The sequence below is a fragment of the Paenibacillus sp. GCM10027627 genome (genome assembly GCF_042675505.1).
GTDB lineage: Bacteria > Bacillota > Bacilli > Paenibacillales > Paenibacillaceae > Pristimantibacillus.
This window is the reverse complement of sequence record NZ_JBHTHB010000012.1, coordinates 1-57,671: the sequence shown is the minus strand read 5'-3', so window position 1 is coordinate 57,671 and position 57,671 is coordinate 1. Positions and strand designations below refer to the sequence as shown.

60 protein-coding genes (1 of these 60 running past the window's edge) are annotated in these 57,671 nt (G+C 49.7%); 3 read left to right on the top strand and 57 right to left on the bottom strand.

The window, feature by feature from the left end; translation table 11 throughout:
• From ACFQZE_RS24185 to ACFQZE_RS24120, 14 genes are all read right to left on the bottom strand, one after another.
• Positions 1 to 767, bottom strand: the 5' portion of a protein-coding gene (locus tag ACFQZE_RS24185; RefSeq protein WP_379361995.1) for a type III pantothenate kinase. Its footprint begins 7 nt before the window's first position; the window shows 767 of its 774 coding nt (coding positions 1–767); its start codon is at positions 765 to 767; its stop codon lies off the left edge, out of view.
• Complete coding sequence (nadC, locus tag ACFQZE_RS24180) at positions 768 to 1,646, bottom strand: carboxylating nicotinate-nucleotide diphosphorylase (protein ID WP_379361993.1); 879 nt, start codon at positions 1,644 to 1,646, stop codon at positions 768 to 770.
• Entirely contained in the window at positions 1,639 to 3,261 is a 1,623-nt protein-coding gene (gene nadB, locus ACFQZE_RS24175; protein WP_379361990.1) for an L-aspartate oxidase, read from the bottom strand. Before nadB ends, nadC begins: the two co-directional genes overlap by 8 nt.
• 60 nt (positions 3,262 to 3,321) lie before the next feature.
• Entirely contained in the window at positions 3,322 to 4,260 is a 939-nt protein-coding gene (gene nadA / locus ACFQZE_RS24170; RefSeq protein WP_379361988.1) for a quinolinate synthase NadA, read from the bottom strand.
• 217 nt (positions 4,261 to 4,477) lie between these two features.
• Entirely contained in the window at positions 4,478 to 4,801 is a 324-nt protein-coding gene (locus ACFQZE_RS24165) for an ArsR/SmtB family transcription factor (protein WP_379361986.1), read from the bottom strand.
• 163 nt (positions 4,802 to 4,964) lie between these two features.
• On the bottom strand, positions 4,965 to 5,918 hold the full coding sequence (locus ACFQZE_RS24160; RefSeq protein WP_379361984.1) for an ABC transporter permease: 954 nt from the start codon (positions 5,916 to 5,918) through the stop codon (positions 4,965 to 4,967).
• A complete protein-coding gene (locus ACFQZE_RS24155; protein WP_379361982.1) occupies positions 5,919 to 7,004 on the bottom strand; it encodes an ABC transporter permease in 1,086 nt (361 codons plus the stop codon).
• Between the two features lie 6 nt (positions 7,005 to 7,010).
• The gene (locus ACFQZE_RS24150; RefSeq protein ID WP_379361980.1) at positions 7,011 to 8,549 is read right to left on the bottom strand and encodes an ABC transporter ATP-binding protein; all 1,539 of its coding nucleotides are present in this window, start codon (positions 8,547 to 8,549) and stop codon (positions 7,011 to 7,013) included.
• A gap of 136 nt (positions 8,550 to 8,685) precedes the next feature.
• Positions 8,686 to 9,729 carry a BMP family lipoprotein gene (locus ACFQZE_RS24145; RefSeq protein WP_379361978.1) on the bottom strand — a complete coding sequence of 348 codons (1,044 nt, stop codon included), beginning with the start codon at positions 9,727 to 9,729 and terminating at the stop codon, positions 8,686 to 8,688.
• 250 nt (positions 9,730 to 9,979) lie between these two features.
• On the bottom strand, positions 9,980 to 11,998 hold the full coding sequence (gene ftsH, locus ACFQZE_RS24140; RefSeq protein ID WP_379361976.1) for an ATP-dependent zinc metalloprotease FtsH: 2,019 nt from the start codon (positions 11,996 to 11,998) through the stop codon (positions 9,980 to 9,982).
• 99 nt (positions 11,999 to 12,097) lie between these two features.
• Positions 12,098 to 12,637 carry a hypoxanthine phosphoribosyltransferase gene (hpt, locus tag ACFQZE_RS24135; RefSeq protein WP_379361974.1) on the bottom strand — a complete coding sequence of 180 codons (540 nt, stop codon included), beginning with the start codon at positions 12,635 to 12,637 and terminating at the stop codon, positions 12,098 to 12,100.
• Between the two features lie 51 nt (positions 12,638 to 12,688).
• On the bottom strand, positions 12,689 to 14,113 hold the full coding sequence (tilS, locus tag ACFQZE_RS24130) for a tRNA lysidine(34) synthetase TilS (protein ID WP_379361972.1): 1,425 nt from the start codon (positions 14,111 to 14,113) through the stop codon (positions 12,689 to 12,691).
• Between the two features lie 22 nt (positions 14,114 to 14,135).
• Positions 14,136 to 15,059 (bottom strand): serine/threonine protein kinase, encoded by a 924-nt coding sequence (locus ACFQZE_RS24125; RefSeq protein WP_379361970.1) that lies wholly within the window; start codon positions 15,057 to 15,059, stop codon positions 14,136 to 14,138.
• Positions 15,043 to 15,777, bottom strand: coding sequence for a vWA domain-containing protein (locus ACFQZE_RS24120; RefSeq protein WP_379361968.1), 735 nt, complete (start codon positions 15,775 to 15,777; stop codon positions 15,043 to 15,045). Before ACFQZE_RS24120 ends, ACFQZE_RS24125 begins: the two co-directional genes overlap by 17 nt.
• Before the next feature lie 339 nt (positions 15,778 to 16,116).
• Here ACFQZE_RS24120 and ACFQZE_RS24115 point away from each other — a divergent pair, with 339 nt between their 5' ends.
• The gene (locus ACFQZE_RS24115) at positions 16,117 to 16,698 is read left to right on the top strand and encodes a DJ-1/PfpI family protein (RefSeq protein ID WP_379361966.1); all 582 of its coding nucleotides are present in this window, start codon (positions 16,117 to 16,119) and stop codon (positions 16,696 to 16,698) included.
• 291 nt (positions 16,699 to 16,989) lie between these two features.
• Here the strand turns inward: ACFQZE_RS24115 and ACFQZE_RS24110 are convergent, their stop codons facing one another.
• From ACFQZE_RS24110 to ACFQZE_RS23955, 32 genes are all read right to left on the bottom strand, one after another.
• Positions 16,990 to 17,664, bottom strand: coding sequence for a hypothetical protein (locus tag ACFQZE_RS24110; protein ID WP_379361964.1), 675 nt, complete (start codon positions 17,662 to 17,664; stop codon positions 16,990 to 16,992).
• Between the two features lie 998 nt (positions 17,665 to 18,662).
• Positions 18,663 to 18,872: a hypothetical protein gene (locus tag ACFQZE_RS24105; RefSeq protein ID WP_379361962.1), complete on the bottom strand. Its 210-nt coding sequence runs from the start codon at positions 18,870 to 18,872 to the stop codon at positions 18,663 to 18,665.
• 51 nt (positions 18,873 to 18,923) lie between these two features.
• Complete coding sequence (gene spoIIE, locus ACFQZE_RS24100) at positions 18,924 to 21,455, bottom strand: stage II sporulation protein E (protein WP_379361960.1); 2,532 nt, start codon at positions 21,453 to 21,455, stop codon at positions 18,924 to 18,926.
• Between the two features lie 487 nt (positions 21,456 to 21,942).
• Positions 21,943 to 22,440 (bottom strand): S1 domain-containing RNA-binding protein, encoded by a 498-nt coding sequence (locus ACFQZE_RS24095; protein WP_379361958.1) that lies wholly within the window; start codon positions 22,438 to 22,440, stop codon positions 21,943 to 21,945.
• A 234-nt stretch (positions 22,441 to 22,674) separates the two neighbouring features.
• Positions 22,675 to 22,983 carry an FtsB family cell division protein gene (locus ACFQZE_RS24090; protein WP_379361956.1) on the bottom strand — a complete coding sequence of 103 codons (309 nt, stop codon included), beginning with the start codon at positions 22,981 to 22,983 and terminating at the stop codon, positions 22,675 to 22,677.
• 5 nt (positions 22,984 to 22,988) lie between these two features.
• Complete coding sequence (gene yabQ, locus ACFQZE_RS24085; protein ID WP_379361954.1) at positions 22,989 to 23,600, bottom strand: spore cortex biosynthesis protein YabQ; 612 nt, start codon at positions 23,598 to 23,600, stop codon at positions 22,989 to 22,991.
• Positions 23,597 to 23,881, bottom strand: a complete 285-nt coding sequence (gene yabP / locus ACFQZE_RS24080) for a sporulation protein YabP (protein ID WP_379361952.1) — start codon at positions 23,879 to 23,881, stop codon at positions 23,597 to 23,599. Before yabP ends, yabQ begins: the two co-directional genes overlap by 4 nt.
• Before the next feature lie 202 nt (positions 23,882 to 24,083).
• The gene (locus ACFQZE_RS24075; RefSeq protein WP_379361950.1) at positions 24,084 to 24,371 is read right to left on the bottom strand and encodes an RNA-binding S4 domain-containing protein; all 288 of its coding nucleotides are present in this window, start codon (positions 24,369 to 24,371) and stop codon (positions 24,084 to 24,086) included.
• 3 nt (positions 24,372 to 24,374) lie between these two features.
• Positions 24,375 to 24,647 carry an HU family DNA-binding protein gene (locus ACFQZE_RS24070; RefSeq protein WP_379361948.1) on the bottom strand — a complete coding sequence of 91 codons (273 nt, stop codon included), beginning with the start codon at positions 24,645 to 24,647 and terminating at the stop codon, positions 24,375 to 24,377.
• Positions 24,648 to 24,830: 183 nt separating this feature from the next.
• The gene (gene yabN / locus ACFQZE_RS24065; protein ID WP_379361946.1) at positions 24,831 to 26,339 is read right to left on the bottom strand and encodes a bifunctional methyltransferase/pyrophosphohydrolase YabN; all 1,509 of its coding nucleotides are present in this window, start codon (positions 26,337 to 26,339) and stop codon (positions 24,831 to 24,833) included.
• A gap of 47 nt (positions 26,340 to 26,386) precedes the next feature.
• Positions 26,387 to 28,084, bottom strand: a complete 1,698-nt coding sequence (locus ACFQZE_RS24060; protein ID WP_379361944.1) for an oligosaccharide flippase family protein — start codon at positions 28,082 to 28,084, stop codon at positions 26,387 to 26,389.
• A gap of 205 nt (positions 28,085 to 28,289) precedes the next feature.
• Positions 28,290 to 28,832, bottom strand: coding sequence for a stage V sporulation protein T (gene spoVT / locus ACFQZE_RS24055; RefSeq protein WP_379361942.1), 543 nt, complete (start codon positions 28,830 to 28,832; stop codon positions 28,290 to 28,292).
• A gap of 386 nt (positions 28,833 to 29,218) precedes the next feature.
• Positions 29,219 to 29,395, bottom strand: coding sequence for a type II toxin-antitoxin system antitoxin (locus ACFQZE_RS24050; RefSeq protein WP_379361940.1), 177 nt, complete (start codon positions 29,393 to 29,395; stop codon positions 29,219 to 29,221).
• A 12-nt stretch (positions 29,396 to 29,407) separates the two neighbouring features.
• On the bottom strand, positions 29,408 to 30,280 hold the full coding sequence (locus tag ACFQZE_RS24045; protein ID WP_379361938.1) for an SPFH domain-containing protein: 873 nt from the start codon (positions 30,278 to 30,280) through the stop codon (positions 29,408 to 29,410).
• A gap of 176 nt (positions 30,281 to 30,456) precedes the next feature.
• The gene (locus tag ACFQZE_RS24040; protein WP_379361936.1) at positions 30,457 to 31,539 is read right to left on the bottom strand and encodes a peptidylprolyl isomerase; all 1,083 of its coding nucleotides are present in this window, start codon (positions 31,537 to 31,539) and stop codon (positions 30,457 to 30,459) included.
• Positions 31,540 to 31,611: 72 nt separating this feature from the next.
• Complete coding sequence (gene mfd / locus ACFQZE_RS24035) at positions 31,612 to 35,139, bottom strand: transcription-repair coupling factor (protein WP_379361934.1); 3,528 nt, start codon at positions 35,137 to 35,139, stop codon at positions 31,612 to 31,614.
• A gap of 168 nt (positions 35,140 to 35,307) precedes the next feature.
• Positions 35,308 to 35,538, bottom strand: a complete 231-nt coding sequence (gene fin / locus ACFQZE_RS24030) for an anti-sigma-F factor Fin (protein ID WP_379361932.1) — start codon at positions 35,536 to 35,538, stop codon at positions 35,308 to 35,310.
• Between the two features lie 107 nt (positions 35,539 to 35,645).
• Positions 35,646 to 36,206 (bottom strand): aminoacyl-tRNA hydrolase, encoded by a 561-nt coding sequence (pth, locus tag ACFQZE_RS24025; protein ID WP_379361930.1) that lies wholly within the window; start codon positions 36,204 to 36,206, stop codon positions 35,646 to 35,648.
• Between the two features lie 176 nt (positions 36,207 to 36,382).
• On the bottom strand, positions 36,383 to 37,036 hold the full coding sequence (locus ACFQZE_RS24020) for a 50S ribosomal protein L25 (RefSeq protein ID WP_379361928.1): 654 nt from the start codon (positions 37,034 to 37,036) through the stop codon (positions 36,383 to 36,385).
• 76 nt (positions 37,037 to 37,112) lie between these two features.
• Positions 37,113 to 38,510, bottom strand: a complete 1,398-nt coding sequence (glmU, locus tag ACFQZE_RS24015; RefSeq protein WP_379361926.1) for a bifunctional UDP-N-acetylglucosamine diphosphorylase/glucosamine-1-phosphate N-acetyltransferase GlmU — start codon at positions 38,508 to 38,510, stop codon at positions 37,113 to 37,115.
• Positions 38,511 to 38,649: 139 nt separating this feature from the next.
• Positions 38,650 to 38,931, bottom strand: a complete 282-nt coding sequence (gene spoVG / locus ACFQZE_RS24010; protein ID WP_028609566.1) for a septation regulator SpoVG — start codon at positions 38,929 to 38,931, stop codon at positions 38,650 to 38,652.
• 130 nt (positions 38,932 to 39,061) lie between these two features.
• Positions 39,062 to 39,460 carry a RidA family protein gene (locus ACFQZE_RS24005; protein ID WP_379361923.1) on the bottom strand — a complete coding sequence of 133 codons (399 nt, stop codon included), beginning with the start codon at positions 39,458 to 39,460 and terminating at the stop codon, positions 39,062 to 39,064.
• Positions 39,461 to 39,476: 16 nt separating this feature from the next.
• On the bottom strand, positions 39,477 to 40,307 hold the full coding sequence (gene purR / locus ACFQZE_RS24000) for a pur operon repressor (protein WP_379361921.1): 831 nt from the start codon (positions 40,305 to 40,307) through the stop codon (positions 39,477 to 39,479).
• Between the two features lie 82 nt (positions 40,308 to 40,389).
• A complete protein-coding gene (ispE, locus tag ACFQZE_RS23995) occupies positions 40,390 to 41,244 on the bottom strand; it encodes a 4-(cytidine 5'-diphospho)-2-C-methyl-D-erythritol kinase (protein WP_379361919.1) in 855 nt (284 codons plus the stop codon).
• Positions 41,245 to 41,363: 119 nt separating this feature from the next.
• Entirely contained in the window at positions 41,364 to 41,549 is a 186-nt protein-coding gene (locus tag ACFQZE_RS23990) for a small, acid-soluble spore protein, alpha/beta type (protein ID WP_379361917.1), read from the bottom strand.
• Positions 41,550 to 41,696: 147 nt separating this feature from the next.
• On the bottom strand, positions 41,697 to 41,969 hold the full coding sequence (veg, locus tag ACFQZE_RS23985; protein ID WP_379361915.1) for a biofilm formation stimulator Veg: 273 nt from the start codon (positions 41,967 to 41,969) through the stop codon (positions 41,697 to 41,699).
• Positions 41,970 to 42,177: 208 nt separating this feature from the next.
• The gene (gene yabG / locus ACFQZE_RS23980; RefSeq protein WP_379361913.1) at positions 42,178 to 43,041 is read right to left on the bottom strand and encodes a sporulation peptidase YabG; all 864 of its coding nucleotides are present in this window, start codon (positions 43,039 to 43,041) and stop codon (positions 42,178 to 42,180) included.
• Between the two features lie 60 nt (positions 43,042 to 43,101).
• Positions 43,102 to 44,004 (bottom strand): 16S rRNA (adenine(1518)-N(6)/adenine(1519)-N(6))-dimethyltransferase RsmA, encoded by a 903-nt coding sequence (rsmA, locus tag ACFQZE_RS23975; protein WP_379361911.1) that lies wholly within the window; start codon positions 44,002 to 44,004, stop codon positions 43,102 to 43,104.
• Positions 44,001 to 44,558, bottom strand: a complete 558-nt coding sequence (gene rnmV, locus ACFQZE_RS23970) for a ribonuclease M5 (RefSeq protein WP_379362027.1) — start codon at positions 44,556 to 44,558, stop codon at positions 44,001 to 44,003. The genes rsmA and rnmV overlap by 4 nt, the downstream gene beginning before the upstream one ends.
• Positions 44,559 to 44,657: 99 nt before the next feature.
• A complete protein-coding gene (locus ACFQZE_RS23965) occupies positions 44,658 to 45,806 on the bottom strand; it encodes a resuscitation-promoting factor (RefSeq protein WP_379361909.1) in 1,149 nt (382 codons plus the stop codon).
• 452 nt (positions 45,807 to 46,258) lie between these two features.
• Positions 46,259 to 47,038 (bottom strand): TatD family hydrolase, encoded by a 780-nt coding sequence (locus tag ACFQZE_RS23960; RefSeq protein ID WP_379361907.1) that lies wholly within the window; start codon positions 47,036 to 47,038, stop codon positions 46,259 to 46,261.
• 6 nt (positions 47,039 to 47,044) lie between these two features.
• A complete protein-coding gene (locus ACFQZE_RS23955) occupies positions 47,045 to 48,352 on the bottom strand; it encodes an HD domain-containing protein (RefSeq protein WP_379361905.1) in 1,308 nt (435 codons plus the stop codon).
• Positions 48,353 to 48,621: 269 nt separating this feature from the next.
• Between ACFQZE_RS23955 and ACFQZE_RS23950 the strand changes: the two genes are divergently transcribed.
• The gene (locus ACFQZE_RS23950; protein WP_028609554.1) at positions 48,622 to 48,876 is read left to right on the top strand and encodes an AbrB/MazE/SpoVT family DNA-binding domain-containing protein; all 255 of its coding nucleotides are present in this window, start codon (positions 48,622 to 48,624) and stop codon (positions 48,874 to 48,876) included.
• 128 nt (positions 48,877 to 49,004) lie between these two features.
• Here ACFQZE_RS23950 and rsmI read toward each other — a convergent pair whose 3' ends face one another.
• The 10 genes from rsmI to ACFQZE_RS23900 all read right to left on the bottom strand — a co-directional run bounded on the left by rsmI (position 49,005) and on the right by ACFQZE_RS23900 (position 56,520).
• Positions 49,005 to 49,907 carry a 16S rRNA (cytidine(1402)-2'-O)-methyltransferase gene (gene rsmI / locus ACFQZE_RS23945; RefSeq protein ID WP_379361903.1) on the bottom strand — a complete coding sequence of 301 codons (903 nt, stop codon included), beginning with the start codon at positions 49,905 to 49,907 and terminating at the stop codon, positions 49,005 to 49,007.
• Entirely contained in the window at positions 49,904 to 50,641 is a 738-nt protein-coding gene (locus tag ACFQZE_RS23940) for a tRNA1(Val) (adenine(37)-N6)-methyltransferase (RefSeq protein ID WP_379361901.1), read from the bottom strand. Before ACFQZE_RS23940 ends, rsmI begins: the two co-directional genes overlap by 4 nt.
• Before the next feature lie 90 nt (positions 50,642 to 50,731).
• Complete coding sequence (locus tag ACFQZE_RS23935) at positions 50,732 to 51,133, bottom strand: initiation-control protein YabA (RefSeq protein ID WP_379361899.1); 402 nt, start codon at positions 51,131 to 51,133, stop codon at positions 50,732 to 50,734.
• A gap of 61 nt (positions 51,134 to 51,194) precedes the next feature.
• Positions 51,195 to 51,998, bottom strand: a complete 804-nt coding sequence (locus ACFQZE_RS23930) for a PSP1 domain-containing protein (RefSeq protein WP_379361897.1) — start codon at positions 51,996 to 51,998, stop codon at positions 51,195 to 51,197.
• Positions 51,999 to 52,001: 3 nt separating this feature from the next.
• Positions 52,002 to 52,985: a DNA polymerase III subunit delta' gene (gene holB, locus ACFQZE_RS23925; RefSeq protein WP_379361895.1), complete on the bottom strand. Its 984-nt coding sequence runs from the start codon at positions 52,983 to 52,985 to the stop codon at positions 52,002 to 52,004.
• Positions 52,986 to 53,016: 31 nt separating this feature from the next.
• Positions 53,017 to 53,460: a YaaR family protein gene (locus ACFQZE_RS23920; RefSeq protein ID WP_379361893.1), complete on the bottom strand. Its 444-nt coding sequence runs from the start codon at positions 53,458 to 53,460 to the stop codon at positions 53,017 to 53,019.
• Between the two features lie 15 nt (positions 53,461 to 53,475).
• A complete protein-coding gene (locus ACFQZE_RS23915; RefSeq protein ID WP_379361891.1) occupies positions 53,476 to 53,805 on the bottom strand; it encodes a cyclic-di-AMP receptor in 330 nt (109 codons plus the stop codon).
• Positions 53,806 to 53,883: 78 nt separating this feature from the next.
• On the bottom strand, positions 53,884 to 54,519 hold the full coding sequence (gene tmk / locus ACFQZE_RS23910) for a dTMP kinase (RefSeq protein ID WP_379361889.1): 636 nt from the start codon (positions 54,517 to 54,519) through the stop codon (positions 53,884 to 53,886).
• Between the two features lie 115 nt (positions 54,520 to 54,634).
• The gene (locus tag ACFQZE_RS23905; protein ID WP_379362025.1) at positions 54,635 to 56,197 is read right to left on the bottom strand and encodes an aminotransferase class I/II-fold pyridoxal phosphate-dependent enzyme; all 1,563 of its coding nucleotides are present in this window, start codon (positions 56,195 to 56,197) and stop codon (positions 54,635 to 54,637) included.
• Positions 56,198 to 56,328: 131 nt separating this feature from the next.
• Complete coding sequence (locus ACFQZE_RS23900) at positions 56,329 to 56,520, bottom strand: sigma factor G inhibitor Gin (protein WP_379361887.1); 192 nt, start codon at positions 56,518 to 56,520, stop codon at positions 56,329 to 56,331.
• Positions 56,521 to 56,741: 221 nt separating this feature from the next.
• Between ACFQZE_RS23900 and ACFQZE_RS23895 the strand changes: the two genes are divergently transcribed.
• Complete coding sequence (locus ACFQZE_RS23895) at positions 56,742 to 57,272, top strand: transposase (protein ID WP_379361885.1); 531 nt, start codon at positions 56,742 to 56,744, stop codon at positions 57,270 to 57,272.
• 94 nt (positions 57,273 to 57,366) lie between these two features.
• On the opposite strand, the gene ACFQZE_RS23890 is transcribed toward ACFQZE_RS23895, so the two are convergent.
• A complete protein-coding gene (locus tag ACFQZE_RS23890) occupies positions 57,367 to 57,513 on the bottom strand; it encodes a hypothetical protein (RefSeq protein ID WP_379361883.1) in 147 nt (48 codons plus the stop codon).
• Positions 57,514 to 57,671 lie beyond the last annotated feature (158 nt).

Here is a 57,671-nt window from a genome sequence, read left to right as displayed (position 1 = left end):
CCCTCCTGATTCCGTTCGTAAATAATGCGCAGTCCTTCCAGCGTAAGCAGCGGATCCACCTCTTGGATCGTCTCCGACTCTGCCGAAATCAGCTCGGCAAGCCCGCCTGTCGCCACCACTTTGGGAGTGACGCCAAATTCAGCGCGAATCCGGCTGACAATTCCGTCCACTTGCCCCGCATATCCGAAAATAATGCCCGCTTGCATGGACGTAACAGGGTTTCGTCCAATGACGCTTTTGGGCTTGGCCAGCTCAATTCGAGGAAGCTTCGCTGCGCGCTGGTAAAGGGCCTCGGTCGAAATGCCAATGCCGGGCACGATCGCTCCGCCTAGATAATCGCCGTTTGCATCGATATAATCGAAGGTTGTCGCCGTTCCAAAGTCAACTACGATCAGCGGCGTACCGTATTTTTCGATGCCCGCTACGGAATTGACGATCCGGTCCGCTCCGACCTCGCGGGGATTTTCGTAGCGGATGTTAAGGCCCGTCTTCACACCTGGCCCAACAATTAAAGGAGTTTTTCGCACATATTTTAAGCAAAGCTGCTCCAGTGTACGCATAAGCGGAGGAACGACCGAAGAAATAATGACCCCTTCAATTTGATCCATCCGCACTCCGGCGTAACCAAACAAGTTGTGTATGTTGATTCCGTATTCATCCACCGTCGCAGAGCGGTTGGTGCTCAGCCTCCAATGATGCAGAAGCTCTTTGCCCCTATAGATGCCAAGCACAATATTGGTATTGCCAACGTCGATGACAAAAATCACCTACAGCCCCTCCTTTTTTTCATTCAGGTCAAGGCTAATATCGAGTGCTTGGAACGAATAAGTAAGTCCGCCTACGGAAATGACGTCTACACCGCATGAAGCAATGCCGTGAATGGTTTCGAGCGTCACACCCCCGGAAGCCTCTACGATCACGTGGGGAGACCTTCCTTTAATAAGCTTGACCGCCTCTTTCATCCGGTCGTTCGGCATATTGTCCAGCATAATAATGTCCGCTCCGGAGCCAAGCGCCTCTTCTACTTGCGCCAGCGATTCCGTTTCCACCTCGATTTTCATCGTGTGGGGAATTTGTCTACGCGCCGATTGTACCGCTTGTGTAATGCCGCCGGCACCTTTAATATGATTGTCTTTAATCATGACGGCATCGTACAGTCCAAACCGATGATTAGAGCCGCCGCCTATACGCACCGCATATTTCTCCAACATCCGGTGGCCCGGAGTCGTCTTGCGCGTGTCGACCAAACGCACGGGCAGTCCTTGAATGGCATCTATATAAGCTTTCGTTTTGGTGGCTATACCCGACAAACGCTGCATCAAATTAAGCGCCAGGCGCTCGCCCGTAAGCAGGCTGTGGGTTTTTCCTTCCACCTCTATAATTACGGTTCCTTTGGCAACGGCATCGCCATCTTGTACAAAAGAACGGAATTGCAAAGTCGGATCGACTACTTCAAAAACAAGTCGAGCCACAGGAATGCCCGCAATAATACCGTTATCCTTGACATGAATGACAGCCTTCGAACGGGAATCCCTGCTTATCGTCGTTTCCGTCGTAATATCTCCGCTTCCGATATCCTCCGCCAGCCAGCCTCGAATCTTGTCTCGCAAAACGGCGTCATAACCGCCTGTCGTCCATTCATACATTTTCGATCCGCTCCTCGGTCAATCCTTGTGTTCGATGCAGCACAGTATGTTTCCTCCATGCCAAATCATCGCGGGCAGGAAAATCTTCCCGGTAATGCGCCCCGCGGCTCTCTTCCCGGCTAAGCGCCGCTTCCGTCGTCAGCAAAGCGCAGGTCAGCAGGTTGGCGAACTCAAACTCCTCGCGCTGAGTAAGCACCGTCTGAAAAATTGGAAGCTGCCGCTTAAGCTCCTCCTGCCCTTTTTTCAAACCCGATTCGTCCCGTCTCAGGCCAACGTAACGCACCATCACTTTTTGCAGCTTAAGACGCCGCTCTACTACCGCCTGAACAGGCATGGCGCTGCGCTCGGCTTCGCCTGCAAACTCATAACCGCTTCTTGCCTTAAGCGGCGGCAAATCCTGAATTCTCTTCACAATGCGGCGGCCGAATACAATCGCCTCCGAAAGCGAGTTGCTCGCGAGCCGATTGGCTCCGTGAACACCCGTCGACGACACCTCTCCGCACGCAAACAGCCTTTTGATGTTCGTCTCGCCGTTCAAATCCGTCTTTACTCCGCCCATCATATAGTGCATGGCTGGAGCAACCGGAATCCAATCGGAAGTCAGGTCGAGGCCGTATTTTAAACAATATTCGTATATGGTAGGAAAACGATGCTTCACCATCTCCGGCGATTCATGCGTAATATCGATATAAACAAAAGTGGATTTGGTCTCTTCCATCTCGCTGACGATCGCACGGGCGACAATGTCCCTTGGAGCAAGCTCCAACTGCTCATGATATCGCTCCATGAACCTCTCGCCTTTGATATTGCGCAAAACGGCGCCTTCGCCGCGAACCGCCTCCGAAATTAAAAATCTCGGAGCGCCGGGATAACAAAGCGAGGTCGGATGAAATTGAATAAACTCCACATCCCGTATGTATGCGCCGGCACGATAAGCCATGGCGATGCCGTCGCCGGTCGCTACCTCGGGGTTGGTCGTATATCTATACAACTGTCCCGCTCCTCCGGAGCACAAAATGGTTGCTTTGCCCCGTACAAACAATCTTTCGCCTGTCGGCTTTTGTACGATTGCTCCGCAGCATTCACCATCCTGCGTCACGAGATCGATGACGAAATGATCGTCCCACACTTCGATTTTGGGATTAGACACCGCATTTTCGGAAAGCGCTCTTACGATTTCGTAGCCCGTAGCATCGCCATTGGCATGAAGAATGCGGCGCTGGCTGTGAGCCCCTTCTTTGGTCAGGGCATATTCCCCGTTTTCCTGATCGAACTGGGTGCCCATCTTCACGAGGGAGCGTACGCCCTTAGGCCCTTCATGGACCAGCACGTCAACCGCTTCACTGGAACAAAGCCCTGCCCCCGCGATCAAAGTGTCTTGAAGATGGTAAGCCGGAGAATCTTCATCGGATATGACCGCAGCTATGCCGCCCTGCGCGTAGCGAGTGTTGCTGTCGAGCAGCGACTTTTTCGTAATCATCAGCACGCTGTTATGCTCTTCGCTTGAGCGTATAGCGGTAAAAAGACCGGCAATGCCGGCCCCTATAACGATAACGTCTTTATCTACGACGGGCAGCTTGTCCAGCTCCACATCGACTAAATATCTAGGAATCATAGCGGCTCCTCCAGCTTCAAACTTATGTCGGTTTAGCGCCAAGCATAGGAGTAGCGCATGCTACTTCACCAGCAGCATGCGCTCCAATGACAAACGGGCCTTGTCCGCAACGGCAGGCGGAACGTAAATTTGAGGCTGCATCGTCTCCAAAGCTTTAACGAGCTTCTTCAAATTGTTCACCTTCATGTTAGGACATACCAAATATTTCGAAGCGAAATGGAACGTCTTGTTCGGGCTGTCGAGTCTAAGCTGATAACCAGTGCCGTCCTCTGTGCCGACAATAAATTCCTGACAATCGGATTCCTTGCAATATTTAAGAATAGCCGTCGTACTGCCGACAAAATCGCCAAGCTCTACGACTTCCGGACGACATTCCGGGTGAACGACAAATTGCGCATTTGGATATTTGGCTTTCATTTCCTCGACATCCTTAACCGTCAGCATATCGTGGGTGTTGCAATAGCCTTCCCAAATGATCATCTTTTTGTCGGTTTTCTGCTGCACGTAATGGCCAAGGTTTTTGTCCGGCACCCAAATGACTTCGTCGCCTTCGACGGAATTGACTACTTGGACCGCATTCGCCGATGTACAGCAAATATCCGTTTCGGCTTTGATTTCGGCCGAGGAGTTAATATAGGTAACAACTTTAGCGTTAGGATGCTGAGCTTTCAGCTTGCGTAAGCCGTCCACGTTGACCATATCCGCCATCGGGCATCCCGCACGCTCGTCGGGAATAATGACCGTTTTGTTCGGAGCCAAAATTTTAGCGCTTTCGCCCATAAAATGAACGCCGCAAAACACAATCACTTCCGCATCCGTCTGCGCCGCCTTCTGAGCGAGCAGAAAGGAGTCGCCGCGGAAATCCGCCACTTCCTGAATTTCGTCGCGCTGATAATAATGGGCAAGTATAATGGCGTTGCGCTCTTTCTTCAATTGCATCAGCCGTTCACGCAGCTCGCGATTCTGCTCCGCTTTGCGTTCCAGTGCCAGTGCTTCCACGATAGATCCTCTCCTCTTATGAGGGATGGGGCGGTTTGTACGCTTGAGCGCTTATCCGGTCCCATTCCGTTATCCAGCAACAACAACTTTGTGAAATGATGCACAAACTTAGAAAGTCGATTGCCTATAGTTTAAACCAAAAGGGATAAATTCATTTGATTAAGATTTAATTTACACTTGGCAGATGGCTCTGTCAATGGATGTTTCCTCTATTTGCTTACTCTGGCTCGCTAAGCTTAGCCTCGAACGCATCGAATCTGACGCTCCAATATCGCTCATACAGATTTAGCCACTGGGTAGCCGTCTCCATAGTTGAAGCATTCAGTCGGCAATAATGCGTTCTGCCTTGAATGGTGCGCTGCAAAAGCCCCGCAGTCTCCAGTACTTTGACATGCTTGGAGACGGCAGCCAAAGAAATATCGAAGGGATGAGCCAGCTCTGTAACCGTCCTCTCGCCATGCGCCAATAAATGAACAATTTCCCGGCGTGTAGAATCAGACAAGGCGTAAAAAATATCATTTAATCTGTCGTCGCTTCTCATATATTCAACCATATGGTTAACTATAAAACGGAGGGGTCTGAAAGTCAACCTGTTGGTTGAATAATCCAACTCTTTGAACGCTTACACGCCACGGCCATAAAAAAATCGCACCTCCTGCCGTTTGAGACAGAAAATGCGATTTTGTTCATACCTAGCCCTTCGATTAACGCCGCGCCGGATCGTAAGGCTGTCCGAGCGCCGATGGAGCATTGGAACGTCCTACCGCTGCCGCGAGTACAACTAGCGTCAAGACGTATGGAAGCATGTAGAATACTTCCATTGGAATTTGTTTCGAGAAGTCGAACAACTGCGCAAAGTTGCGAATCGCTTGAGCGAATCCGAAGAAAACAGCCGCTCCCGCAAGTCCAAGCGGATTCCATTTGCCGAAAATAAGCGCCGCCAAAGCGATAAAGCCTTGACCGGAAATCGTGTTATGCGCAAAGCTGCTTGTCGTTGTCAAAGTAATCGTCGCACCGCCAAGGCCGGCCAAAGCGCCGCTCAGCATTACGCCGATGTACCGATACTTCGTCACGCTGATGCCGACTGTATCGGCCGAGCTTGGATGCTCGCCCACTGCGCGAAGACGCAAGCCAAACGGTGTTTTGAACAAAACGAACCAGCTGGCAATAACGAGCAAGATGACAAGGTAAGTCGTCGGGTACGCCCGGAAGAAGCCTTCTCCGATAATCGGAATATCCGATAGGAATGGGATCGCTTCTTTCTTAAATACATCCGTCAACTGTCTAGTTTGTGCCGAGCCGTCATAAAGACTTCTTGTAAAGTAGATCGCAACGCCAAGCGCCAAAATGTTGATGACGACGCCAACGACGGTTTGATCGGATTTAAAGGTAATTGTCGCTACCGCATGAAGTAGTGAGAACAATACGCCATAAACGACTGCCGCAAGCAGTCCGATCCATGGAGATGCTCCCCCAAATCCGGCTTGCGACGCGTAGTCGGTCGCTACCGCCGCTGCGAATGCACCCGACACCATCAAGCCTTCAAGCCCGATGTTGACGACGCCGGAACGCTCTGAGAACATTCCGCCAAGCGCTGCAAAAATAAGCGCGGTCGAAAATACGAGCGTAATATTAATGAGCTGGCCTAATACTTCCATTTACGCCGCCTCCTTCCGCTTTTCAGCGCGTTTGCTCATAAACGGCTTAAGGATAAACTTCACGATGCCGTGAGCCGCAACGAAGAAAATAACCGAGCCGATAACGATACGAATAATCTCTTGCGGAACTCCCGCTCCAAAGCTCATGCCGCCCGAGCCATAGCTTAAGCCGCCGAACAGAATCGCCCCAAACAACACGCCAAGCGGAGAGTTGCCGCCCAGAAGCGCAACCGCGATACCGTCGAAGCCATAACCCCAATGTCCAGCCATTATCGTTTGGTTGCCGAATACGCCGAGCACCTCAAACACGCCGCCAAGACCTGCGAACACGCCGCTGATAAACATCGACTTTACAATCGTTTTGTTTACGTTGATGCCCGCATACAGAGCCGCATCCGGGTTGTGTCCAACCGCGCGCAGCTCATAGCCTTGCTTGGTGCGCCACAGCAGCACGTAGAAAATAAGGACGCAAGCAAGCGCAACGAAAGTGCCCCAGTGCATTCTCGCTTTGTCCGTCAGTTCAATCAGCCAGTCAATAGACATAAGCGCCGATTCGTGAACCGGTCTCGATTTCTGTTGACCCGGCTCCAGCAAAAATTTCGCTACAATATAGTTCGCCAAATAAAGAGCGATCCAGTTAAGCATGATGGAGGAGATAACTTCGTTTACTCCGCGCTTTGCTTTCAAATAACCGACAATGCCCGCCCATAGGCCGCCGAACATTGCGCCGACCAGAATGGCCAGCGGGCCGTGGATAAACCATGGCAGTTCGAACAATACGCCAACAAGAGTAGCGCCGGTCATGCCCATAATAAACTGACCTTCCACACCGATGTTAAAGAGGCCTGTACGGAAAGCAAAGGCTACCGCAATACCCGTAAAGATCAAAGGCGTAATCGCCCGGATCGTCTCGCCCATATGGTAAGGACTTCCCACTACCCGTTCAAAAAGAGAGCTATATGCCAGTATCGGATTATAGCCTCCTGCCAACATGGCAATGGCGCCAATCAATAATCCGAGCACGATGGAGACGATCGGAACGAGGATCGATCTTTCACCATTAAATATTTTTTTCAAAGTTTCCATAGACGCCTAGCTCCTTCCGCCGTGTTCGGAATCGGTATTGCCCGCCATAAGCAGACCCAAACGCTCATCGTCCCGATGGTCGGCGTCGACCTCTCCGACAAGCTTGCCTTCATACATAACCGCAATCCGGTCGGACAGTGCGTATAGCTCGTCCAGCTCGAAGGATACCAGAAGAATGGCTTTCCCTTCATTCCGCGCCTCAACAAGCCGCTTATGCACGAACTCGATCGCTCCGATATCAAGGCCGCGAGTCGGCTGTACCGCAATGATGAGTTCAGGGTCCTTGTGAATTTCGCGCGCAATGATAGCCTTCTGTTGGTTACCGCCTGACAAAGCGCGGGCAGGAGTATGGATGCCGGACAAGCGCACATCAAACTCCTTAACCAACTTGTCCGCAAGACTATCCATCGCTTTAAAATCGATCAAACCGGACTTCCCGTATTCCGGCTTGAAATACGTATTCAGAATAATGTTTTCGCTAACGGAAAAGTCGAGCACCAAGCCATGCTTATGACGATCCTCTGGGATATGCCCTACCCCGGCAACCGACACTTCTCTAGGAGAAGCGTTAGTTAGGTCTTTGCCGCTTAGCTTCACGCTTCCGCCTTGAGCTTTGCGCATGCCGGTAATGGCATAAATGAGCTCGCTTTGTCCATTTCCGTCAACGCCTGCAATACCAAAGATTTCTCCAGCGCGAACCTGGAACGTCGTTCCGTCGAGCGCCATTTTGCTCTGGTCGCCCTTCATCTGAAGGTTGTCCACGGACAACACGACGTCGCCCGCTTGGCGCTTTGTCTTCTCCACTTGGAAGTTAACGTCGCGGCCAACCATAAGCTCTGCAAGCTGACGCTCGTTTGTTTCGGTCGTCTTCACCGTGCGGATCACTTTGCCGCGGCGAATGACCGTTACGCTATTGGACAACGCCATAACTTCTTTAAGCTTATGCGTAATAATAATGATCGACTTGCCTTCGGCCGCAAGATTACGAATAATTTCGATCAGCTCTTCAATTTCCTGTACCGTAAGTACGGCAGTCGGTTCGTCGAAAATGACGATTTCGGCGCCCCGATATAACGTTTTCAAAATTTCGACCCGCTGCTGCATGCCTACCGTTATATCTTGAATCCGCATTTGCGGATCTACTTTCAGACCATATCGCTCGGAAATCTCTTTTACCTTCTGATTGGCGAGCTTGTAATCAATGGACATTCCTTTTTTCGGCTCGTCGCCAAGCACGATATTTTCCGCAACGGTAAACGGCTGTACCAGCTTGAAATGCTGATGCACCATGCCGATGCCCAAATCAATCGCTTTGGATGCCCCTTCAATAACGGTTTGTTTGCCGTTAATCCAAATTTCGCCTTCGTCCGGCTGATACAAACCGAACAAAATATTCATCAAAGTCGACTTGCCAGCGCCATTCTCGCCTAGTAGAGCATGAATCTCGCCCTTTTTCAGCTCGAAGTTAATGGAATCGTTCGCTACCAAGCCTGGAAACCGCTTCGTAATGCCTTTTAGCTGTACGACTGCCCCGCTCTGATCCATTCTTCATCATCTCCCGGGATCAACATTATGTCTTGCCTATTCATTCCTTGACATGAAACAGACAAGACCGGCTCATGCCGGTCTTGTCCCATTGACCTTTGCCATGTTGTTTTATCGTGATACCAAATGCTCCAACTTATTCAGCCGGAACTTTAATTTCACCGTTAACGATTTTTGCTTTGTACTCTTCAACTTTTTTCAATACGTCCTCAGGAACGTTTACTTTCGAAGTTTCAGGAAGACCTACTGCATTGTCCTTCAAGCCAAGTTCTTGAGTTGTGCCGCCAGCCCATTTGCCGTCGATCAAGTCTTTGGATACTTTGTAAACAGCCGTTTCAACGCCTTTTACCATCGAAGTCAAAGTAACTTTGTCGCCGAACTCAAGCGATTGGTCTTTGTCTACGCCGATAACCCAAACATCTTGTCCATTGTTTTTGCGCTCAGTTGCTTCGTTGAACACGCCGTTTCCTGTGCCGCCGGAAGCGTGGAAGATGATGTCTACGCCAGAGTTGTACAAAGTAGCTGCGATGCTTTTGCCTTGGTCGGGCTTGTCGAACGCGCCAGCATACGATACCGTTACTGTAGCGTTAGGCTTAACCGCTTTTACGCCAGCTACGAAGCCTTTTTCAAAACGAGTGATAACCGGAATTTCCATACCGCCTACGAAGCCGATTTTGTCGGATTTCGTCATAAGGCCAGCAACAACGCCTACCAAGAAGGAACCTTCATGCTCGGCAAATTTAACAGATGCTACGTTAGGAGCCTTTACTTCGGCATCAATTACAGCAAGCTTAGCATCTGGATTTTCAGTCGCCAATTTAGTCAAAGCGTCCGTGAACAAGAAGCCAATGCCCCAAGTCAGACTGTAGCCTTCACGAACGAAGTTGTTCAGGTTCGGCTCCATGTCAGCCTCGCCTTTACTTTCCAAAAACTTTGTTTCCGCGCCAGTCGCTTTGTTCAGCTTTTGAAGGGCTTCCCATGCGCTTTGGTTAAACGATTTGTCGTTTACGCCGCCAACGTCGGTAACCATACCGATTTTAAATTCTTTACCCGATCCGTCGGAAACTACTTTTTCTCCGCCTTCTTTGTTAGCGCCGCCCGATTTGCCGCCGCCGCAAGCAGTAAGGACTAGCGAAATTGCTACGATTAGCATGAGCATAAAGCTAAATGTCTTTTTCATGCTTCATTCTCCCCTTCTTCTTATAGTTTGTTTAACATTGATGTTGGCTAATACAGCCCCACTTTAACAGTATTGCTGTTCCTAGCTTCATAATTCATTATAGTGACAAAAACATTTACGTCAATCAAATTGTGTGAGATACAATGCTACTTTTTATAGAAATCCATGAAAGTATGTAAGCGTTTTACACTTATTCGGCTATACAAACGAAAGTCCCGTCGCTCACATGGAGCAACGGGACCATATTCCGTTATTTTTTGTCTGGATTTTCTGGATCGTTAGAACCGCTAGAATCGTCAACCGGATCGGCTGGTTTCACTTCCGCCTCTTCGCGAGGCTGGATGCGCACCTTCACGTCGCCGATTTCATCAATAATCGGCTCCGCCGTCGATTCTACCGCCGGCGCTCCGTCTCCACCGCTTTCCGAACCGCTCTCGCTATTCAGAGTGCCCGTTTCGATAAGCGCTTTGATTTGATCCATCTCAAGCGTTTCACGGGTGAGAAGCGTATTCGCGATCAGATGCATTTCTTTGCTCTTCTCCGTCAGCAGCTTCTTCGCTCTATCGTAGCAAGCGTTAATAATCGTCTGCATCTCTTGATCGATTTCGTATGCAATGGCATCGGAATAGTTCTGCTCGTGTCCAAGGTCGCGGCCGAGGAACACTTGGCCTTGCGAATTGCCGAACTGCATAGGTCCGAGCCTGTCGCTCATGCCGTATTCCATAATCATGCTGCGAACGATGCCTGTTGCCGATTTAAAGTCGCTGTATGCTCCGGTACCGATTTCGCCGATGTAAATTTCCTCGGCTACGCGGCCCGCCAGCAAACCAGTTACTTTATCGAGCAATTCCTGCTTCGTTACCAGCATACGGTCTTCTTTTGGAAGCATGATGACATATCCGCCTGCGCGTCCTCGCGGGATAATCGTAACCTTATGCACCAAGTCGGCGTGTTCCAAGAAAAATCCTGCAATCGTATGGCCCGCTTCGTGATAAGCGACAATGCGCTTCTCGCGATCGCTGATCACGCGGCTTTTCTTTTCGGTACCGACGATGACGCGGTCAATGGCGTCGTCGATATCGACCATATTGATTTCTTTCTTATTGCGGCGAGCCGCAAGCAAAGCAGCCTCGTTCAGCAGGTTTTCCAAATCGGCTCCGCTGAATCCAGTCGTACGCTTTGCGATGACATCCAGTTTCACTTCGCCTGTAAGCGGCTTGTTGCGCGCATGTACTTTCAGTACCGCCTCGCGGCCTTTTACATCTGGACGGTCAACCGTAATTTGGCGGTCAAAACGGCCTGGACGCAGAAGCGCCGGGTCCAAAATGTCCGCGCGGTTAGTCGCCGCGATAATAATAATGCCTTCGTTAGCGCCAAAGCCATCCATCTCAACGAGCAACTGGTTGAGCGTTTGCTCGCGCTCGTCGTGACCGCCGCCAAGACCTGCGCCACGCTGACGACCTACTGCGTCAATTTCGTCGATGAAGATAATACAAGGAGCGTTTTTCTTCGCATTTTCGAATAGGTCCCTTACGCGGGATGCGCCGACACCGACGAACATCTCTACAAAGTCGGAACCGGAAATGCTGAAGAACGGTACGCCCGCTTCGCCGGCCACTGCACGCGCCAGCAACGTTTTACCTGTACCTGGAGGACCTACGAGCAATACGCCTTTCGGAATGCGCGCACCTACCAGGTTAAACTTGCGAGGATCCTTCAAGAAATCGACGACCTCGACAAGCTCTTGCTTCTCTTCATCCGCACCGGCTACGTCCTCAAACGTAATCTTCTTCTTCTCTTCGTTGTACAAGCGTGCACGGCTCTTGCCAAAGTTCATCACTTTGCCGCCGCCGCCTTGCGCTTGATTCATCAGGAAGAAGAACAGGACGATTAGCAAAATAAACGGAATGATCGACGTCAGGAACGTCATCCAGAAGCTTGGAGTATCCATCTGCTTGGCCGTATACTTAAAGCCGTACTGCTTCTCCCAGTCATTAAGATTCTCCGCGGCATCCGTGCTGATGCGAGTCGAGAAGTTGTCGTTCTCCGCACCGGCAGGCTTTTCTTTATATTTACCCGTGATGTAATAAGATTCTTTATCGTACTTTGCCGTGATTTCCGCTACATTGCCCGACTCGACAAGAACCCTGAACTCATCGTATCTTAACGGCTTGGTGGACTCACCCTGTCCGCTAATATATTGGAAAACGCCAACGGTAACCAAAAAGATAATCAAATAAAAACCAGTATTTCGGATGATCCGATTCATCCCCTACCTCCTCTCAGACGCTTTAAATATTTTACCATAGCATGACTTTCCATCACAATAGAGGCTGGTGGAGGAGTGGCATGTACGGCTCGAGCGCAATTATTTCTCGTATACATGAGGTTTCAAAATGCCGATGAAAGGCAGGTTCCGGTACTTTTCTCCGTAGTCTAGTCCATACCCGACAATGAATTCATCCGGCACTGTAAAGCCTTTGTAATCCGGAGCCAAATCCACATTACGGCGGGCCGGCTTGTCGAACAGCGTGCATACCGTTACGGATTTTGCGTTGCGGCGCTCCAATACATCAATCAAATAGCTTAGTGTAAGACCGCTGTCGATAATATCTTCGACAATAAGGACATCGCGTCCTTCCACCGACACGTCAAGATCTTTAATAATCTTCACAACGCCGGAGGATTTGGTGGAAGCCCCATAGCTGGATACCGCCATAAAATCGATTTCAAGCGGAACCGTAATGGTCTTGACCAAATCGGACATAAAAATAAACGCGCCTTTGAGAACGCAAATAACGAGCGGATTGCGTCCCTCGAAATCGGCGCTTAGCTGCGCACCGAGCTCTCTAACCTTTGCACCAATCTGCTCTTCGCTGTATAAAATGTCTTTAATGTCGTTTTGCAAAGTTGTAATCCTCCCACGCGATACCTATGTTTATGTGTATACCCTTGCTTCTTATTCGTTGCGCGCGCGTATACGCAGTACCTTTGAGCAGTCCTCCGCCACAAGCGCATGTCTGGAACGGCGAATGCCGGGAATCCACAGCAGGTTGCCCTCACCGTCGCCAAGCAGCGGATAAAGCCCCCTCCTAGAAGACGGCACCTTCTCGTCAACGAACATATCTTGCACTTTTTTTGACCCATTTAATCCTAAAACATCAATTCTGTCTCCCGGCAGTCGACTTCTTACATGCAGAGGAAATACAAGCTGAGACGCATCAAAATACGCCTCCATGCGCGTACCCGGCTTGTCCGCCGGGAGGCCGTCTTCCAGCCACTCCAGCTCAAAGCTCCAGCCGCTCGGGCGGGCGTCGATCCGCTCGGTACTGCCTTCAAGTATTTCGTAGTCGTACTGTTCCGGGCTTGTTTCATTACTCCGGGAACACTTCTGCCATCTCATGATGCCGTATTCGCGAACGCACCGGATGCCGCTGCCTACGTCCATTCCCCATGTAGTGGAAGCATGCCCTGAAGCTGCGAGACGCATCGTCTCAATACCGCCAAAGGATAAGTTTTCCGTTTCCCGCGAAAGATAACTTAATATTAGTTTAATCAATCTCCTTTGTAAAGCGACGTGAAGCCGTTCCAGCTCTTCGCAGCCAATCTCGAACATATCCCGCTTGCGGCTCACAAGCCTTTCGAATATTTGTTCCGTCTGCCGTTCCATATAGTCGTCCTCTGTCCCTGCCACCTCGGCAAGCCTTTGCAAGGAAAGCGGGAGCTGAGGATTAAACTGCGACAAATAAGGAATGACATCCAGACGGATAACGTTGCGAAAATAATACCGCTCCATATTGCTGCTGTCCGAGCAGTATGGAACTTCCCTTTCCTCGCAATAGCGAAGAAGGTCCGACTTGTTCATACGGAGCAAAGGCCTTATTAGTTCCATGTTTTTTTCCCGCCTGGCGCTTCCCATCCCGGATAGTCCGGCAAGTCCGGTTCCTCGGATGATCCGCATAAGCACGGTTTCAGCTTGATCATCGCCATGATGCGCCAGCGCAATTCGCTCTGCGCCGTGTTTCTTAGCCACCTCGTACAGAAAGGCGTAACGCTTCTCTCTGGCGGCAGCCTGCAAATTTAGACGATTTTCTTCTATATATGTAGGAAGGTCCAATTCAATCGTTTCGCATGGCACGCCGAGACCTCCACAGTATGCTTTCACCGCCTCAAGCTCTATCGCCGATTCTTCGCCCCTAAAGCCATGATTGACGTGAGCGGCAACGAGACTGAGACGGTGTTCCTTCGCAAGAGCATGCAGCATATGCAGGAGCGCCATAGAATCCGGGCCGCCAGATACGGCGACGACAATGGTATCGCCTTCGCTCCACAGCCCTTGGTCCGCGGCTTCGCGCGCAAGCTCCGACAGCAGTGCGTCACTCATTGTTCATTAACCCCTCCTTGCCCTAAAGCATATTGTTCAGCAGCCAAACAATTGAAACGGCCAGCAACAGTCCGGATGTGGCAGCGAGCCCCTTCAGCCAGCCCGGCGTATGCGAACTTCGCCTTGTCTCTTTCCTGTGCATAAGCAGACGCCATGCCTCCGCCCCCTCCACCGCACTTGCAAATTCGCCGGCTAACGCCCTGCGCAGCCAGCCCGAAACCGGCTTTAGCCCCGGACAGCTATCTGCAATTGCCATCAATTCGGCGGAAGAGCGGTTTTGCGGCAGCAAATCCTTGGTCAGCGCATGAAGCCGCTTCGGCTCGTGAAGCTGAATGCACATCACTCCGAAGGAGAACAAATCGTACCTCGGATCGGCGGAGCGAGAGCCGCTGTTCCAATAGCCTCGGTCATAAATTTCGGTGAACTGGCGAATGCTTTTGCCCGATGCCGTTACGCCGCCGAAATCAACTAGCTCCACATGCCCGTAATCCGCTACAAGCACATTTTCGACCTTTAGGTCGCCGAACACCCATCCGGCTCGGTGCAGCTTTGCCAGTTTGCCAAGCAGGTTCAGAGCTACTAAAGGGAACCAGTCCGAGCCTTGTTCCTTCAAATAACTGGCGAGCGTCACTCCGCGCACATATCTCATTATGTAAAAAGGGTATTCGCGGCCTCCCGGTCCATACATATCGTCCACATCAAAAAGAAACGGGTCCATGCCTTGTCCCTTTTGGCCGGCCAGCGATTTCAGCACATTGATTTCCGACTGCAGATCGACAGCGTCGGAGCCTACTTTCAGAGCAAACCAATCACGATCCCTCTGCACCAGATAGACCTTTCCATTCGCCCCTTCTCCAAGCAGCCGCTCTATCCGGTATTTCCCTTGCCTCCACTTGCCGACCACCATGCTTCCGGGCCGAAGCTCCAGCTTAAACGACGTAGTCACCCATCATCCCATCCGTTTCATGTCTGCTCCTCCGGCCGTAATCGCTATTTGCGCTTTGCCGGAAGTAATCCACTACCCCCATAATAGCCGGCCCCGTCGGGGTCGTGCCGCCCATCTGCAATTTAGGGAAGATGGAGTGCACGCCGGTTAAATGTTCCGTCCAGCCGAGGTCCATGATACAGTCGTCGCCATGCCTGGAACCAGGAAAATGAAATACCGCTATTTCACTTTTACCCTGTCTGGCCTGCAAGCTAAGCATCAAATCGCGAATCGCTTCCTCCACTGCGGCAAGCTTAGGCTTCATGCTGGCACTGGCGTCAATCAGCAGCGCTACTTTCAGCCCCGTTGTTTCGCCCAACTCGTCGATGACGCGAACGACCTCTCCTCGCTTCTCTGGAGGCAGAGCCTCAATAGAACCGTTGCCGAGCACATGCTTAAGTTCCTTCTGTACGGCGAGTTGGATCGTTTGAACGACCGTTTTCCTCGTCATCATCTGTACCGTCTGCGACAGCTGCCTCATGTTGACCATTCGGCTAAGTCCGCCGCCGGCGCGGGCAATTTCTTCAATTTCGGCAGCGCCCAGCTCGCCCACATCGCCGTAATCGAGTACGCCAACCACGTTGACGGTTACCCCTTCCGAGCTGGCGTGCGCAGCCGCAACTACCGGACTCAAGCCTACATTGGAGCAGCCATCCGTAATAAGCAAAATTTGCTTCATGTCGTTATCCCTCCGAGAAAGCTGAATTACATGCTTCCTATCAGTTTTGCCCTTTTTAAGAGAGATAAACGCCCATTCTATCATTTCGTTCTTTTGTTTCCTTAACGCTATTATCGGCTGCTTCCTACGTGCCAATAAGCAATATTATAGCATAGCGCGCGCTAAACCCCATAAGTCCCTGTTGCCTCCTCACAATCCGACAGGCTGCCGCTCAATCGTCCGACACGTTTCGAAACGCTTTGGGTAGAAGGGCCTTGCGACTGAGGGGCGATTTACAAGATGGAGGACTGAACTAGATAATGATAGGGAATGTAAAATAATTGCTAAGGGAGTGTTTTTATGCCGAGCAAGGTGCTGATAGTGACTGGAGACGGGGCGGAAGTGTTGGAATTGTTCTATCCCTATTACCGCCTGCTAGAGGAAGGCTATGACGCCGTTATCGCTTCCCCGACGAAAAAGGTGCTGAATACCGTGGTCCATGATTTTGTTGAGGGTTGGGAGACTTATACGGAAAAGCCTGCGCATTTACTACAGTCTCATCTCGCCTTTGCCGACGTTGATCCTTCGGATTATATCGGGCTCATCATTCCAGGGGGACGCGCACCCGAATACATACGTACACACGCGGAGCTTCCGCGGATTGTGCAGCATTTTCTAGATGAGGATAAGCCCGTGGCTGTTATTTGCCATGGCGCTCAAGTGTTTCTGACTCTTGCGGATACGGAATACTTTGAGGGACGTGTTATGACTTGCTACACGGCTGTAAGGCCTGACGTGGAGCGGCTCGGCGCCATTTATCCGGAAGGCACGCTTCATGCGGATCGCAAGCTGGTGAGCGGTCACGCTTGGCCGGACTTGCCTGGGTTTATGCGGGAGTTTTTGCGCTTAGTGCGTGAGGAAGAGCGTTTCAGAGCAGGATGATCCATACTTTAAAAATTTAATGGCTACAATTTACTTAAGGGTTATCTGTTATTTCTTTAATAAAGTAAACTGAGCTAAGTTTTTTTTAATCTATAATGTAACGCCTAATAAAACTTCCTTTCCAGACAATTTTGTTATAATCACTTAGACCACCTACCCAAAGTGGTTCTAAATACAGTACCACTAAACTACATTACATAACTATTTAAATTACATACCATAACTCATGATGTTAATTTATTAAAAAAGTTCATTGTCTAATTAGACAATGAACTTTTTTAATAAATTAAATTAATATGTGCTAATTAAAGACATTTGATGAGTGTCAGGATCTAATTCAGCTTGGAATGTATATGTTTGCTGCTTTGCAATTCCAGCAATATTGTAAGTAATATCTCCCTTTGCTTGTGCCCTAATTGATTGTCTCTGTCCATTACTGTAAACATGGTGTTTTCCAACCGCACTAATGCGTTGAACTGTAGCAAATCCAGTATCAACGACATCCTGCCAAATGTCATTTGGATCCGAACTCTTAATAAACCCTCTGCCATATTGAGTGTCATAATAAGTAAAGTCAGCGACACTAAGCTCAATTCTCGCGTATCCAGTCATCCAAGTGTAGCTTTTTTCAATAACAGATCTTTTGCTCCAGCTATTTAATGCCGATACACCAGTTTTCTCATGCTTTACAGTATAAGTAATAGTACTTCCGTCATCAAATTTAAGCACCAGCGGACGATTAGGATCAAGAATTATTTTATTGTTTTGCTCCTCATTCGTACTAGATAATTTTGAATTTAATTTGGACTGATAGAAGGATATTTGTTGGAGCTTTTGGATCTCTAACTGTGAATTAAGTGCATCAGGTAAATTAGTTTCTACACTCTCTGCATTTACTGTTGTAATACTCAAGAGAAAAGATAATACAATACATAGACTTAAAAGAATTTTAATTTTCCGTTTCATAATAAATCTCCTTCTCTCAAATGATTTAATGTAGGTGGTTATGAATTAGATCGACCTTCTCAATTAACATCAGTGTAGTTAAAACCAATAGTCACCCCTTTGAGTTAGTATTATTAATGCAAAAATAGAATACATCTATTCCATTAGATTGTAAATACTAAGAGTAATATATAGTTCTATTTTACTATAACATTATGGTTTGTTATTTTTAGTAAGTAACAAAGTAATTATTTATAACTCGTATTACAATTAAATACTTATTGGTTTCCATCAAATCGCAAATTATATCCTGCTGTTTACAAATAAGAGTATTACATTCTCCTACTTCATAATTCAAAACACACTTTACTCTCAACTGACCTATCTTTGGACGCTCCCTCCGCGTCACGACAAGACACTTGAATGACCCCCATTCAGATAGATACCTGTCCATTCGGGCGACGAACACGGTCATGTCATCCACGATGTCGCCCTCGTGGTACCTCACAACCGTACCCTGCGAGTATTCGGTCGCTATTTCGCTAATATTGCGCTTCATCCACATCCCCTTTTTGACCGCATGACCCGGCGCGTCCATTCACTTCCAGCCGCTGAACGCCTGAACGCCTCGCAGCAACATATCCTCGATCCTGGCTTTGTTGAAGCGCTCACCATAACGAAAGAAATGGTCAAACAACGCAACCTAGCATTGCTCAAGTGATTCCAGTTGTTGATAGAATGTATCCTCCTGCTCGAAAAAGCGATTATAATTGTCTATTGATTGGGTCTTGCAACGCCGGTTTCGTTAAAAAATGAAGAGATTTGAGGTATTTCGATTACAATGGATGACACTCCAATGAAATTGAACTTACATTTATAAGAATAACAATTCGGCCCTAGTCAAAATACAATTAGGACTAAGACCGACTCTCTTTGACTATATAGATTTGAAATGCATGAATTTACGACAAGCATACCTCTCTATATCGAAATGATCCTTTTTAGAAGCGCAGCATGAATTACTCCTCCGCCAGCACCTTGAACTGCTCCAGCGTCTGCGTAAATCTCTCCCCATGGCCTTCAGCCGCCTCCAGGAAATCATTCATTGTCAGGATGAAGCTGCCTTGCTGCTCGTTGCTTGTGACTGCTTTATAAATATTACCCGGCAAATTCGGAGAAAGTTTGCTCTTAGGAAAATATTCGTGGCAAAAAATCCAGTCTGGTTGCATACCAGACTGGCTGCTATTATTATTTTCACCTAATCGACTATCCGACAGTCTTTAGCTCACCGTCCTTGGCCGCTCCATCCGCGTCACGCCAGGCCACTTGAACGACGCCCATTCCGGCAGATGCTTGTCTACTCTAGCGACGAGCACGGTCATATCGTCCACGATATCCCCTTCATGGTAGCGTACCACCGTCTCCAGCAGCATATCGGCCATCTCCTGCGGGTCGTCGGTCGCCATTTCACCAATAATCCGTTTCATCCACATCTCCTTGTTGACCGCGTGACCCGGTGCGTCATAGATGCCGTCGCTCATCATGACGAGCGTATCGCCCGGCTGAAGCTGCATCGATACGGAATCGACGTCGATATCCTGAATAATGCCAATCGGCAAATTGTTGGCTGTAATCGGAATAACCTCCTTGCCGCGTTTAATAAAGCTGGGCGTAGACCCGATTTTCATAAACGTCGTATGAGCGGTATATAAATCGACGATAGCCAGATCCACTGTCGCATACATCTCCTCGGAAGATCGCAGCAGCAAAACGGAATTGACCGACTTCACCGCCAGCTTCTCGTCCATCCCCGACTGTAGAAACTGTTGCAAAATAGACAGCGCTGCGCTGCTCTCCTGGCGCGCCCGCTCCCCATTGCCCATGCCGTCGCTGATCGCAACCGCAAACTTGCCGTTGCCCAGCTCCACCAGACTAAAGCTGTCTCCCGACAGCAAACCTCCTCCTTTTGCCGCTCCGGCAACCCCCGTCTCAATTTCATATTGCTTCGCCGAACCGAAAGTGACCATAGTCGGCTCTCCATGCTTGGCTGGAGGCACCTCAGTTTTGACCGCAATATGTTCCCCCAAAATGTCGCTCAGCAGCGGAGCAATAATTTTACGGCATTCGTCGAAGCCCTTATCAAAAGAGTGGTACACTTCGATCTCTACATTTCCCTCCTCTAAATTGACGATATCGACCCCCTGAATAGACAATCCAAGCCCTTCTACCGCCTCCCTAATTTGCTCCTCCTGCAAATGAAGCGTTTGGCCTTCCCGCTTAATCTCTTTGGACAGGTCCTCCATGACCTGCGATACGCCCAGCAATTGATCCGCTACCAACTGGCGGGAGTCCATAATCTGCTTTTTCCAATGCGAGTTATTCTGGTACAGCTCATACTGATGCTGCATGACCGACATCACCTGAGAAGTTTTGACGCAGTGCGATGTCCATGTGCGCGGCAGCTCCTTGGAAGCCGGAACTCTCTTCTCCTCTACCGTCGTCATCATTTCGGTCATCATGTTGTACGTATGAAAAAATTTCCCCTCCCAGCAAGAGTTTTGGCGATGGCAGCTAGCACAGCTCCTCTCCGCTACGGCGTTCATGAAGTGTCCGATTTCGTCTTCGCGCTTAACCTCCTTAACATTTTGGTTTAATTGGCTAAAGCTGCGGGACAGCTGCAAAAACACATCGGAAAATTGAGTCACTCTCTCCGCCGTCACTTCACGCACCCGCTTGGCGTAATCATGCTGCGACTTCACATGTTCGTTCGTACCCGGCACATACCGGGCAATCGTTCGTATGACGCCGCGAGGCGTCAACATCAGCAGCGTAGCGGCCGCGACCGACTCCCAAGTGGAGCTCATCACATCCGGCCCCGTCCCTATATAAATAGATAAAATAGAAGTGCCCAGCAGCATGCCGAAAGCGGCGGCCATCTTGCCCCCATCCCTGAGCAGCCCTGCCAGCAGGCCGGCGAATGCGAGCATGCTCATTTGCACAATGGCGCTGAAATCGGCCAAGCTGAGAATCAGTCCCGCCACTACGCCGACAGACGCTCCAAGCGGCGCTCCTCCCGCCATAGCGAACAGCAGCAGCATATACCTGGACATGACATGCTCCGCCGACATGCCGTAAACGATCCAGCCTACAGCTCCGGTCATGACGGAAGCGAGCAAAATCATGACGCAAATAATTTCTTCATGCTTCAGCGCGGCCGACTTTTTCGTCATCGTCAATACAGGGATCGCATGGATATAGACGAGCGTTAGGACAAAAGCAAGGGAGGCTTCCACGACCACCAGCATAAAGTTGTACCAGTTAAGAGTTTCCCCGATAAACACTCCGAACAATTGAACGAGCAAAGTAGCGGTGAATACTAATATCGGCGCTGTGGAGAGTTCCGCTTTTTCATACGCCTCCAGTCCCCTCATAAGAAGGAACAGCACCGCAATTTCCATGGCGATCCAAAGCGGCGCAGGCTCCGCGGCAAACCAGCTCCCGGCTACAAGCGACACGGCGATCCATCCGTAAATATCCTTTCTCATAAAATACATAACAGCAAAATAGGCGGCGGCAAACGGCATCAACGATTCCAAAATGACGGCCCTCCCGAGCAGAAACGCTACAGCTACAAGAAGAATCGTCCATTTTTTTGCGAGGAGCATGGAAACCGTCCCCTTGACGGCTCTCATCTCCTTCCCTTTCTGTACTGCAGCTCGAAACAGGCCTTCCCGCTTCACTCCGGGAATTTGGGCAACGCTCTCTTTCTTCACTAACAGACACCACCAATCCGAATGTAATGTGTTTCCCATTATAGGAGCTTGTCTGTATGAAGTTTGTCAGTTAACGTAACATGGCCAAAAGTTTTTTCCGACAAAAAGAAGGGCTGCCGCAGTCATTGTCAGCAATCGCAAAAAACCAGTGCCCTAGCGGCTTTCCCCAGTTTCTCCCCACTGTTCCCCGTCATTTCCTTCAACAAAAAAAACGAATAACGCTTTCAGAGAAATAGCGAATGGAGGCAATAACCTGTCGGGATTGGAAGAGGATGGGAGAAAACTTTTTTTCTAACGGAGTCATATTCGCCAAAACGACTTTTACACTCTCGCGCTCGACACCGAATGGTACAATCGACTGCCGAATACCCGTAAACCTAAGCCAATTCGGGAAATATAGCGTTTAAATGTCGGGAAATAAAGGAGAAAAATGCGCGTTCCAATGCCTTTGTCGCCCACACTCCCGGTAAAAACAAAAAAAGCAGAGCCGTTAGGCCCTGCTCGATCTATAAAAGATTCGTTATTGTTATACTCGCTTAGCTCCGCGTCCACCGCGTTTGCCTTCCGTATTCTTCTTCAGGGAAGAAATACGCTCCTCGCTGTCTTTTAAGAAGCGCGACATTTTATCCTCGAATGACGGTTTGCCGAACGACGGCCTGCCAGACGATTGCTTGTTGAAGGGACGTCCGCCACGGTCTTGACCACCTCCGCGGTTGAAACGTTCTCCGCCTCCCGGTCCGCCTGGACCCGAGCGCTCGCGTTGCGGCGGCGGCTGATGGCCTTCCGGCCGATCAATGGCCTGCTTAATGGATAGTCCGATCTTTCCGTCTTTGTCCACGTTGATCACTTTAACCTTCACGACATCGTCGATCTTCAGGTGATCCTTCACGTCCTTGACGTAGTTATCGGCAATCTCTGAAATGTGAACTAGACCTGTGACACCTCCCGACAAGTCGACAAATGCCCCAAAATGCGTAATGCCCGTCACTTTTCCTTCTAACTTGGCGCCCACTTCAATTGCCATAAAATAAAATGTTCCTCTCTCAAAGTTTTGTGATAAAACAGCTCGCCCACTATCAGGGCGGCGATTCGAACAAAACTTGCATGGTAAGCAAGATGGTTCTAAATCACACTTAACCACATCCGCGTGATATTAAAACACTGACCGGCTATGCCAGCATAAGTCTTGCATCTATCGTGATTATACCCGAACGGCGGAAGCAAGGTCAACAGACGTTCATCCTGCCCCCGCGCCCTATTATTCGCTGAAGATTTGCTGTTCTCCTTCTTTGACCATTCCTTGTTCCTTGGTCGCCAGTTGCGAGATATATTCGGGGTCGTTCAGCCGCTCCACTTCGCGCTTGAGCGCTTCAGTGCCAGCCTTCGCCTCTTTAATGTTGCTTTCGATCGTGGTGAGCTTGAGATAGGTAGCCTTCTGCTGCTGCATCTGGCCAAATAAAGTATATCCCGCCCAGCCCAAGAACAAAACAATGAACATCATCCATAGCTTGTACCGGCGCTTCGAAGCCGAGCCATTCGCCGATCGGTTTTTCGTTGCGGTCGCCATTTGCGCTATCTCCTCCTAAACCATTGATTCCAAAGACGCATGATGGCAGCCAGTCCCTTTGCAAGACGTTCTTCCACCCTCCATCTCTCCCAATAAGGCTTCATCCATCGCCCGAGCGGACGTGCCATAGGCCTCAAAAGCCACAGCAATAAAAGCCAAATTGGACGAACCAATTGTACCACAACTTTTAGGAGGAAAATAGTGAGCGCAGTCCCAAATCCTAAAATAACTTTTACCAATTTGTAGAGTAAAAGCAGCGGCTTCCATATGAACACCAGCACAAGTCTCCATATAAACGCAATGAGGGCCCGCATAGCGCGAATCGCCCATTTGACCAGTTGAATGACAAGCTTGCTAAACAACCAATAGTGAAGAATGACCCCGACAGCCAGTCCCAAAAAAACGTACGCCCGCACCTCGCCGTTGTTGCTGGCGTAAAGCATTCGGAATACGACCACGGCGGAAGCCATCCAATAGACGACATCCAGAAGCGGCAGCCACCAACGCGGAAATCTCAGCTCATTTGACACAACGCGGTATCCGTCGAATACAACGCCCATGCCAAGGCCGGATAACAGCATGATAGCCACCGTCATCCACTGCACGCTTAATGTCACTTAAACAACTTTCCGAACAGCCCTTTGGACTTGCCCCCGGCCGCTCCATCCAAATAGGCGAGAGAATGCACCAAACCTTCAATCGCAACCAGCCCTTGCTCCAGGCTAAGATGCTTAATATGCAAATTCTGCCCCGTGACGGTCAAGAAGCCCAGCTCCGTATCGAGCAGAAACTCCTCGCTGTCGAAGCTCTCCACATTCGTAACCCCGGTCAGCTCCAGCAGCTTTCGATTAATCAGCTTCACATCCTGGTTTTTCTGCCCCTTGCCCACTTCAGCCATAGACTTCTCCCCCGCTTCCTTATTTTCTCTATTACTCTATGGGGAAAGGACAAGGATTAGAACTTCCGTTTCTGCTAGAAAAAGAACCCCTCGCCACAGACCGCAAACGACGGGGCCCTCCACTAAGCAGCCATATAAGTCATATCCTAGCGAAAAACAAAAGCAGCCCGTCCTCGCGAGAGGTACGGGCTGCTTCATTGCGTTATTGCCCCTCCCAGTCAAGACCGGTTTCACGGGGACGCTGTTCTTCTTTCACTAAGGTATACAGCTCGCCGGCTTCATCCTTGCGGGTCGTCTCCGTGAGGCGTTCTACACGCACCGTCACGATTTTTTGACCGTACTGGATTTGGAGCTCGTCGCCGACTTTGACGGCGCTGCTTGCTTTCGCTTCGCGGCCGTTGATCCACACTCGCCCTTGCTCGGAAACATCCTTCGCAACGGTGCGGCGCTTGATCAGCCGGGACACCTTGAGAAATTTATCTAAACGCATAAATTACTTAATCGCTTCTTTCAACTTGTTGCCTGCTTTGAATGCAGGAACTTTGGATTCAGGGATGTTGATTTCTTTACCCGTTTGCGGGTTGCGGCCAACACGGCCGGAACGTTTGCGAGTTTCGAAAGTACCGAAGCCGATCAATTGTACTTTCTCACCGCTTGCAAGCGCATCAGTTACTTCACCAAGGAAGCCGTTCAGGACGGATTCTACGTCGCGTTTCGTAAGTCCGCTCTTTTCTGCAATGTTGTTGATAAGGTCTGTTTTGTTCATGTGAATATCCTCCTATTAATGAAACGGTTATTTGTGGCCGCCGCTATCAAAGTGCGGCTAACCCTTTGGCAAAATCTGCTCTCACGAAGAATACTTATTCTGCTTGAGAGTACAAAATCCTGCCGAGAAGCTTAAATTTTTTTGGGAATAGTGCGGAAAAACGGCGAATTGTGGCGAAAGATATTACAGTGAGCGCCTTTTGGCTTCTTCCCACCAACGATCCATTTCTATTAAATCAGTCTGGTCAAAAGTTTTGCCGTTTATACGAAGCTGCTCTTCTATATATTGAAATCGGCTCTTAAACTTTCGATTTGTACGAGAGAGCGCCTCTTCCGGATCGGCATGGATAAAGCGCGAGGCGTTTACGACGGCAAACAGCAAATCGCCAAGCTCGTCCGCTTGCTTTTCCCGGTCCCCGTTTTCAATCGCTTCTCTCAATTCACTGATCTCCTCTTCGACTTTCGCCAGAACAGGCCCTAAATCCTCCCAGTCAAAACCAACTTTTGCGGCTTTTTTCTGAAGTTTATAAGCTTTCATCAAAGCGGGCAAGTCCGGAGGGATGCCGTCGAGCTGTGATTGCCGCTCTGCTTCCGTTCCTTTCAGCCGTTTCTCCTCGGCCTTCATCCCTTCCCAATTGGCAAGCGCCTCGTCCGCATTACCCGCGTCAAGGCCCCCGAACACATGAGGATGACGGAAAATCAGCTTTTCGTTCAACGACTGGATGACATCGTAAACGGTAAAGGAACCTGTCTCTTCCTCCATCTGGCTATGAAGCATCACTTGCAAAACGACATCGCCGAACTCTTCCTGCATGCCGGTAGGATCGTCGTTATCGATTGCTTCCAGCGCTTCATACAGCTCTTCAATAAAGTTTTTGCGAATGGATTGGTGAGTCTGCTCTTGGTCCCATGGGCAGCCCTCGGGACTCCGCAAAATGCTGACGATTTCATGAAGCCTGTCAAACGAGCGATTGCGAAGGACGGGATCGTCGGAACGAGGCACATAGATGATTGAGAGATTCCCATACTCCTGATTCCGGTCCAGCTCATAGATCGGAACGCGAAGCTGCTTCTCCTCGCCCGCAACTCCAAGCGCGTGTCCGATTACGACTTCAAATTGTTCCGGATAACGCTCCAAAAGCGCCAGCTTCACATCGGAAGCAGTAAAAGCATCATACACCTGTCCGATTACCGTATGCAACTGCGGCTGCAAAAGGGAGGATTGAAGCTCCGCCGCATCCAGCAGCGCAAAACCTTCAATCGGGTCGAAGCCAAGGCTTGCAAACGCGGCATCCAGAAAGCTTTCGCCGCCCAAAACCGTCAGCTCTATCCCGGCTTCCCCACAGCGTTCGCGCAGCAGTTGTACCGTTCGTTCCGCCACCATGGGATGGCCGGGCACGGCGTATATAACGGCGCCCTCACCGCTTCCCGAAGCCCCTTCGCCGCGCGTAGACTCTTCGATCAACGATTGCGCGATCGCTTCATACACTTCAGGGAACGAATCGTACTTCTCGTAAAAAGAATCAAAGGAAGTATATTCAATTTGATGCTCGTTAAGCAGCGCCATAACAGGATGCCGCTCCGTCCGCACGAACAAACGAGAAGCCGTTTGCAGCCTCCGCCATATGCCTAGCGTAAGCTGATCAGGATCGCCGGATCCAAGTCCAACAATAACAATGGGCAAATTAGCCATAAGAAAAGCCCTCCTCTTGCATATTCAAATGATCGCTTAGCGATCTATTAACGCTCCTCAAGCGGCGGAATAAGCCGCCGCTTCCTCAGCCGGGCGGCCAGCTCTTCGCCGCCCGGAATCGCGCGCCATTCGCGCGCGCCAACCGCGCCGCAGCGCAAAGCGGCCGCGGCGAACACAAAAGCGCCGACGGCTGCGCACGTCAGCGCAACCGCTGCCGCCTGCACTCGCGGCGGCAGCCCCTCAAGGGGCGCGGAGCCTAGCGCGCGCCCCGCAAGCAGCACCGCGCTGGCCATCAGCCCCAGCGCGGCAACGCCTCCGGCGGCGGGGCCAAGCCCCTTGCCCCGCGCGCCATGCGAAGCATGCGGCGGGCGGAGCCCCGCAGCCGCATGGCGGAGCGCCGCCGCGGAAAGCAGCGCAGCGGCGCTTAGCGCGGCAACGCCGGAGAGGGCCGCTCCCTCGATTCCGAGGGAGGGGACAAGCGCGGCGTTGAGCGCGCCTTTCATCAGCGCTGCGAGCACGAGCAGCGCTAGAGGCGCCCGCACTGAGCCGAGCGCTTGCAGCGCGGGCGCAGTCACTGCGCTGAGGCAGCCTGCCAGCGCGGTACAGCCGACGATCGCAAAGGCGAGAGTGCCCTTTGCGTCCTTATACAACATCACGTTCAACGGCTCCGCAAGCAAGAACAGACCTATAGCGGCAGCAGCACCGGTCAGCCAGCCGAATCGGAGCATCAGCGACAAACGGGGGCCAAGCAGCCCCACGTTGCCCTCCGCCCTAGCTGCAGCAAGTCCTGGCACCATCGCGGCCGCTCCTGCGGCTGCTGCCATAACGACAAGCTGCACAAGAGGGCCTCCCCTGCTATAAATGCCAAACTGCGTCATCGCAGCGGCATCGGAAAACCCGTTGTCGCTCAGCAGCCTAGGAACCATAAAGGCATCCACCACACCAAGAGCCGGGACAACGATGGATGCCAGCGCAGCCGGACCGGCTAGAAGAGCGAGCTCTTTCATCTCTTTCAGCATTCGACCCCGGCGCGCATGAACCCCCTCTCCAGCAGAAACCGCTCCTCCCGCTGGACGAAAAACCTTCTCCCGCCAGCCTCGCCCCGCAAGCAGCAGCAAAGCAGCAAAAGCGCCAGCCGCTGAGCCTCCCATTACGCCAGCGGCGAGCCTCGATTCGCTCCATCCGGCGGATAGGCCAAGCTCCAAAACAACCAGCATAACCGCTACCCGTACGATCTGCTCCGTTACGCTGGAGGCGGCCGAGAGGCCCATCCGGCGCTTTCCTTGCTCATAACCGCGAAGAACGGCCAGCATCGGAGCAAACAGCAGCGCCAGCGACAGCATTCGGACGGAATCCGCCGCAAGGCTGTCGCCAATCCATGCCGCTACACGATCCGCACTTTGCCACATGAGAACAAAGGCGAGCACTCCCGTCGCGCCAAGCAGCAGCAAGGCGGCAGACAGCGTCGCTCTCATTCTCTCCGGCGAGCCCGTTTCCTTCAACTTCCGCGCAACCAAAATAGAGACGGCCGTAGGCAATCCCGCTGTAGCCAGAACGGCAATCAATTGATAAAAAGGATATACCGCATTATAAATGCCAAATACGCGATCGCCGGCTAAATTTTGCAGTGGAATTTTTTGCAGCGCGCCAATGAGTTTAGACAGAAGCGCCGCCCCCGCCATTACAATAACGCCGTTTCTCCACAGCCCGCCCAACCGTCTTCTTGCAGGCTTACGGCTTACCATTCATTTTCCCCTGTTCGCTTCTCAATCTCATGATTCATTATTATACCGCAATTAGGGGCATATACAAAAACAAAGCTTCCCCTTTAGGCTGAAGCCTGCGGAGAAGCCATAATTGTCTACCCTATGCGCCGACAGGCCTTTGCGCCCAGTCTCTCCACGAGGTTGCGCAGCCGGCTTGTCCAGCCTTTAAAGCCTTTTAAACCAACTACTGCTCCATTTGCTTAGCCAAAAAGCCTGCTGCCGTTTCAGCCATCTTCGTTTCCAGCTGCGCCATTTTCACGGAATCGTCTTTGCTAAGCAGCACTACCGTTCCAATCGGATCGCCGCCTGCAATAATCGGAGCTACAACAAACGAGCTGAATTGATCCTGTACATCTTTTACGATTTCGTAGGAGCCGGGCGTCGTTTCTGCAACCGTCTTGCGGTTTTCCATGCAGCTTTCAAGCGTCTGGCCAATCGCTTTGTCGAGCAATTCTTTTTTGGATGCTCCCGCTACCGTAATAATCGTATCCCTGTCGGAGATCAATGTAATATGGCCGGTGCTTTCGAATAGAGATTCCGCATATTCTTTGGCGAAATCGCCAAGCTCTCCGATTGGAGAATACTTTTTCAAAATAACCTCGCCATCACGATCCACGAATATTTCCAAAGGATCTCCTTCGCGAATACGCAAAGTGCGGCGAATCTCCTTCGGAATGACTACTCGACCGAGGTCATCGATGCGGCGTACTATTCCAGTTGCTTTCATTTCTTGTTGCCCCGCTTTCCCTAGAGGATTTTGAATCGACTGGATTCCTGCAGCATTTTTTTATGAGAAACATCACTGAGAGTTCCGCGGGGACGAATCCGCCCCGAAGTTCTTCCGGCATGTGCGGCCGCCTGAGCGTAGCTGATGTAATCCCATACCAGATGATTCGCAGCATCAGCTTGTTATAATGGGGTCGAATGCTGAACTCTGGCATTTGAATCTGACCATAGTATTCATCCCCTCCCATTTTCTTATGCACGTCTCCAATAACGCCAAAACATCCCTTTCCCTATACACTGCCTCACTCCGGGGTCTTGCTGACGATTATCCCAATTTAGCCAAAAAACGGCATTTCGCGGCTCCGTACGCCGTGAAATGCCGTTTCTTTATTCCTGTTTCTCCTTCGGCGGCTGCTTCAGCCTTCCCGACTTGCCAAGAGCTTCGCGCAGCAAAAACTCAATATGTCCGTTGACGCTGCGGAACTCGTCACCGGCCCATTGCTCCAGCGCCCGATAAATTTCAGGATCAAGCCGCAGCGGGAACGCTTTTTTTTCTTTCGGCATAACAATCGCCCCTTAGCTGTACAGCGACCCTGTATTAATAACAGGCTGCGCAGCCCGATCCGATACAATCGAAACCATTAAATTATTGACCATGGCCGCCCGTCGTTCATTGTCCAGCTCAATCCCATTTTCCTCTAGCTTCCGAAGAGCGGCATCCACCATCCCGACCGCGCCTTCCACAATTTTTTGACGAGCCGCTACAATCGCGATAGCCTGCTGTCTTTGAAGCATAGCGCTTGCGATTTCCGGGGAATAAGCCAGATGGGTAATTCGGGTTTCTCTCAGTGCAACTCCGGCAACATCAAGTCTCTCCTGCAACTCACGGAGAAGCTCAGCCGCTACCTCGTCCGCATTTCCACGCAATGTGAGCGCATTGCTGTCTTCAAAAATATCGTAAGGATATTGAGCGGCAATATGCCTGATCGCCGTTTCGCTTTGAATTTCCACAAACCGTTCGTAATGATCTACATCAAAAGACGCTTTGGCCGTGTCTACTACTTTAAAGACGATAACCGCGCCAATTTCAACTGGATTGCCTTCCGCATCGTTTACTTTCAGCTTTTGGCTGTTAAAGTTGCGAACCTTAAGGGAAATAGTCGACTTCGACGTAAAGGGAAGCACCATCCACAAGCCGCTTTCCGCAACGGTTCCGATATAAGTTCCAAAAAAAGTGATCACTTTAGCTTCATTAGGCTGAACAATAACTAGCGAGGTCAAGGCGAGAAAGGCTACGACAACCAGAGCAACGCCAATACCGGCAATCAGGCCGGATGGCTCATCCGCCATCAGTTGAAGCACGACAAGCAGCGCGCCTCCGGCAGCAGCCGCAACCACAAGCAACATTGCTAGATATCCGCTTACATATAAGGCTTTTTTCTCTTTCATAAGCTCCATCCCCCATATCATTATGATATATTAATGATATCACTTTTTACAAATATAAGCAACCGGGACTTGGAGTAAAATCATTATCATGTCATGGAGACTTTTCAGCTAAAAGAAAAAACCGCTTTGCTGGCACGAGGCCGACAAAACGGTTTCCGTTAAAAACAAAACATTTATTAAGTTGCAGGAGATGCGCTTGGCGCCGGGGACTCGCTTGCATTAGGCGACGCGCTTGGCGTGCCTTCTGTCGGCTTCGGTTCAGGGAGCGTAATTTTAAGCTCTTGCTTCGGCATTTCTTCCTTCATGAATTTCTCCATGTGCGTGTAAGCTGCCGCGCCTTTTACTTGCTCCTTGTCTTCAGCTGTCAGTTGATCGAATGTTTTCTCTTCGCGCTTTTCTACCAGCATAACGTGATAGCCGAACTCCGTTTTTACCGGCTCGCCGATTACGCCGATTTTTTGCTCGAATGCCGCTTTCTTAAACTCAGCTACCCAGCTTTTCCCTGCGGAAGCTTCGTAAAGGCCGCCCTTGTCTTTCGAACCTGGATCATCGGAATATGTTTTAGCTACTGTATCCCAGCTTTCGCCGGCATCCAGCTTAGCCTTCACTTCTTTCGCACGGGCAAGTGCTGCTTCTGCCGTACGAATTTCCTTCTTCTCTTGCGTCTCTGCATTTGTCTCATGCGTCGCTACCAAAACGTGGCGAACTGTCGACACCGCAAAGTCAGCTTTCATCGTTTCGAACGCTTTCGCCGTATCTTCATCCGTTACCTTGGAGTTCATATGAACCGTTGGCACAATGTTCATCATCAGGAACGTTGCAATATCAGCATCGGAAATCTTCTTTTCCTTTACTTGTGCCGCAAAGTCCGCGTCCGTTTTCTTCAGGTCGGCAAACTGCTTCAATTGCTCGTCTACCTGCTTGTCAGCCTCTTTAATGGAGTCTGCGGAAGCTTGTCCGTTTAACACTTTGTAGAATACTAGCTGCTCCAAAAGCATTTTTTGATATTGCGGCACTTCTACAAGCGATTCATAGGCAGGTTGCAACAAAACCGTGATGGACAGAAACTTGTCCAGCTCCGCTTGTGTTACCTTTCCTTCTTTGTACGTTGCGACAACGTCGCCTTTGTCTACCCCTTTAAACGTCAAGCTATGTTCTTTACTTCCTCCGCATGCCGCCATCATTGTCATGACGAGCACCGCTGCCATGACAAGCAGCGCGCTTCTGCGCCATGCCGATTTGCGTGTACTGTGCAACATGTTGAATCCCCTTTCAGATTATAAACTTGATTATATTGTAGCAGAAAAGGAACCCGAAAAGCGAATTTTGCGTTAGGAGGTGGCGTTCTGCAACTCTTCCTTTTTTAGAATGGCTTCGCCATATCCTTCCATGAATTTCAAAGACAAATGAAGCTTCTGCTCCATGTTCAGTCCCTTCCCTCTAAGCAGCAGCGTAGGGGGAGATTCCTGCTCTCCGCTCTGCTTAAACCGGTTCTCCAGTTGAAGGCATAGCTGGTCTACTTTTTTCCTGATAATTCTTTCCTTCAGCGATTCGGAAAGCTTGAAGATGAGGTCGTCGCCCTTTTGACCGATAGACTCGATCCCATATAACGAACCGTAAATTCTAAGCCTCGCGACGAACATCAGGTTTTCAACGGCTTGCGGCAAATCGCCGAATCTGTCGATCAGCTCGTCGATCAGATCATCGGATTCCTCAAATGTACGCACGGCTGCGACCTTTTTGTAAATCTCGATCTTCTGTGTGCTGTCGTAAATATAATCCGATGGCAAATACGCGTCAACGCTTAAATCGATCAACGTGCTAACCGGCTTTTCCGGCTGCGGCTCCGCGCCGTTCATCTCCGCTTTGCGCTTCGCAATTTCCTCCGCCAGCATTTGCGAATACATATCGAAACCAACGGAAGCGATAAAGCCGTGCTGCTCCGCGCCGAGCAAGTTGCCCGCGCCCCGAATGGAAAGATCGCGCATGGCGATTTTGAAGCCTGAACCCAGCTCCGTAAATTCCTTAATGGACTGAAGACGCTTCTCCGCCACTTCCGTCAGCACTTTATCCCGCTGATAAGTGAAATAAGCATAGGCAATCCGGTTGGAACGTCCCACCCTGCCGCGAAGCTGGTACAGCTGGGACAAGCCCATCTTGTCCGCGTCGTGAACAATAAGCGTGTTGACGTTCGGAATATCGACGCCTGTCTCAATGATGCTTGTGCTCACCAGAACGTCCGACTCTCCGTCCAAGAAGTCCAGTATCGTTTTTTCCAGCTCCTGCTCCGACATTTGGCCATGGCCTACCGTCACTTTGGCATCCGGCACAAGCGCATTGATGGCCTCCGCCATTTGATAGATGCCCTGCACTCTATTGTAAAGATAGTAGACTTGGCCTCCTCGAGCCAGTTCCCTTTCGATCGCTTCGCGAACGAGAGCCGGGCTGTACTCCACCACATACGTTTGCACAGGGAACCGGTTTTCAGGCGGCGTCTCGATGACGGACAAGTCGCGCACGCCAAGCATGGACATATGAAGCGTCCGCGGGATTGGCGTAGCTGTCAGCGTAAGCACGTCCACATTCGTTTTCAGCTTTTTCAGCTTTTCCTTATGGGACACGCCGAACCGCTGCTCTTCATCGACAATGAGCAGTCCAATGGATTTGAACACAATGTCCTGCGAAAGAAGTCTGTGGGTGCCGATGACAACATCGACCGTCCCGTTTTTCAGCCCTTTTATCGTCTCGTTCTGCTCTTTGCGGGAGCGGAATCGGCTAAGCACCTGCACGTTGATAGGGTAGCCGGAAAATCTTTCGCGGAACGTCTCGTAATGCTGCTGCGCCAAAATGGTAGTCGGCACAAGCACCGCAACCTGCTTGCCCTCCATAGCCGACTTGAAGGCCGCGCGGACCGCCACCTCGGTTTTGCCGTAGCCTACGTCGCCGCAGAGCAGCCGGTCCATCGGCTGTGCCTGTTCCATATCCTTTTTAATTTCATCTATCGCACGAAGCTGGTCTCTCGTTTCGTCGTAAGGGAACATCGCCTCGAATTCCTGCTGGTACGTCGTATCTTCCCCGAAAGCATATCCCGGAGTCGATTGACGCTGGGCATACAGCTTAATAAGGTCGTCTGCGATATCCTGAACCGAAGCTCTCGCTTTGCTCTTCGCTTTGGTCCACTCCGCACCGCCAAGCTTGCTGACCTTCGGCTCTTTTTCCTCCGACCCGACATACTTCTGGATCATGTCCACCTGGTCGATCGGCACCGACAGCTTATCCCCGCCGGCATACAAAATATGAAGATAATCGCGGTGGATCCCCGCAATTTCAAGCGTCCCGATCCCTACATATTTACCAATGCCATGATTATGATGAACGACGTAATCGCCGACCTTCAGCTCTGTATAGCTTTTGATCCGTTCGGCATTGTCCATCTTTTTGTCCAAACGGCGCTGCTTGCGCTGCTTTTGCGAAAACATCTCGCCTTCCGTAATGACGACAAGATGTGAGGACGGCATCTCAAAGCCCTGCTGCAAATTACCCTCCAGCAGTACAGGAATCTCGATGCCGTAGTCGTCCAGAACGCGGCGCATCCGCTCCATCCGCTCCGTGTTGCCGGCCAGCATGATCACGTTCGCGCCGATCTTTTTCCAGCGCTCCATCTCCGATTTAAGCACATTCATCTGCCCGTGGAAATTTTGCATGGACCGGCTCGTCATGTTCAAAATATTTTGCGGCTGGCTATGCGGAATTTGCCTTAAGAACAAGGATAAGAACAGGGTCGGGTAAGGACGGTGATACAAAATATCCTCCGTCTCTCTGGCAAGGACGAGTCCAGGCAGAGACTTGCCGTTCTGCAGCAAATGAAGCGCCCATTCGCTTTCGTCCCTCTCCAGCTGCTTGGACGTTTCGATCAGCCTAGTCGGCTCGTCTAGCAAAAGAAGGGTATCGCTCGGCATATAGTCCATAATCGTTTGACGTTCTGGATAAAGTAGAGCGATATATTTATAGATTTCCGGGAAGTAGATATGTTCTCTCAGCTTATCCAGTTCCCCGCCAATTTCCGAGCGCAGACGGTCCTTGGCCGTACGATCTGTCATTTTCTCCAATTGGCGCTCCAGCAAACCGCTCGCATGATTTGCTGCGATTTCCATCCGCGCAGCATCCGCGATAATTTCCTGACAAGGAGGAATAACATACGTCTCCAATCGGTCCGAAGAACGCTGCTCGGCGGGATCGAACAAACGAATGGAGTCGATCTCATCGCCAAACCATTCAATCCGGCATGCTTGAGGCGCCGTCAGCGGATAAAAGTCGACAATGCCGCCTCGCACGCTCATCTCGCCTTTTGCTTCCACTCGGTCTGCCCGAACGTAGCCAAGCGCCGTCATTTGGCGCAAAAACCCGTCAAGCGGCAGAGTATCTCCTACAGCTACCGAAATTTGCGCATCTGCCATTACGCTTCCAATAGGCAAATAGCGGCGAACGCCGGAAAAAGGTATGACAACAATCCCGCGAAAGCCTTTGGACAGCTTGATCAGCACATCCATTCGCTGCGCCAGCGTCTCGGGACTCGAGATCGCCGCTTCCGCAGCCATTAGCTCATTTGCAGGATATAGCAACACCTTATCGGGGGACAAACATTCTTGAAGATCCTCCGCGATCTTCTGGGCGGAGAACATATTATGCGTCACTACGAGCATCGGACGCTCCACCGCTTCCTCCAGTGCTGCGATCAGCACTTGACGGGAGGAGCCGGCGAGGCCGGATATCATTTGCTCGCGCATCCCTTTGCGAATACCGGACAATATCGATTGGACATCCGTATCCGCGGCAAAAGCTTGAATTAGCGCTTTCAACGTTTGCGGCACCTCGTTTCTTTACAAGCCCAATGAAACCGGGAAGCGCGTATAGCAGGAAGGGCTCCAAAAAAGGCTATCTCCCTCCCGCAATCGCCCGCCCACGCAAAAACAGCTACATCCGGCCTACGCCGGCATAGCTTGTTCTCGCGGACTTCTATCTATCATTTATTGCAAAGGATTGCTGACCAGCATAAGGTCAGGATTCGTATTCAGCGCTTCGTTGCAGTAGTCGCAAACCACTTTAACCGTGACATCCCCGTTTGAGTCATAGGCTATTATATCGCTGCGCTCTTCGGGGGTCAAGAAATGGAAACCGAGCTGCTGTTCCGTAATGGAAGCCCCGTCAATGGAGCCCATCGGCGCTTTGCAATGCCTGCAAATATAGTTTACAGCCATATGTATGCCTCCTGAAGGTTCGTTATACCCTCCAGTATGCCCCGATTCATCAAAATTTAACGGTTGCCGCTTAAACTTCGTTCAGATTCTAACTCTGTTTAACGGTATTACCGATTAAACTTAGCCATCGTCTCTTCGAAAGGAGCTTTAAGTCCGTATTCTACCGCATCACAAGCAGCTTCCACCATGTCGGCCAGCTTCTCCCGCTCCGCCTTCGGAAAATTGGACAACACATAATCAGAGATGACGCCGCCTGGCTGCGGTCTGGAAATGCCCATTCTTACCCGGTTAAACGTCTGTGTTCCAAGATGCTGAATAAGAGATTTGATTCCGTTATGCCCGCCTGCGCTGCCTTGATAGCGAAGCCGAAGCTTGCCGATTTCCGTATCTAGATCATCGTAAACGACAACACCGTCCGTCAGATCGGCTTTAAAGTAATCGAGGAAAGCTCTTACCGACTCTCCCGATAAATTCATATAAGTCATCGGTTTAATGAGAACAACCTTAACCCCGCCGACGTTGCCCTCCCCGATCAGAGCTTTGCATTTGCTCTGCGTGACGGAAATGCCCCATCGCTTGGCCAATTCGTCCACGACCATAAAACCGACATTATGCCGGGTATCTTTATATTGCGTACCGGGGTTTCCCAGTCCTACGATCCATTTCATCTTTGTCCACTCCTCCGAACCTTCTCGAACCTAATGTAGCATAATTAATAAGGAAATGCGACGCCGCGACGGTACAATGGGGGTTCGCTCTTCATAAAAAAAAGCCCCTCCAAACGGCGGTTTGCCGATTGGAAGAAGCCTTCTTGCATAAACATCTCATATCCGATGGAAACCGACTACAGACTCGTTGAAATTTCTTCATGCACAGCATGATCCGAACGAGATTTCGCCTCGTGCAGTTCAACATCCTGAGCTTCCTTCTCTTCTTCGCTCAGTTCTTTCTGCGGCGCAAGCACGGTCACGACAACTAGCTCCGAATCGGATTTCGCCGCTACGCCCTCCGGCAGCTGTAGGTCGGCTACCGTTAAGCTTTCACCGATGCCGAGATTGCCGATTTCGACAGAGATGCTCTCTGGAATATCTCCCGGCAAGCACTGCACCTCAAGCTCATGAAGAATAACCGATAGAATGCCGCCCTCCCGAACGCCGGTAGAATCTCCTACCGTATCGATCCGGACGTTTGCTTTTACTTCCTCATTCAAATTGATTTGATGAAAATCAACATGCAGAAGCTTATGATTTAAGGAATCGCGCTGCACATCCGCCACCATAACGGATTGGACGCCGGCAGCCGGTACATTCAGCTCCAATACTGCATTAGGATGAGAACGCAGCAGAGCAGACAGCTCCTTCTCGTTTACACTCACTTTGGCAGCGTTCGAAAGCTGCCTGCCATATACAACACCCGGAACTTGTCCATTTTGCCTTAATATCCTTAACTCGCCTTTTGTAACGTTGGAACGTTCATCGGCTTTCATTGCGATTGCCATATGGAAACCTCCTCACGGTAATGGATTCCATATCACTTTACCCAGTATAGACCGAAATTAATCACCTTGTTCCTCTTTATCCGTCGAGCCGTTCCTTCTTTGCTTTCGCGCGAGCCCGAATCTTGTCCGCATAACCCGGCTTATTCACTTGACGCTCGCGCGCAATCGCGAGATCGCCTCCCGGAACGTCCTGCGTTACCGTTGTTCCCGCCACTACATAAGCTCCGTCGCCTACCTTCACAGGAGCAATCAAATTAACGTTGCTGCCGATAAACGCGCCGTCGCCGATTTCCGTCACTGCTTTATTAAATCCGTCATAATTGACCGTAATGGCACCGCAGCCGATATTGACATCCTTGCCCACGACAGCGTCTCCCACATAGCTCAAATGCGACACCTTGCTGCCGTCGTCAAGCGTAGCGTTTTTCAACTCCACAAAATCGCCGACTTTGCAGTCGCGGCCGAGCTTCGAGCCTGGACGCAAGTTGGCGTACGGACCTACAGCGCTATTTTCGCCAATGATGGAATCTACCGCTACCGAATATTTAATAGAAGCTCCGTTCATAATCGTCGTATCCGTCACATCGGCATTCGGGCCAATGACGCAATCTTCGCCAATAACCGTATCTCCGCGCAAAATCGTTCCCGGATAAATAACCGTATCGGCCCCGATTCGAACAGACTTTTCAATATAAGTAGCGGCCGGGTCGATGAGGGTGACGCCATTGATCAAATGATTGCGGTTAATGCGCTCCTTCATAAAACGTTCCGCATCTGCCAGCGCAACCCGATCGTTAACGCCAATCGCTTCCGTCACATCGTCCGTGCAGAAACCTTGTACCACTTCTCCCGCAGCTTTCAAAAGACCAATCACATCGGTCAAATAATACTCGCCTTGCGCGTTTTCATTTTTTACTTGGGCAAGAGCTTCGAACAGCTTCTGGTTATGGAAGCAATAAGTGCCGGTGTTGATTTCCTTCACCGCCGCCTCTTCCGGAGAACAATCCTTTTGCTCCACAATATGCGATACCGTGCCGTCTTCTCCTCTTATAACACGGCCGTATCCGGTCGGATTATCAAAAGACGCCGTCAAGACGGTAGCCGCCGCTCCGCTTTCGGCATGCAGCGCAAGCATGGAGCCTAGCGTAGAAGCTTGAACGAGCGGAGTGTCGCCGCAAATAACGATCGTTGTTCCTTCTTCGGAGCCGAGCAAAGCCTCCGCCTGCCTGACGGCATGGCCCGTTCCAAGCTGCTGCTCCTGCAATACATATTCCGCGGAATCTCCCAAATAAGCTTTCACTTTCTCAGCGCCATGACCTACTATAACAACCGTCCGCTTGCTGGACGCTTCTTTAACCGTATCTAGTACATGTCCAACCATCGGCTTGCCCCCTACTGGGTGCAGCACTTTATATAGTTTCGATTTCATCCGTTTGCCTTGACCAGCAGCCAGTACAATCGCCATTACTTTCATTTTCATTTACCTCCCTGATCCCTATCCTATCAATCCTCACATGAATATAGCCTATAATGAAAAAAAAGAAAAGAGAGCCGAGGCCCTCTTTTCCATCCTTAACCAATTTACTTGCAGAGCCCAAAACAGACCCCGCTCATTATGCGCCTTCTTCAATCGCAACCTCTTCAGCTGCGCGCTCATATTCCGCTAGGACAGCGGCTTGGATCTTCTCACGAGTCGTGGAAGAAATGGGATGAGCGATATCGCGGAATTCACCATCGGGAGTACGCTTGCTAGGCATAGCTACAAACATCCCATTGTTTCCATCGATGACACGGATATCGTGAACAACGAATTCATTGTCAATAGTGATGGAGGCGATAGCCTTCATGCGACCTTCCGAATTCACACGGCGGAGTCTGACATCAGTAATTTGCACTTGTGTTCACCACCTTTGCCTATCAGAGACTTGGTGTATACTTCCACGTTTTTATGCCAATTCCTTCTGTTTTTTTGGTAAAAAGATGCTCATTTTAAAATATTTTTTTAAGTATGCATTTTTTTCGTTTTCATTCGACATTTGTCGATGCGATAACTTCAATTTCGACAAGAACGTCTTTCGGAAGCCTTGCTACTTCAACGGTTGAACGTGCTGGCTTATGGTCTCCAAAGTAGGAAGCGTAGACCTCGTTAACGACTGCAAACTGGTTCATATCTTTCAAAAATACCGTCGCTTTTACAACATCCTGAAAGGTTGCTCCCGCCTCCGATAGAACCGCTTTCAAATTACGAAACACCTGATGCGTTTGCTCCGAAATTCCGCCCTCTATGAGAGCGCCGGAAGCGTCCAGCGGAATTTGTCCCGACGTAAAGATCAAACCTCCCAGCTTAAGCGCTTGCGAATAAGGTCCGATTGCCGCCGGCGCCTCGCTGGTAGCAATGACCTCAAACCTTTGATTCGTCGTCATAGCATCCTTGCCTCCCTTAACCTCTGCTGAAATAATTGCCCGGCACAACTGTCGCTTGCTTCGTTTTCAGATCAACCGCTGTCAGCTTGGCCAAAGACACATAGTCCTCCAGCAGCCTCTCTTCCAGCTCGACTTCTCCGGACTCGACAAACACGCCTACTCCCGCAACCGTCGCTTTGAATTCGAACAGCAAGTCCATCATCCCTTGAACCGTTCCGCCCGCTTTCATAAAATCGTCGATAATCAGCACATGCGAATGCTCCTTGAGAGCTCTTCTAGCAAGCGACATCGTTTGAATCCGCTTTGTAGAGCCGGATACGTAATTGATGCTTACCGCTGAACCCTCCGTCACTTTATTGTCTCGACGGACAATAACGACAGGAATGTTCAAACATGCCGCTGTGGCATAGGCGAGCGGGATCCCTTTGGTTTCCACCGTCATAATGACGTCAATTTTCCGATCAGAGAAAGCCGACGCGAACATCCGGCCTACATCGGCCAGCAGCTCGGGTTGTCCAAGCATATCCGTCATATACAAATAGCCGCCGGGGAGAACCCGATCCGGCTGTTCCAGCTTCAAGCATACTTCCTTCATAATATCTAAAGCCGCCGCCTCACGCATATGCGGCATAAACTTTACGCCTCCGGCTGCTCCGGCGAGCGTTTGCAATTCTCCGATGCCTTCCTCTTCAAAAACCTCTTTAATAATCGCCAAATCTTCGCTAATAGAAGACTTAGCCGATTGATAGCGGTCGGCAAATGCTGTCAGCGAAATTAACGTGTGGGGTCTAGTTAATAGATATTGCGTCATTTCTACAAGCCGAGAGCTCCGTTTTAACTTCTTCACTACTTATTCACCCCGTTAAATCCGAATAATATAAACACAATATAACATTTTCATACGGATTTAATCAAGAAGTACGTCAAGACTATGTAAGCATTCTTACCACATATACTTCTTTGCAAAACCCTCTTAAACCGTTATAGATACGAGGAAGCTTAGCTTCCTTCGAAACGAGGCCAAACACCGTTGGACCGCTGCCGGACATTAATACGCCATCCGCTCCAAGCCGCAGCATGCTTTCCTTTAGCTGCATCACTTCCGGATGCAAGTCCAGCGTAACAGACTCCAGCACATTGCCAAGACCTGCGCACATATCTTGAAAAGAACCTTTGGCAAGCGCATCTCGCATTGCCGGAATAGACGGATGCGAATTCAGATTGCTTACTCTGAACTTGCCGTATACATCAGCCGTCGATACATTGATCGGCGGTTTGGCAAGCACAACCCAACATTGTGGAGGGGCATCAATATGCTCCAGCTTCTCTCCGCGCCCGCGTGCGATGGCTGTTCCACCTGTTACACAGAAAGGAACGTCGGAGCCAAGCTCCGCTCCAAGAATACACAGCTCTTCCTCGGAAATGTTCAGCTTCCATAGACGGTTTAAGCCTCTAAGCGTTGCAGCGGCATCGCTGCTTCCTCCGGCCAAACCTGCGGCCACAGGAATTTTTTTGTCCAAATGGATATAAACGCCCTTACGAACGTCATAACGCTCCTTGATCAGGCGCGCCGCTTGAAAAGCCAAGTTTTTCTCATCAAGCGGGATATAGCCCACTTGGCTAGAAATAATGATCGTGTCGCGCGGAAGTTCTTCCATAGTCAGACGATCGGCCAGATCGACCATCGTCATGATCATTTCCACTTCATGATAGCCGTCGTCCCGCTTGCGCAGCACATCCAGCAATAAGTTTATTTTGGCAGGAGCCTTCTCATATATTTTCATCCGATAAGTTCACCCGTTCATCTAAGCTTAAGCCTCATTATAGCAAAGGAATACAATAAAAGCTAAACAATGAAAGCCTTTGCCTCAAGGCCGATCATCGTTTAGCTTTTTGACGGAATCTATGGGCGCTGGGATCTTGCCGCCGATTGCTCGGCCAATTGGATAGCCCGCTTCACCATGTTGCCGGCATCCTTGGCTTTAATGCCTCCCCAGCCTTCTTGCTGCACCGTATCGTAAAAGCCTAGATCCTTAGCCAGTTCGTATTTGAGCTGCTCCGACATTACGCCGCGCCTTCTGCGTCCCACTCGCAATCCCTCCATGTCGTTATTATGTTCAAGAACGGTTCGACATAGGTAGTATGCGTTCTCCCCTAGGGATTAATGCGGGTACAAAAAAAGCGCAGATTTCTCTGCGCCAGATGCCGCTAACGGCTGTCTGAAGCTCGTTTAAATCTATGGTTGTAAAGCGATGCGTACTTGACCCTCATCATTGCACACGGTCACTTCTACGGATTCTGTCAGGATGTCCGCATAGCTGTAGGATACCCGCTTAAAGGCGTGTTGTTCCTCATCCAGCTTTACAATGAACACAGAAGGGTAGATTTCTTCCAACGTCCCGGTTCGCTCAATTGTCTTGCGGCGACCTCCGTTTGCTCTTAGACGGATCTTGGAGCCTACATGAGCTTCCAAGCTGCGTTTGATATCCAACAGCGCATTTTTAGCCATTGACAGCTACCACCTCTTTCCTTGTCCATTATAACCAATTTCGGAGGTGTTGTCAAATGAATTAAATATTATATCAGCAGGGTATTTAATTTGTCAACGGTGATTTCACCCAATTTTTAAAAAAAGAGTCCGCTCTCGCCTTTAGTTTTTTCTTCATTGCTCTTTATTATGCATAATCTGAAATCTGTTTTAAAAATTTCATTTTTCGTTATGTCGTCACTTTAGGTTTTGGCAGCCCTACTCTGTAACGGCCCAGCGTTTCGATACCGCCGACTCCGTCAATCCCGCTTATAGTTCCATGGATAACCTCCGGCAAATTGACCGTATCGCGTATGGACGTAAAGCTGGCTTTGATGGCCACATAAACGGGGTCAAGCGCGTGGATCAAAATGCGGCCCGGAGAGCTGGCGAAATTGGAACCTGCATGCAGCAGCGCCTCAAAGTGCGATTGGCATGCGCCCGCAACCACGACAAGGCCATCGCGATTTTTTTCATATTCCCGCGCCACATGAACAGCGTTTACGAAGTTTTGAGAGTTTTTATAGCTAGACAAGCTGTACATTTCATTGGGGGAACGCCCTTTAAGCACGCCGTCATGTCCCGTAATGACGACGATATCCGGCTTGATCTGCGGCAGCAGCCGGTACAGCACATCCGCCATTTGAGCTTCATGCACATACATTCCGTGCGCGGGCACTTGCATCGCATTGTAGAGCTGCATGCTCTTTTTCAAATAATTGCCGTCCCCATCCAGATGAAGCACTTTTCCCGGCATTTCAAAATACGAGGCGTGCTGCCCCTGCGCAAGCCGAATAACGCCGTCCGGATCTGCTGCGTGCTTCTCTCTATCCGTTTGCATTTTTTTAAGCGATTCGTTGACTTTAATGCGTACCTGCTGTACGGCCCGCGTGGACTCAGGATCGCGCACGACCGTCAGGTCTGGAAACGGCGCATCCGCAAGCAAACGGTAATCCGTGCCTTTCAGGACGGCATTGTAGCTGCGAACATTTTCGACACGGAACAACACGTCACCGCCATATGATTTGCGGACGACCAAGTCCCCTTGGTTCATAGGTAAATCACCTCTTCGTCTATCCTATGGGCGGATAGGGCGAATGGTGAGAAATCATTTTTATCGTTTTCCTCCGGTTAAGCCTGCCGACAGCAAGCCTTTGGAAAGCTCCGCAAACTCCTCTAGCGACAGCGTCTCCCCACGTCTTGCAGGATCAATTCCAGCTTCCGACAGCACGGTCAGCAGCTCTTCTTTCCGATCCTTGCCCAGAAAAGCCGTCAAATTGTTGCCAAGCGTCTTGCGCCGCTGAGCGAAGCTCGCCTGCACTACCTGGAAGAAATACGCTTCATCCGGCACATCCACGGCCGGCTTGTCCCGAACGGCAAGCTTAATAACGGCCGAATCCACATTCGGCTGCGGAATAAATACAGTATGAGGGACCGTGCATACGAGCTGCGGTTCGCAATAATATTGAACGGCCACGCTAAGGCTGCCATATTCCTTGCCGCCCGGCTTCGCCGCCATACGCTGCGCCACTTCCTTCTGGATCATAACTACAATATTTTGCAAAGGAAGACGGTCCTCCAACAGCTTCATCAAAATCGGAGTCGTCACATAATAAGGCAAATTGGCCACTACGCTTACTTTTGCGCAGTCAGCGAATTGGGTCTCGAACAGCGTTCCAAGATCAAGCTTCAGCACATCGCCATGCACAACCTCCACATGAGGCTTGTCTGCCAGAACATCCGCCAAAATCGGAATTAGCCGCTGATCGATTTCAACCGCCGTCACTTTGCCCGCCGCTTCGGCTAGCCGCTCGGTTAATGCGCCGATTCCCGGACCGATCTCGAGGGCGCCCTTCGTCTTATCCAGCTCAGCGGCCGCTACAATTTTAGAAAGTATATTTCCATCGATGAGAAAGTTTTGCCCCAAGCTCTTTTTAAACGAGAACCCGTGCTTTGCAATAATTTCTTTGGTACGCTTCGGCGATCCCACATCTGCCGTTCCTCGATTTAAACTCATGATTTTGACTCCTCCAATTGTTGTTCCATTTGACGCAGGGCGGCTGCAAACTCCTCCTTCGTAATTCGAAAGCTGGTACAACGCTTATAAAATTGCTTTCCGTTCGCGTATCCGATACCAAGCTCTTTCCCCATTAGAAGCCGCCTGTTCGCCGCATCGGGATGAACGATCAGCCCCGCTTCCATTAAATCTTCCCAAGCAATATCTCCAGCTTTCGCGTCCGTCTCCGTTCTAAGCTCGGACAACGCTTGCCGGATCGCTTCCGGGCTCGCATTTTCTATTCCGATATCCCCTTTATAAAAGGCCTTTTCCTGGGGCAAAAAAGCGTGCTTGCAGCCGGGCACATGCCTGGCGACTATTTTGCGGATGCGCTCTCCGGCATGGTCGGGGTCGGTAAAAATAATAACCCCTCTCCGCTCACCCGCTAGCGCGATTCTGCGCAGCACATCTTCGCCCACTGCGGAACCGTTCGTCTCTATAGTATCGGCTTCAACAGCCCGCTTAATGGCCGCCGTGTCGCTTTTTCCTTCCACTACGATCACTTCTTTGATCATTTCGCCCAGTCCTTCCTTCACCTTAACCTCGGCTGTTTCAATCTATACTATAACATGCAAAAAGAAGAGGCGGCTCGCCTCTTCTTATCATGGCCTATATCAGCTTGCTGTAGGCTTATTGGGGCCTAATATATAGACCGTATAGCCCTTTTTCCTGCCGAACTTCATAGCGTGGCTGTTGCTGTCAAAATAAACATCGATCTTGTTGCCTTTGACGGCACCGCCTTTGTCTTCCGCGCGGCGGAAGCCAATTCCCTCAATGTACACCCACCAGCCGATCGGAATGACATTCGGGTCTACCGCAATTGTGCGGCCTTCCTTCACACGAGTACCGGAAGCTGTAATTCCGTAATCCGGATGATCCTCGCCTTTGCCCGTAGACGATTCGCCTGCGGAATATGCGGTAAGCGTCACGTTTTTCAGCACCTTTTTGGCATTGAACGTATAATCGCCTTTGGTCACGGTCATGACGCCAGCGCTTTTGCTCGACAGCACGGTTACACTCGACTCAGGTTTTTTGGTTCCTACCGCTACAACCTGATCCACCGCCGCTGCCATAACTACCTCGCTTACCATTTGGTTCGAGACCAGTACGCCATCCTCGTACTTCGCTTTCATCTTCTGCTCCACGACGCCTTTTTTGCCAGTTTGAATCACTTTTTCCTGGCCTTGCGCAAGCGTCGGGTCTTCTTTTTTCACGATTGAGAATGGAACGGTTTTCTCAAGCTCCGATACTTTCGTATCTACTCGAGTAATGGTGATGGTATCCTCCCCGTCGACGATCGTGCCGAGGTGAGGCGATATTTTATCTTCACTTCGAAGGGATAGACCTAAATCCTCTATCGCCGCCTGTACCGTCTTCTCTGTCGTGTACACCGTAGATGTCTTGCCATCCGCTTTTACAACGACCGGCACCGCATGATTGACCACGATGCGATCCCCTTCCTTAATCGGTGAATTAAGGGGGAGCGACACTTCGTCATGCGGACCTATTGTAATAGCTTGTTCATCCAGTAGGCGTTGCAGGACCCATTGTTTTGTTTCCACAACGGTTTCTTGTCCATTCACTACTACGGAGACGCTTTTGACAGCCGTTCCGTACAACAACACCAAAAACATGAAAGTCATAGCGATTGAGATTACAGCGCTCAAAATAATCAAACGCAAGTTTCCATGCTTCCATCGCATTGCGAAAGTCATGCTGGATGATCGTTTCCCATGGGTGTCTTTCGACTGCATTAAGCCCACTTCTTCGGTCCTCCTTCATAGCCCCGCCGCCAAGTGTTACGCATGTTACAACTGACGCGACTATAGTATATTGGCGTGCAAGCACGCGCTCCAGTCTAGCTGACTCGTATCTCCTCCCTGATTATCCCTATGACGACAGTGATTCGTTTATTCAACAAAGGATGGAGTTGTCGTCGAAAGAAGATGTGTGTGCGGTAGGCGCCTTAAGCGTACACGATAGGGAATGGGAGAGGAGAAATATGAGGTTTGAGATCGATGCTATGCTGGAAATCCAATACAAAATGAAAAGCTCTGATTTGAATCATACCTTCATCAGAGCCCTGTTGTAAAGAAGCGATAAAATGCGATTTTCACGAAAAAAGCAGGTAAACTTTGAAAAAAACATTGAATTCGGCGACAAAAATCAGTTTTATCGCGATAAAGGTCTTTATTTCTCTCTTTTTAGACGCATTTCATTCGATTCCAAAACATTTTTTACCGTTTTCGGTTGTGATTTGTGCAATTTCCTGCACCGATTTGCCTTTAATTTCGGCAGCGGCTTGTGCCACATAAGCCACATACGAGGACTCATTTCTCTTCCCTCTAAATGGGTGAGGAGTCAAATAAGGGGAGTCCGTTTCGATCAATAATCGGTCCATTGGAACCCTTTCCAAAACCTCTTTTGGCACACGTGCATTTTTGTAAGTGACGGGTCCTCCAAACGAAATATAAAAATTCATATCGAGGCATTGTTTGGCCGTTTCCCAGCTCCCGGAGAAGCAATGCATGACGCCGCCAATATCGGAAGCATTCTCTTCTTTTAATATCCGTACGATATCTTCATGGGCGTCGCGGTTATGAATGACAATCGGCTTCCCGACTTTGCGGGCCAGCCTGATTTGCTCCCGAAATACTCGATGCTGCACCTCTTTCGGGGAGGTGTCCCAATAATAGTCGAGGCCGATCTCGCCAATAGCCACCACTTTTTTATGGCTGCACAGCTGCTCGATCCATTCCAAATCCTCGGGAAGCATATGGATGCTCTCCACCGGATGCCAACCGACCGCGGCATAAACAAAATCGTATTTCTCCGCGAGCGCCATCGTTGTCGGAATCGTTTCCCGGTCAAAGCCGATATTGACCATCAGGCCGACGCCGGCCGCACGGGCACGCTCTATCGCTTCCTCCCGATCCCCGTCGAATTTGTCAGAATCCATATGAGTATGGGTGTCGAATAGAAAAGGCAAACTCATTTCTTTTTATCCCCTTTTGTCCAGTTTAAATAATTTGATCATCCGGTCCGATAAACGCTGTTTTTGAAGAAGGAGCGGCTCCTCTGGAAAATACAAATGATATTGTCCTTGATGCAGTCCCGTGATGGAACGAACGATGTCGGATTTCACAGAAATCTCGCTTATTCCTTCTTCGCCGTCGAGCAACAAAATCGGCGCTTTTTCCTTCTTTTCTCCATTGTTCTGGTCCGGGCGGTACACATCGTAAGGAAGGTCGAACGGATAGTCGATTTCCATATGGTAATCCGGGTTCAGCCCAACCGATTCAAGCGCCTCCGCCACTTCCTTAAGCAGATTTTCCTCCGGATTTTCAATCGTTACATACTTATATAATTGCCTGTCCAAAAAGCGGCTGCACAAATCGCTGAGCAGTTCATCCTCTTCGTCCGCCCACTCCGCAAAAGCAGTCTGTGCAAGCGACTCGTCCAGCTTCAAATAATCTTGCAACTGGAGCGTATTATTAAGAAGCTTCTGCAAAGGATCCGTCATCCAGCGGAAAACATAGCCTTGTCCATTCAGCTCCTGAGCGCGTCTAAATATTTGCCTCAATATAATTTCCGAGCTGCGCGTTACAGGGTGGAAATAAATTTGCCAATACATTTGATAACGGGACATTAAATAATGCTCAACCGCATGCATCCCGCTGTCCTTTACGACGATCTTTCCTTTATAAGGCCTCAGCACCCGCAATATTCTTTCCAAATCGAACGTTCCGTAGTTCACGCCTGTAAAATAAGCGTCCCTGAGCAAATAATCCATCCGATCCGCGTCCATTTGACTGGAGATGAGACTGACGACAATTGGCTTCGGATATATTTTTTGAATGACTGCTGCTACCTGACTTGGAAACTCCTCCGACACCTCGCGCAAAATGCGGTTGATTTCCGTATCTCCAAGCAATATGCTGCATGTCCAGACCTCATGATCCGTATCAAAAATTTCCTCAAGCGAATGAGAAAAGGGGCCGTGCCCTACGTCATGAAGCAACGCCGCGCATAGGGAAACGAGCCTTTCCTCCTTCGGCCAGTCCGGGTACCCATGGCGCTCAAATTGTGAAATAATCCGTCTTGTAATTTCATATACGCCGAGAGAGTGGGAGAAGCGGCTATGCTCCGCTCCATGAAAGGTTAAATACGTCGTGCCAAGCTGCCTGATTCGGCGCAGACGCTGAAATTCTTTTGTATTGATCAAATCCCAAATCGTCTGATCCTGAACGTACACATACTCGTGGACCGGATCTTTAAACACTTTTTCTTCCGTTAGCTGCTCCCTCATATAAACCTCTCCTTCTCGTTCATAGTTTCGACACAAACGGTGCAGTTAATGTCGAATTCTGTCGTAATTCAGTTTCCAAATTGTCGAAGCTGTTGTATTCTATTACAAAGCTATTAAACAGCTACGTCCCTAAAACTCTTGTAAACAAAGCCATTTGGCAGAACATTCTAGGTTGACTGTTTTGGGAAGAGTTGGTATTATAGTAACATAGAATCTACAAACAATGTCGAAAGATGACGAAAATACATTTCTGAGAGGATTGATAGATAATGATGAAATCTACCGGTATCGTTCGTAAAGTGGATGAGCTTGGACGCGTTGTAATTCCAATTGAGCTTCGCCGTACTTTGGGCATAGGCGAAAAGGATGCGCTTGAGATTTATGTGGACGGAGAGCGCATTATGCTTAAGAAATATGAGCCTGCATGCATCTTCTGCGGCAACGCAGAAAACGTTTCCTACTTCAAAGGAAAAATTGTTTGCCATATTTGTTTATCAGAAATGCCTACTCCTGTGACAAAATAAAAAAAATCGGTTATAATCAATTTATACCTTTGTTAATTCTAACCTTTTTATACTCCTTGACGCCTTCCTGTGCTAGAACCCGGCCAGGAAGGTCCTTTTTTTTCTCCGGAGAAAAAAGGAGTCCTTCCTTATCGGTTCACCTCATTATAAACTTCCCGCTTCGGCAATCCGCGGTCTGCGGCCGTTCTTTTGATCGCTTCCTTCCGGTCCATGCTTTCTTCGTAATGGGCAACATGCGCCTCCAAATCAAGCTCCGACCACCATGCTCCATCCCCTTCGCCATTTGCAGCGCTAGAATGAGACGCGGCTCCTTCCACTACGATACAAAACTCTCCCATAGGATCATTTTCAGCAAACCAAGCGATACACTCGGAAACCGTTCCTCTAAGCGCCTCTTCATGACGTTTGGTCAGCTCGCGAACAACCGCTATCCGACGATCGCCCAGTTGCTCGAGCATTACACCCAGCGTTTTGATCAGACGATGAGGAGATTCATACATAATAAGAGTAGCCCTGTTGCCAGCCAGCTCTTGAAGCCATTTCGCAAGCGACTTCTTTTCTCTCGGCGGAAATCCCGCAAATAGAAAGCGATCTGTCGGAAGGCCCGACATGACTAGTGCCGATAATGCCGCATTTGCGCCTGGAACGGGAACAACCGCTATCCCTTCTTCTACCGCTTCCGCCACCAGATCGGCCCCCGGATCGGAGATGGCCGGAATCCCTGCATCGCTGACAAGTGCAATCGTTTTCCCTTCGCTCATCAAACGAACCAATTCCGGGCCGCTGGCCCCTTTATTATGTTCATGATAGCTGACAATCCGTGTGTGAATATCAAAGTGAGTGAGCAGCTTGCGCGTCTGCCTCGTATCTTCAGCCGCTATCAAATCCGCTTCCTTCAAAATACGGATGGCCCTCATCGTCATATCTTCCAAATTGCCGATCGGAGTTGCGACCAAATAAAGCGTACCTGCCGCCGAGGCGGATTTAGCGCTTTGCCCCGATTTTTCCGCAAAGCTTTTTTGGCTTCTCATACAATCTGTACTCCTTCGTCATTGTATACCATAATTGGCGGCAGCAGCCTGATGTCAGGCTTCCCGTCGCGAGTTGCTTCTATTAATACCATGTTCGCTTCCGCGTTTGCATGGGGATGGACAAATTGGATTCGTTTCGGCTCCAGCTTCCAACGTCTAAGCGTCTCTGTAATATCGAGTAGCCGTGAAGGCCGATGAACCATAAATAGCTTCCCTCCTGGACGAAGAAGCTTAGAGCAGGCTATAGCCAAATCCTCCAGCGTACAATTGATTTCGTGACGTGCGATGGCATAATGCTCATTTTCGTTATGCTCGCCAGCCGTAACCGGCATATAAGGAGGATTTACGGTAATGGCATCATAGGCGCCATTCAGCTCATGGCGCGAATAGCTTCGCAAATCCTGCTCCAATACCTTAATTTGTTCTTCCAGTCCGTTCATGGCGACACTTCTTCGAGCCATATCCGCGAGCCGCGGCTGAATTTCAATCGCATCGATTTGCGCTTTTGTTTTTGCCGACAGAAGAATGGGAATGACTCCGTTGCCCGAACACAGGTCGGCTATCCGCCCAACCTTCGGAGGGCTTGCGAACCTCGACAACAACACCGCATCCAGCGAGAAGCTGAACACTTCGCGGCTCTGAATAATGTGAAGCCCCGTTGACGTTAATAGATCGTCGATTCGTTCTCCGGCTTCCAGCCTTATGTTTTCATTAGGAATGCTTTGTTCCGGCATTCATCTATCCCCTTTCGCCATGTTGCGCTCCAAATTTCAAAAAAGAAAACCGCCCCTGCGGTAAGGACGGCCTGTCGATACGTAATCTACTTATTTGTTTAAAAAAGACAGACAGAACAAGCAATCGCCCTCAGTCCGCAAATGTCCATAATATACGTTGCAAATATGGAACCCCTCGTGATATAGCCTCGTCAGATTGTCATGCCCTTCGCCAATTGCGGCTACATGGTCCTCCGCGAGTATAATTTCACGATCCGTTGCCGATTCTTCCTCAGTTGGCCCGCCCGCCCCTTGAGCGGCAAGCACGGCTTCGCGTTCCGACGAGGTTTCCCTCTTGAACACTTGCCTTAGCTGATGATTTTCGAGACTGAGCCGTTTGTTCTCTTCCAGCAGTTCTTTTACCTTCTGCTTAAGAGCGCTAAGTTCGGCATGAAATACGCCTACCCGGTTGTCGAGCTCGTCCATCTGTACAAAAATGTCCCTCTTCTCCAAGTTCCCACCCCAGAACTTCAAGCGTGAGCGTTACCTCACCTATTAGATTCGCTTTTGCCGCCTATTTGACAACAACGTCGTCGAGCGGCAATTCTTTCGGTTTGCCCGGCGTATCGAACAATTGTACGTATACGCTCTTAGCAGCTGCGTTAATCCCCGTTACTTTGCCTTCTCCATACGAGGTTACCACAATTTTGCCGACAGCAGGCAATTCCTCACGTACGCTCTCATAGTTGTCATGCTCATACTTGAGACAGCACATGAGACGACCGCAAAGGCCTGATATCTTCGTAGGATTAAGCGACAAATTTTGATCCTTGGCCATCTTGATGGAAACGGGCTCAAAGTCGCCTAGCCAAGAAGAACAGCAAAGCACTCTGCCGCAAGGACCGATGCCGCCAAGCATCTTGGCTTCATCACGCACGCCGATTTGGCGAAGCTCGATCCGGGTACGGAATACGCTGGCCAAATCTTTGACGAGCTCGCGGAAGTCTACTCTTCCTTCTGCCGTGAAATAAAAAATAATTTTATTGCGGTCGAACGTAAATTCGACGTCAACGAGCTTCATTCGAAGCTGATGGCTCTTAATTTTGTCAAGACAGGTAGTAAACGCACCTTTTGCTGCTGATCGATTCTCTTCCACAACCTGAGCATCGACATCATTCGCAATGCGTATAACCCTCTTAAGCGGGAGAACAACATCCGATTCACCGACTTGCTTCTGTCCCACCACCACTTTACCGTATTCGATTCCGCGCGCGGTCTCCACAATAACATGCTGGTCTTTATCCACGGGGTGCTCGACCGGATCAAAGTAATAGATCTTGCCCGCTTTCTTAAAGCGGACACCGATGACATTATACAAGGATTAGCCCTCCTGTAGGTTTACCAATAATTGCTCAAATGCGAGCTGGGGCGATACATTCGCCCGAATGCGCTTGCCCGCATCAAGGATATGCTCCATGCAAGTCACCCAGCCTGCAAAAGAACGGTTGTAAGCATTGTTGCTTATCCAATCCAATTGATCTATAAAAACAATCTTGTCCTGCCTTCCGGCCTGGAACTGTGTCAAATCTTTAAACCAAAGCGTTAGTAATGAAAGCAGCGTCTCCATATGATTCGTTAGTTCTGTCTTAAACAACTGCTGCTGGGCAGTGATCATCGCCGCGGTGAATCGGGACAAACTCTCCTTGCCTAATTGTATCACTAGGTTTCGGATTTCTGCAAACTCATTCTGCTGGACAATTTCCCTTGCTCCTTCCAGTCCCGACGATAATTGGACCGCTGCACGAGCAAGAATGGGCGGCGCTCCTTCCGATACAAGCCTTTCAAGCATAGCTTCTGGCGACATCGGCAAAAACGGCACCCATTGCGTCCTGGACCGAATAGTCGGCAAAACAGCTTGTCCATTATCCGTAATCAGAATAGCGACTATTGGAGACAACGGCTCTTCCAAAAATTTAAGCAGGCTGTTGGCGGCTTGGAGCGTCATTTTTTCCGCTTCTTCTATTATATAGACAACGCGTCCCGTCTGAGTGCTTCGATAGGACAACGATCTTTGCAGCTCGCGGATTTGATCTATTTTGATGCTTTGGCCTTCTGGAGCCACTTTGATCAAATCGCTCTGGTTGCCATGCTCGAACTTTCGGCATTCCAAACATTCGCCGCATGCCTCCCAGCCTTCCGCTATGCAAAACAATGCCTTAGCAAACCACATCGCCATATCTGTTCTTCCCGTCCCCGAAGGGCCGCTGAACAAATAGGCATGCGAAACTTTGCCGCTTTGCAGTGCATGCTTCAGAATACGCTCCGCTTTCCATTGTCCTTTTCCAGCGTGTTCAAGGTTATTCATCCATTCCTTACCTTTCCCAGCTCCACTCGCGCTAAAACATAAGGTTAATCAAAATACCGCGTATTTCGCCAATTTTGTTCAAAAGCTCGATTCTTCCTTCTTCACTGTTCAGCAAGTCCTCCGCCATAGAAACAAGCGTTTCGTCAATTTCATCGAGCAGCTTGTAGCGCTTCACCCGTCCACGCCGGTCAAAACCGCGAACCTCTTTCAGACCGACTCCCCGTCTGACGGTATCCTCCAGAAACTGCTTAACCATCTGGCGGTAAAGCATCAGCTCGCGGACGGTCATCGTTTTGGCGAGCCTATCGCCTTGACGATGAATATCTTGCAGCTTCTGCTGCAACTGCTCCTGAGTCCGCTGTGAGTCCTGCTGCATCATCACATCTGCGAAGCTTGTCTGCGGAACCGGCTTAGCCGCCGCGTCCGTGCTTGCCCGATTTTGCCCCAGCGGACGCCACCCTTGATCTACTCTCATCTATGCCACACCCAATCAAAAGTGTTCGAAACGTTCTACCGGAACTACAAAAACAGCTGCTCCGCCGACTTGCACTTCTACAGGAAACGGGATATAAGAATCCGTCGATCCGCCCATTGGAGATACGGGAGTAACCAATTGATCCCGAACCTTGCAATTTGTGCTGATCACTTGGAAAACCTCATGCACCCGCTCATCTTCAATCCCGATCATAAATGTCGTATTGCCCGCCCGGAGAAATCCGCCCGTACTGGCCAGCTTTGTCGCTCTGAAGCCTTCGCGCACAAGAGCATTCGATAGTCTGTTGCTATCCTTGTCTTGAACAACCGCAATTACTAATTTCATCTTCATTCCCCCTGATTTTCATTTAGAATAGGTCGTGAATGAATAGACTTCGGTTTAATAAAATTAGACAATTCCCTGTTACATTCCTTTAAACCGCTCTTTTAAAATCGAAAACACATCTTCCAGCACTTGATCTGGCCGTTGCTCCGCGTCAACCTTCACCATACGGTCCGGATACATATCCAGAAGCTTTAAATATCCTTCTCTCACCTTCTCATGGAACGACAGCTTCTCCAAATCTAGACGGTTGACCTCTCTCTGCTTAGCCTGATCAATGCGCGCCAAACCGATCTCCGGAGAAACATCCATATAAAGCGTTAGATCCGGCATTAAATCGCCAATTGCAAAACGGTTAATGCTCCATACCTGCTCCATGCCAAGCCCTCTGGCATATCCTTGATAAGCCAAGCTGCTGTCTACAAAACGGTCGCAAATGACGAGCCGGCCTTCTTGCAAAGCGGGCAGCACTTTCTCCACCAAATGCTGCCTTCTGGAAGCCGCATACAGCAAAGCTTCGGTTCTCGCATCCATCATTGTGTTCTCTGTATCTAAAACAATCGTTCGAATCTTTTCGGCAATAGAAATACCGCCCGGCTCTCTTGTAACGAGTACGCTGATGCCTTCCTGCTGCATGTTATTCGTCAGCCGTTCGATAAGTGAGGATTTTCCGGCACCCTCGCCGCCTTCTATCGTAACAAAAAATCCTTTATTCAAAACAATGCTGCCCCTAACCTGTAATATACTTGTCTTGCTTTTATTGTAGCAAAGGCGCTAACCGTTGGGCAACGAACAAATGCGGGAAAACCGCGGGAAAACGACAAGTTTTAATCTAATCCCTGCTTTTAAAAACTTCTATTTCAGATAACCTCTCCGATTTGGCGCCTTGAAACTTGGCCCCGGCCTCCGCCAGCCTCTTTAACAGTTCAATGACAGCGCCAGTTAAACGTTCCCCGGCATAAACGACCGGTATTCCAGGAGGGTAAGGAACGATCATTTCCGCCGCACGGAAGCCTTCCGCCTTTTGCAATGGAACCATTTGCGTTGCCCCTGAGTTCGGTGTTCTACCGAAAGCTACCGGCTCTCCTATACCCTCGTCTTCTTCATAGCAGGCTTGGTCTACGACGTCTTTGCGGGCTGTTTTCTCCCGCGAGTGGGGGTCTACTACTAACCCTTCATTTAATAATTTACAGTTGATATCCATGCAGCTGATAGCTTCCCGAAGCCTAGACAGCTTAGCGGAATCCGTCCCTATTCCAATTAATAATACGGCGTATCGCGTATCCGCCATCTCAGCCCAGCAGCCATAGCTCTCCAATTGTTTTAAAATATCAAAACCGGACAGCTTGCCGCTTTTATCGAAGAGTAACACCCTTAGAGGATCAATAATTAAATCATTATCCCTCAAAGAACCTGTAGGCAAGCTAGTTCCCTTATCTTTCCCTATTTCCGTTGACTCTTCGACTTCTTTCCATTCCATAGCTCCAATAAAGCTGCACTGTTCTTTTATCCATCGTTTAAAGCTATTTGCGGCTTCTAATGAAGGCTCAAAAAGCTCAGAACCCGCTGATTGAATCATTGCGCGGGAAATATCGAGCGAAGCCATAATAGGAAAAGAAGGACTGGAACTTTGAATCATCGATAAATTTTGTTTAAGCTGATCTTTATCCAGTCTATTTCCTTGAATATGAAGCATAGCTCCCATTGTAAGTGCGGGCAACGTCTTATGCGTCGATTGGACAACTGCATCTGCTCCGGAAGACAATGCCGAATCCGGCAAGCCAATATGCAAACCATAGTGCGCACCATGAGCCTCATCGATTAAAAGCGGAATTCCATGGCGATGAATAGCTTCCGCATAACGAGCCAGCTTTACTCCCATGCCATAATAATTTGGATTCGTCAAAAAGACGGCCTTTGCTTCGGGATATTTGTTGAGCGCTCGCTCAAGTTGGAGGACAGAGGGCACGGTAGCTATACCGCTTGCCGGCTCGATCTCCGGCGTTAAAAATACAGCCATTGCCCCGGCTAATTTTAACCCGTTCAATATCGACTTATGAACGTTCCGTTGAACAATGATTAAGTCTCCCGGCTTACATACGGTCAGCACTAACGATAAATTGCCTGAAGTGCTGCCTCCAACTAGAAAAAACGTCTCTTCCGCGCCAAAACACTGAGCCGCCAGCCTCTGAGCCTGCAAAATAGAGGCTTCTGGATGATGCAGATCATCCGTTGCCGACAGCTCCGTTACATCAAGCTCCATCAACGGTTTAAAACGCCTCCATATCGATTCTTGCAAACTGTCGCTTGAAGATAAACGTTCCAGGGCATTACCGTACTGGTGCCCTGGGACATGCAGGCTTAATGGATTGTTTACGGCATGTTTCGTTAACATTTCATATATAGGGGCTTTAAAGCTTTTCATCTTTCATTCACTTCCTGACTGCTTGTCTTTCATCTATTTTAGCGAAGCCGGAGCAATTTCGTATAGATCAAAAAAAGAACAGCCCCCGTTCCCGGCGCTGTTCAAGCATTCTTTTCCATAAAAAATTGTTTCATTTGATGAATAAAAAAGGGATACTTCTCATCCTTTACGTCGGTTTGAATCATTTCCCTCTCGCAAGGGGCGCATATAAATCCTGTAACAATCCGAATGCCTTCGCTCCCTGGCTTCAGTTGTCCGCATATGATGCAGTGATGGTTGCGAATTTCGCTCATAACAATCCCCGCTTTCTATTACCTATACCTACTATTATGGCACATAGTCTATTGATTTATACTTGTTTCATAACAAATTTCAAATATTTATATATCCTATGCGGCTAATGGGCGGTTGGTGCGTTCCCAAAGCAATTAAAATGGGCTTGTCTATCGAGTAATGACTGTGTTATGCCGATATATGTTATGGAGCTTGTAACTAGTCGGGAAGGAAGTACGAGATGAAACAACCTCTATCCGCGCAGCAAAATGCAACCATCTACCAATATCAGCTTATTAAAAGAACGGTCATTAAAAGTGAACTCATTTATAGCCACTTAATGATCGTCGCCATCTTATTGGCTTTCCAACTGCTCTATTATGGAACGGATGGGTTATTTTCATGGTTATTCGGATTTGCCGCTATTCAGATTGTACACGTGCTTGTATTGCTGCTTACATTTATTAGAGTTGACGAGGCTGCCGATCGGAAATGGATTTGGCGGATTAACCCTCCCTGGATCGGGTTTAAGCCAGCCAATGACATAAGCTTAACGGTTTTCCGCAGAGTTCATCGTCATTTGTTCTGGATTGGGTTATGTGCGGTAAGCGTCTTATATCCTTGGGTAAAACCGTCAATGATGATCAGTTTAATTAGCTGGCATGTTTGGCTGCTAGCTCCTAGACTTCTCCTTTCCTTCACTTTCCGCAGGCAACGCAAAGACGGAGTTCTTAGACTGCAATGGAAAGAGGCTTCCTACTATCATCGCTAATTCATTTATTTACTTGCAAGCCTCAAAAAACCGTCAATTACGAATTGACGGTTTTTCTTTGTTTCTTCACAGTATACCTACCGATACTAATAATTTATCTTATAACATCCTTTAATCTCTTCATAAAGAGGACGACATCTACGTCATCTGTGCTTGGCGAAGCCCATTCCGCACCGGATGAATCTCTCCTTGCAATCGCATCACGGTCGGCGTCTGACCCCACCTCTAGAGCCGGACTCACCTCACCGAACTACTCCCGATCAAAAGGGTCCAGACACACTCCCAGCAGGGAGAGGAACGTCCCCACGCACAACAAAAAACCTACCGTATCATCTACGGTAGGTCATCTGTGCTTGGCGACGTCCTACTCTCCCAGGACCCTGCGGTCCAAGTACCATC

Coding starts and splice junctions, on each gene's coding strand:
- ACFQZE_RS24005 (WP_379361923.1), bottom strand. CDS start 39,460: ATGACGACGAATCAAAGGTTTGAGGTCATTGCTACCAGCGAGGCGCCG.
- ACFQZE_RS23955 (WP_379361905.1), bottom strand. CDS start 48,352: ATGAGGGAGCAGCTAACGGAAGAAAAAGTGTTTAAAGATCCGGTCCAC.
- ACFQZE_RS24040 (WP_379361936.1), bottom strand. CDS start 31,539: ATGTTGCACAGTACACGCAAATCGGCATGGCGCAGAAGCGCGCTGCTT.
- ACFQZE_RS24150 (WP_379361980.1), bottom strand. CDS start 8,549: ATGGATCAGAGCGGGGCAGTCGTACAGCTAAAAGGCATTACGAAGCGG.
- rsmA (WP_379361911.1), bottom strand. CDS start 44,004: ATGAGTTTAAATCGAGGAACGGCAGATGTGGGATCGCCGAAGCGTACC.
- ACFQZE_RS24090 (WP_379361956.1), bottom strand. CDS start 22,983: ATGGCGACCGCAACGAAAAACCGATCGGCGAATGGCTCGGCTTCGAAG.
- ACFQZE_RS24160 (WP_379361984.1), bottom strand. CDS start 5,918: ATGGAAGTATTAGGCCAGCTCATTAATATTACGCTCGTATTTTCGACC.
- yabP (WP_379361952.1), bottom strand. CDS start 23,881: ATGGCTGAAGTGGGCAAGGGGCAGAAAAACCAGGATGTGAAGCTGATT.
- holB (WP_379361895.1), bottom strand. CDS start 52,985: ATGAATAACCTTGAACACGCTGGAAAAGGACAATGGAAAGCGGAGCGT.
- ACFQZE_RS23960 (WP_379361907.1), bottom strand. CDS start 47,038: ATGAGTTTGCCTTTTCTATTCGACACCCATACTCATATGGATTCTGAC.
- ACFQZE_RS23950 (WP_028609554.1), top strand. CDS start 48,622: ATGATGAAATCTACCGGTATCGTTCGTAAAGTGGATGAGCTTGGACGC.
- pth (WP_379361930.1), bottom strand. CDS start 36,206: ATGAAATGGATCGTAGGACTGGGAAACCCCGGTACGCAATATAAAGAT.
- rnmV (WP_379362027.1), bottom strand. CDS start 44,558: ATGATCAAAGAAGTGATCGTAGTGGAAGGAAAAAGCGACACGGCGGCC.
- yabG (WP_379361913.1), bottom strand. CDS start 43,041: ATGAACCAAGGGGACTTGGTCGTCCGCAAATCATATGGCGGTGACGTG.
- veg (WP_379361915.1), bottom strand. CDS start 41,969: ATGGCTAAAAATGCGCTGTTGGATATCAAACGCAGCTTGGAAGCTCAT.
- ACFQZE_RS24155 (WP_379361982.1), bottom strand. CDS start 7,004: ATGGAAACTTTGAAAAAAATATTTAATGGTGAAAGATCGATCCTCGTT.
- nadB (WP_379361990.1), bottom strand. CDS start 3,261: ATGATTCCTAGATATTTAGTCGATGTGGAGCTGGACAAGCTGCCCGTC.
- spoIIE (WP_379361960.1), bottom strand. CDS start 21,455: ATGGGAAACACATTACATTCGGATTGGTGGTGTCTGTTAGTGAAGAAA.
- ACFQZE_RS23900 (WP_379361887.1), bottom strand. CDS start 56,520: ATGAGCGAAATTCGCAACCATCACTGCATCATATGCGGACAACTGAAG.
- ACFQZE_RS24075 (WP_379361950.1), bottom strand. CDS start 24,371: ATGCGTTTAGATAAATTTCTCAAGGTGTCCCGGCTGATCAAGCGCCGC.
- ACFQZE_RS23940 (WP_379361901.1), bottom strand. CDS start 50,641: ATGCCGGAACAAAGCATTCCTAATGAAAACATAAGGCTGGAAGCCGGA.
- ACFQZE_RS24145 (WP_379361978.1), bottom strand. CDS start 9,729: ATGAAAAAGACATTTAGCTTTATGCTCATGCTAATCGTAGCAATTTCG.
- tilS (WP_379361972.1), bottom strand. CDS start 14,113: ATGAGTGACGCACTGCTGTCGGAGCTTGCGCGCGAAGCCGCGGACCAA.
- ACFQZE_RS24110 (WP_379361964.1), bottom strand. CDS start 17,664: ATGAAACGGAAAATTAAAATTCTTTTAAGTCTATGTATTGTATTATCT.
- ACFQZE_RS23895 (WP_379361885.1), top strand. CDS start 56,742: ATGAAACAACCTCTATCCGCGCAGCAAAATGCAACCATCTACCAATAT.
- ACFQZE_RS24165 (WP_379361986.1), bottom strand. CDS start 4,801: ATGAGAAGCGACGACAGATTAAATGATATTTTTTACGCCTTGTCTGAT.
- ACFQZE_RS23905 (WP_379362025.1), bottom strand. CDS start 56,197: ATGTTAACGAAACATGCCGTAAACAATCCATTAAGCCTGCATGTCCCA.
- spoVT (WP_379361942.1), bottom strand. CDS start 28,832: ATGAAAGCAACTGGAATAGTACGCCGCATCGATGACCTCGGTCGAGTA.
- ACFQZE_RS23920 (WP_379361893.1), bottom strand. CDS start 53,460: ATGAGAGTAGATCAAGGGTGGCGTCCGCTGGGGCAAAATCGGGCAAGC.
- rsmI (WP_379361903.1), bottom strand. CDS start 49,907: ATGAGAAGCCAAAAAAGCTTTGCGGAAAAATCGGGGCAAAGCGCTAAA.
- ACFQZE_RS23915 (WP_379361891.1), bottom strand. CDS start 53,805: ATGAAATTAGTAATTGCGGTTGTTCAAGACAAGGATAGCAACAGACTA.
- fin (WP_379361932.1), bottom strand. CDS start 35,538: ATGGCTGTAAACTATATTTGCAGGCATTGCAAAGCGCCGATGGGCTCC.
- ACFQZE_RS24045 (WP_379361938.1), bottom strand. CDS start 30,280: ATGAAAGAGAAAAAAGCCTTATATGTAAGCGGATATCTAGCAATGTTG.
- glmU (WP_379361926.1), bottom strand. CDS start 38,510: ATGAAAGTAATGGCGATTGTACTGGCTGCTGGTCAAGGCAAACGGATG.
- ACFQZE_RS24050 (WP_379361940.1), bottom strand. CDS start 29,395: ATGCCGAAAGAAAAAAAAGCGTTCCCGCTGCGGCTTGATCCTGAAATT.
- ACFQZE_RS24020 (WP_379361928.1), bottom strand. CDS start 37,036: ATGGCAATCGCAATGAAAGCCGATGAACGTTCCAACGTTACAAAAGGC.
- nadC (WP_379361993.1), bottom strand. CDS start 1,646: ATGTATGAATGGACGACAGGCGGTTATGACGCCGTTTTGCGAGACAAG.
- ftsH (WP_379361976.1), bottom strand. CDS start 11,998: ATGAATCGGATCATCCGAAATACTGGTTTTTATTTGATTATCTTTTTG.
- yabN (WP_379361946.1), bottom strand. CDS start 26,339: ATGGCTAATTTGCCCATTGTTATTGTTGGACTTGGATCCGGCGATCCT.
- ispE (WP_379361919.1), bottom strand. CDS start 41,244: ATGAAAATATATGAGAAGGCTCCTGCCAAAATAAACTTATTGCTGGAT.
- ACFQZE_RS24060 (WP_379361944.1), bottom strand. CDS start 28,084: ATGGTAAGCCGTAAGCCTGCAAGAAGACGGTTGGGCGGGCTGTGGAGA.
- ACFQZE_RS24070 (WP_379361948.1), bottom strand. CDS start 24,647: ATGAACAAAACAGACCTTATCAACAACATTGCAGAAAAGAGCGGACTT.
- ACFQZE_RS24120 (WP_379361968.1), bottom strand. CDS start 15,777: ATGAAGCAAATTTTGCTTATTACGGATGGCTGCTCCAATGTAGGCTTG.
- ACFQZE_RS24095 (WP_379361958.1), bottom strand. CDS start 22,440: ATGGCAATTGAAGTGGGCGCCAAGTTAGAAGGAAAAGTGACGGGCATT.
- ACFQZE_RS24105 (WP_379361962.1), bottom strand. CDS start 18,872: ATGCAACCAGACTGGATTTTTTGCCACGAATATTTTCCTAAGAGCAAA.
- ACFQZE_RS24115 (WP_379361966.1), top strand. CDS start 16,117: ATGCCGAGCAAGGTGCTGATAGTGACTGGAGACGGGGCGGAAGTGTTG.